The sequence below is a fragment of the Mesorhizobium sp. LSJC280B00 genome, from assembly GCF_000502835.1.
GTDB lineage: Bacteria > Pseudomonadota > Alphaproteobacteria > Rhizobiales > Rhizobiaceae > Mesorhizobium.
In genome coordinates, this window is sequence record NZ_AYVL01000039.1 from 1 (window position 1) to 57,671 (window position 57,671).

Here is a 57,671-nt window from a genome sequence, read left to right on the forward strand (position 1 = left end):
CAGTTCGAGGACCAACACGCCCGGCAGATGGTCAAAACTGCGGCTTGACCCTGTCCGGTCCGAGGGGCGCACGTCCAAAGACGTGGTCGAATACTTCGGCGAGAACATGCGCCGCGTGTATTTCGGGCTTTCAGGACCCGACGCCAACGAGACCAACATCAAGCTGGTCTGGTACTACAACAACATGCTGGGACGCCCTGCACAGAAGAAAATCATCTCCCGGCAGCGCGGCTACCACGGCTCCGGCTTGGTGACCGGAAGTCTGACGGGACTGGCATTCTTTCACAACCACTTTGATCTTCCGCTGGAAATCGTCCGTCTCACACTACTCCGGATTGGTATCGCCAGGCGCAGGATGGCGAAACAGAAGAAATGTTTTCAAAGCGCTGTGCTGCGGAGCTTGAAGCCCTCATCATCGCGCAAGACCTTAGCACCTAGGCGCGTTCATCGGAGAGCCTGTGCTCGGCACCGGCGGCGTTGTCCCGCCGCCAAAGGCATACCGTGTTGGGACAAGTGTCATGTCGCCCACGAGGTCGTCACCGATTGGCTGCACCGGCGAGAAATTCGGTTGGCATTTGTACGGTATGCGTCCCGACCTGGTCACAATTGCCAAGGGCCTCAGTTCAGCCTATCTCCCGATCTCGGGCTCAATCATCGGAGAACGGGTCTGGTCGGTGCTGGAGCAGGGGAGCGAGAAATAGGCACCCTTGGGTCCCGGCTGGACGTACTCGGGTCACACCTTTTGTGTCGCCGCGTCGCTGGCGAACTTCATGTCCTGAAGAAAAGGAACCCATGTGCGCGAAGTGGGCTATATTGGCATGCGCAGATGAAGGCCCAACTTGAAGGCAACCCCATTGTCGGTGAAGTCCGGGGTGTAGGCATCCTGCGGCGGTCGAGTTCATGCGCGACCCGAATAACCTCGTGCCCTTTGACCCCGGTGTGTTCAGCTACTACCTCGTCGTGTTTTTCAATGGGCGTGCCCAGAGGCGTTGAGAACCTAACTTTGGCTTTTCAGCCTAGAAAACAACAGTTTTGTTGCCGTTCAGGATGACCCGGTCCTCAAGGTGAAGCCGCACTGCGCGAGCCAAGACCCGGCGTTCGATTTCGCGTCCCTTACGGACTAGATCAGCCGGCGTGTCCTGGTGGGATATTCGCTCTACGTCCTGTTCGATAATCGGCCCTTCATCGAGGTCCGAGGTCACGTAGTGGGCCGTCGCGCCAATCAGTTTTACCCCGCGCAGATGCGCTTGATGATAGGGCTTCGCGCCCTTAAAGCCTGGCAGGAACGAGTGGTGGATATTGATGCACCGCCCAGCCAATCTGGCTGTGAAACCGTCTGACAATATCTGCATGTAACGCGCGAGAACAATGAGATCGGGGGCCGTGCGCTCGATGAGCTCGACGAGTTTCGCCTCCTGCTGCGCCTTGTTATCCCCACTGACAGGAAGGTGGAAGAAGGGCAGACCCTTGAGATCGGTGGAGGCCAGGTGTTCCTGGCCGTGATTGGAGCCTACTGCGACTACGTCCATCGGAAACTCGCCAATGCGCCAGCGATTAAGAAGGTCAGCAAGACAATGATCGAACTTCGAGACCAGCAGCATCACTCGTTTGGGAAGCGACAGGGGCCGCAGGGTGTATGTCATAGCGAGGCGCCCCGCGAGTTCTGCAATCGCACCGGCCGGTTCCTTACCGGAGGGCGCATCGCCGAGGTGTGCGAAGACCACCCGCATAAAAAACAGTCCGGTTTCCGGGTCGCTGTACTGCTGGGCCTCAACAATGTTGCATCCCGCTGCGTAAAGCAGGCCAGCAACGGCGGACACGATGCCCGGCTGATCCCAGCATGAGAGCGAAAGGACGAGAGACTGATCTGATGACATTGGCGAAAGTCCAAATGATCTGATTGACGATGGCCAGGGGACAAGGCTCAGACCTTGATGAGTTCGGGCGCGATCAACTGTTCTGCGTCGCGCCACTCGCCTTTCACGCGGCTGCGTCCGGCGTCAAAGAATGGCCGCAGAGAAGCGACGGCAGAATAGCGCTCTCCTGCGATCTCGATCTCGAATTCCCCTGCCGCCAGCCAGTCCGCCGTCACCCCAGTATCCGAGTTGAGGTGTCCCATGCCGATACCGCAGCCAACAGTGTGGCCAAATCCGGCGGAGCGCAGGTATCCAACAAGTGTTCCATTACGCCAAACGGGCTCGGTGCCGAACATCAAAGACTTGGCATCGGGCGCAGCGAGCTGGACCAGCCGTCGGCATAAGGGCTTGCCGCGCTGAGCCTCCAGGGCCGCGCGTCCGATGAAATCTTCGCGCTTATCCCAGGAAACCGTAAACCCCAGTCCCGATTCCAACGGGGTGTCCTCGTCGCCGACATCCGAACCCCAGTCTCGGTAGCCCGCTTCCAGGCGCAACGTGTTGAGGGCGACATATCCGGCGTGGCCTAGGCCGAGATCTGCACCGGCGGCGACCAGGGCGTCGTAGACCCCTAGTGTTTGTTCGGTCGGAATGTGAAGTTCCCAGCCCAACTCGCCGACAAACGTCATCCGGAATGCGAGCGCGAGGCTATACCCGACCTCGATTTCACGAGCCGTTGCGAAGGGAAATGCCTCGTTGGAGAAATCCGCAGGACTGACGCGCTCCAGTAACTCACGCGATCGCGGACCCATCACGGAGAGGGTCGAATATCCGGATGAGACGTCGGCAACCGAGACGTGGCCGGCTCCCTTGGCATGCAAGCGCAGCCAGGCGAGATCACGGGTGCGTTGGACGGCCGCTGTCACGACAAGAAATTCCTCGTCACTGATGCGCGCGATCGTGACGTCGGACTCCATACCGCCTCGCTCGTTCAGCCACGGCGTATACACGATCCGCCCGACCGCCACGTCCACGTCGTTGGTGGACAGGCGCTGTAGCAGGGCAAGGGCGTCCGACCCTTGGACCAGAATGTGCGCGAACGAGGTCTGGTCAAACAAGGTGACGCCAGACCGTGTCGCCGTATGTTCGGCGCCACTGTGTTCGAACCATTCGTCGCGACCGAACGTCGCATGGTTTTCACTCGGCGATCCCGGGTTCCCAAACCATTGAACGCGTTCCCAACCAGCACTTTCACCAAAATTCGCGCCGGCGGCGGCCAAGCGGTCGTGGAGCGGGGATACGCGGACGTTGCGCGCCGACTTCGGTGACTTGTGCGGCAAGTGAAGCGTCCAGAGGTTGCCGACCGCCTCCACCGTACGATCGTACAGATACCGCTTGTTCCGCTGGAAGGGCATGGATCGCCGGACGTCCATTTCCCAGCAATCGCCCGCCGGCAATCCCGTCGACATCCATTCGGCCATGACCTTGCCCGCGCCCCCTGAAGACTCGATGCCGCAGGAATTGAATCCAGAGGCGACATAAAGGCCCTGAATTTCAGGTGATGGCCCAAGGTGGAACTTGTTGTCCGGCGTGAAGCTCTCCGGGCCGTTGAAATTAAGTTGCAGACCGACATTTGCCAGGACCGGCATTCGCTCGATGGCCGCGGAGAGATAAGGTTCGATGTGGTCGAAATCCTCGGGCAGCGAATCGAAACTGAAATCGTGGGGTATGCCGTTCACGCCCCAAGGCTTGCCGTCGGGTTCGAAGAAGCCCACGAGCAGTTTCCCAGCGTCGGCCTTTGCATAGACGCGTGCGTCCATATCACGGATCGTCGGCAGGTCGTGGGGGAGGTCGGGAATAGCCTCGGTGACAACATAGAAATGCTCGGCAGCTTGCAACGGCACCGACCAGTTGAGATCAGCTGCCACGTCCCGCGTCCACAGGCCGGTGCTGATGACCGCCTTTTCAGCACGGACCGTCCCCTGACTGGTTTCCACACCGACGAAGCGGCCCTTCTCGACGAGGATGCGCGTTACGGGGGTCCGTTCAAGGATCGTTGCTCCACCCTGGCGAGCCCCGGCCGCGAAGGCGCGGGCCGTATCGATAGGGTTGGTCATCCCGTCGGAAGCGATCCACGCTGCCCCGAGAACATCACTGACGTCGAGCAACGGAACGCGGCGCTGGGCTTCAGCCGCGCTAATCATCTCCACGTCCAAACCAAACGAGCGGCCCATCGAGGAGCCGCGCTTCAGCTCTTCAAGCCGGTCCTGGGTCGCGGCCACGGTGATGGAGCCGGTTTGACGAAAACCGGTGGCTTGACCGGTCAGATTTTCAAGATCCCTGAACAGCTCGGCCGAGTATTGAGCGAGCTTGGCCATGGTTTCATTGGCGCGGAGCTGCGTCACGAGGCCCGCAGCATGCCATGTGGTGCCGCAAGTCAGCTGGTCGCGCTCAAGCAGCAGCACGTCCCTGTGGCCCAGACGGGTAAGGTGATAGGCTATAGAGAGGCCGATAATGCCACCTCCGATGATGACGTACTTGGCATGGGACGGTAATTTGCTGGCCATTTGAAACCCTATTGTAGCCTTGTCACGAAAGAGCGGGCCAAGGCGGGTTGATTGTGGCCAATAAACTACTGTCAGACGTGCTACGATTTCCGGCAATCTGCAGGCTAGGACAGCAGTATTTCTGCGCCATTCAGTGCTCTGATGCAGCGTTACTCCAGCGGAATGCCCTGAGGCGATTTCCTAGGTCAGCACCGCGCAACTGGCAACGCGTTGCATTGCCGGTAACATAGCCTGTATAACCGCTGAAATTCAGCCTTCGGCTGTGGTATCCCGCACAGGAGGTTGGAGAGACATCCACAGCCGAGATCACCGTACATGAAATACGACCGGATCGATGCCCGCATCCTGGAATTGGTTCAACGGAACAACCGCTTAACTTCCGACGTCATTGCCGACAAAGTCGGACTTTCCGCAACGGCGTGCCAGCGCCGCCTCAAAAGACTTCGGGCAGAAGGGATTATCGAAGCGGACGTCTCGATTATATCGGCTAAGGCTGTCGGCCGACCCATCCAGATGATCGTCATGGTGACCTTGGAGCGGGAGCGCGCCGATATCATCGACAAGTTCAAGCGGGATATCAAATCCTCACCGGAGATTGCGACAGGGTTCTACATAACCGGCGAGGCGGACTTCGTGCTCTATATTACCTCCCGCAGCATGGAGGATTATGAACAATTCACGCGGAAGTTCTTTTATCAAAACGCGCACATTAAGAGCCTGAAGACGATGGTGGTCGTCGACCGGGTCAAGGCAATGTTCGTTATCCCTATTGAGAATCCGGACGACCCTTAAACGGCCCTGCGCTTTTAAATACCGATGCTGCAGGCAATGCTGTCAGTTGCCATGCGCTTGCGCCATTCGGCGGCGCCGGAGGTGACAATTGACGCGCCGGCCGCATCTACAGCCAGGATCACTGGCATATCCTGGACCTCAAACTGGCCCGCACTGCAATGCGCACGAACTTTGGTAGATGGGCCGGGACAAACAGGAGTGAAAGCCAACTGCGTTCACGGAACGCCTCCGTTGACGTATCAACCTCGATACGCTGACGAAGGATGAGACCCGGCAATGGCAGTGCGGCCAAGGTCCACGATCGGGGCGCTGATGGCATCGTGCTGGATTTGGAGGATTCCGTCCCGTTGCCGTCTAATCCGACGCCCGGCACGCGCAGTCTCGCCCATCTCGGTCACCGTCACCTCGCCGCCCTAGTTGAATGTTGGCGGACTCCAAATTCCTGACGAATAGCCACGGTATGAGCGCCCAGCGCCGGAACCGGTCGCAACGCCACGGGTTCGTTGTTGGAAATCGCGGCCGGAGCAATCACGTCGATGTTGCCGCCTGGCGTCCCCGGGGCCCGGGTAAGCTCTGGATTTTTCAGGAACGAAGCACAGAAATTGACCTATTCGCGGTCGTTCTGAACCGAGAAAGATCACCGCCTTGCCGTCGGCACACCAGGCGTCAGCGAGGGATGGTTCACGTCAGAACGCAATGTGCGGCAATTCCAGTAATCGTGCTGGAGCACCGGTACGCTCATACAGTCACATCAAAGAGCGAAACTTTGATAGAAGCTCCTTTTCCCGTGCTCTCGCGGGCAAAGAGGGCTTGTAGCATCATACGCCGTCCTGCAGAAATATCACACACCGACTCTGCGCCTTCCGGGGTGCTTGTAATGGCAGACAGGCCAATTACAGCCATCTAATATCTAGATGGATTCACATCCGTCGATCACAAGTGATTGGCGACGCACGAGGCCCAAGCGGCCTTCACACACAACGAGTTAGAACGAAGATCCAGAACGGACCGGACAGGCCGTCGTGCTCTTTGGTGGCCGAGCCGGTTAGCGCGCTAGCGCGCAGCTTGATCACACGCCCAGCGCTCTTCTGGCCGATCGTTTCCCGAAGCATGTATCTGGCCCGCATTACTGCCCACAGTCGTTCGGGAGGATTCCGACGACCTCGGCGGGCCGCTTTAATCTCGCCACTGGCGCGATAGGGTTGTCAATCGAGGTGCCGCGCCTAGCTCCTGCGCCACAAGCAAAGGCCATTCTGGAGTGACTACAGAAGCTCTCCAAGCCATTTGGCACCCATATCGGCATCGAAAACGAGGTTTGAGTGATCCGGGTGCGGCCCAGCTCGGCGCGTGCGGTATGCAGCCATACTTGTCCCTGGCATCTAACGCCGCCGGGCAGACGACGCCGAACGCAGCCATGACAGTACCAGCGTGCCCGCGGTCCGATCTAGCCGCCGGACGATGGACTTGGCATTGCGGATTGCGACGATCTCGCCAACGAAGCGGCGATAGTCGGGCTGAAGTGCCATCTCGCACCCAGATCGGAACGATCATCAAACTGAATTTGACAGGGTGCGGAGTGCGGGAACTTATCCGTTCTAAATATTGCCATATACCGGGAGCCTGACCATGAACATCGTCGAAGGCCTCGAAGATTTGCACCGCGAGCGACAGTTTGGCCCCGCCATCTTCATCAGAATCCGCGAACTCGGATATCGCTTTGGAGGCCAGGTTTGTCGCGGAGGGGCAGTATTGCTGGTGATCAACTTCATCAATCCGGTGCGGGTGGTGTGCGGCTGAGGCCGATCACACTTCGCATGGCACTGTTGTGGTGCGCCTTCGGCGCGTTTGCACTTGCAAAGGCATCGCTTGCCAGCTTCTACAACAAGATCGGCGTTATGGGTGAGCAGGTCAGCGACTTCACCAAGATCGGCATCACCTTGATCAGGCCTCTATCTCGCCTGCATTGGGGGCATGTTCCCCAATCTTAGCGGCACGAAATCCAGACTCAAATCCTATTCCTGTCCCCGAGAGAGTTGAGCTATGTCCAAGGCTATTCTTATTCACGCCAATGGCGGTCCCGAAGTCCTGAAATATGAGGTTGCCGACCCCGGTCAGCCCGGTGCAGGGCAGATCCTGATCAAGCACACCAGCGATCGGCCTCAACTTCATCGACGTCTATTACCGTTCGGGCCTTTACCCGCCGCCCGGTGCGTTCCCTCTGATCCCGGGAGGCGAGGCGGCGGGCGTGGTGCTGGCCGTCGGCGCCGGCGTCGACTGGCTGAAGCCGGGCGACCGCATCGCCTACGCCGTCCAACGTCGGTGCTTATTCCGAGGAACGGGTGATCGCCGCCGATCGAGTGGTCAAGGTGCCGGACGGCTTGAGTGACGAGCAGGCGGCGGCAATGATGTTGAAGGGCATGACGGCGGAGTGGAGTGCGCCCCTCGGACCGGACAGGGTCAAGCCGCAGTTTTGACCATCTGCCGGGCGTGTTGGTCCTCGAACTGTTGCGGGCTGAGATAGCCGAGCGCTGAGTGCAATCGGCGGGTGTTGTAAACCTCATCGATGAAGCGGGGAAGGTCCTCAGCGACGTCGGCGAAGGTTTCGTAGGCCATCGGATAGACGGCTTCGACCTTCATCGTCTTCATGAAGCTTTCCGCTTTCGCATTATCGTAGGGATTGCCGCGCCGGCCCATCGATCCAATAAGATCGTGCTCGGCGAGAACGTTGCGGTAGAGGAGTGCGGCATATTGCGACCCTCGGTCCGAGTGATGGACGCAGCCCGGCGGGGGTTTTCGTCGTTCGATTGCCGCCTTCAATGCTGCAACGGTCAAGCGCGCGTCTTCGACCGACCGATGGCGTAACCAACGACCTTGCGTGACCAGGCATCCAAAATGACCGCGACGTAGACGAAGCCCGCCGCAATCGTCACGTATGTTATGTCGCTCACCCAGAGCTGGTTCGGGCCGTCGGGTGTCACGTTCTTCGCCAGGTTCGGGAAGATCGGCAACTCGTGATCGCTGTCCGTAGTGGCGATGAAGCGCCGCCTGATCCTGGGCTGCAGACCGTGCTCGCGCATCAACCGTCTGACCTTCTTGTGGTTGACGACGATGCCGCGCTGCCGCAGCGCCGCCTGCATGCGGCGATAGCCGTAAGCTTCGAAGCTNGCTCGCGCATCAACCGTCTGACCTTCTTGTGGTTGACGACGATGCCGCGCTGCCGCAGCGCCGCCTGCATGCGGCGATAGCCGTAAGCTTCGAAGCTGTCGGAGATCTCACCCATCGTCTCGACGAGCGCTGTGTCATCCACGGCGGTTTCGGGCTGATCGTAGTAGGTTGATCGCGCGATCCCCATCAGCCGGCATCCTTCAGCGATGGAGACACCGCCGGGCCGGTGATCACGGATGTAGTCCCGCTTCTCGGACGTGGTGCGCTTTTCAGAGCCCCCTTTAGAAACTCAATTTCCAAGGCTTGCCGGCCTACCAGCCGCTCCAGCGCTGCGATCCGCGCCTCATAGGTCTGCATCGTGTCGGCCGCCGCCACGTCTTCGTCGAAGGAGCCGGCCTCGTATTTCTGAACCCAGATGCGGATCAGGTTACGCGGCAGTTCGTGCCGCTTGGCGAGACCATGCAGCGTCTCGCCGGACAGGAACTCCTGCACTACCTGACGTTTGAACTCGATGCTGTGCGTGCGATAAGTCACCATGGGCTTCCATCCTTCGAAAGCCCGGCTTCCAAGTCAATTCTGCTTGTTCATCCTGTCCGGTCCGAGGGGCGCACTCCACTTTTGGGGACACTCTTGGTGATAAATGAACCAGCGCCGAGGACGCGCCTGAAGCAAGTCGAGCTTTCCTATGCCATACTTTTGGCGTTTCACTAGCTTGAGTTTGGTGATCTGGCCCTTGCTCTGACCGTTGGACCATAGCGATATGATCGCCACGCTGACGGCCGAGCGGTCTTTGAGAACGCCGCTGTCCGAGCGGCCATCACGAGCCATCATCGAACGGCCAGACAGAGGTTCAGATTACCAAGTTCAAACTCGTCAAGCACCAAATGTATGGACGTGGAAAGATCGACCTCCTGCAAGCCAATTGATCGATGTGGCATGAGCCCAGTTTTATCGAGATTGCGTCAGACCCTCGATTCCGCGATCATTGACAGTATCACCGCTTACATCGCAACTTTGGACGGGCAAGGCCCGGCGGTGTCAGGTGGCGCGAGATCTGGGTCGGCATGGCGTCAAGGCCGCCCTCGATCAGGCACGCAGGCGCGCAAGCTCCTTTTTGATATCGATCCCTCGCACAGATCGTCGTCATCCGTGCTGAAGCCACGCTGCCTATGTGGAACATTTAGAATTCCTGAGAGCACATTCGCTGCTTACATCCGCCCAACGATACTATGACGGAATTGTGGCCCCGGCAATCTGCGTTTCATCTGAAAACCAGATGGCCTCGATACACAGACTGAATTTGACGTAAACTCCGCGGCAATTGAAAACTAACTGAACAATTAAAGAGCAGAATTCGCAGACGGCAAGGATGAGCTTTTTTTGGTAAACCGCTGGCACTTCAGGCAGGCGAGTGTTCGCTGTCGCTATTTTCGTTGCCAACCTTGCTTCGTTACCGTTCGATGTGCTGCATTGGGCTGTCTCATTCTCGGCGGCGATTTCGGAACCTCGATTCCAGAGGATTTGGCGATTCTCGAGAAGGAGTAAACATCTGTGCGATCGTCGATTGATGCGGTCATCGAGGGCAAACTCAAGGAGTTTTCGATTCCAGGCTCAGCATTTGGGATCGTGCAAGATGGCAAGCTCGTTTGGGCAAAGGGTTATGGATGGGCAGATGTCACACGCAAAGTTCCGATGACGCCCAAAACCATCATGAATATTGGCTCCGTGTCGAAGACCATTACGGCGACAGCCGTGATGCAGCTTTACGAGCGAGGGTCAATTGACCTCGATACCTATGTTAGCAGGTATCTTCCCTATCATGTCGTCAATCCGAAGCACCCATCGATGGCGATCACAGCACGGCGGCTCTTGAATCATCGTTCGTCAATCCGAGATGGGAAGTCTTACTGGCAGAGCTACGCCTGCGGCGATCCGGCGGCTGCGCTTGGCGACTGGCTCGAGGCATACCTAACGCCAGGAGGGGCCTATTATGACGCCAACGACAATTTCCATGGGTGGGCGCCCGGCGTACTCGGATCGGATCAGCCCGGCGGGTATTGCAATGTTGCTTATGGTCTGCTCGGCCATCTTGTCGAGTGCGTGACCGGCACGCGCTTCACCGATTATTGCGCCGACCACATCTTCACCCCCTTGGGCATGAACAGCACTGGCTGGTATGTAGGTGATATCAATGTTGACCGGCATGCGGTTCTCTATGGCAGGGTCACCAAAGAAAAGTTGGAGAAGGCTAGGCAATCTTTTTCCTCCCTATTACCAGCTCCTGGTTTGACAATCGATGAGCTTACGCCGGGTGGGCGCATGCCGCATTGCCTCTACAGTTACCCCACCTATCCGGAGGGACTTGCGCGCACGAGCATAGAGGAACTGTCGCTCTTTCTCGCCACTTATGGAGACCGAGGCGGAAATCAGTTACTGAAAGAGTCGACCGTCAACCTGATGCTCTCTGAAATCCATGATGGTCGCCCTCTCTGCTGGCACAAACTCATCCTTGAAAATGGTGATGTTATTTGGGGCCACGGTGGCAGCGATCCCGGTGTCAGGACCCATATGGGCTTCCGTGAAAAGGACGGAACTGGCGCCATTATCTACTTCAATGGAGACGACATTGGTGACAGCAGAGAGGTCGTTATCGAGAGCCTTTTTTGCAATGCCGCAACCCTATAACCTTCGTTCCCGCGGGTGGTGCGGGCCGCGGGCAAAGGCCAGCCTGGAGCGTCTACAAAAGCCGTCAAACCCATTTGGGACCGAGATCGCCCTCGAGAACGATATTTCTTTCATCAGACTAAGGCCCAGTTCGTCGTGATGACGCGGCTCGGATGCGCGAATCAAAAAGCCTTATCCAGAAAGCCGCGGGATTGGCGACATAACGATTTCCGCAATGTCATTGAGAGCTACTTGTCGCTGGTTGGCTAAAACAAGTTGCAGCAAACCTGCTGACATCAGTTCCGTAAATTCTTTACCAATGGAGGTTGAATAGTGACCGAAGCACCACACCTAACTTTCGATCTCGACAGGCCGGGCATGACCACGGGGCACCTTGTCGTCCCTAAAGGCGCCGACTGCGAAGCTCTTTCGCTCCCGGTCTTCAGCCTCAATAAAGGGGAGGGACCGCGCCTCCTTATCACTGGCGGAAATCATGGCAATGAATTGGAGGGGCCAATTGTCGCGCGACGACTTATTGAGTGGCTGCCTGAAGCGCAAACCTGTGGAAGGGTCATTATATTACCAGTGCTCAATCCGCTTGCCTTGCAGGCTTGGAGCCGCAACACGCCGGTCGATGGGTTGAATCTCAATCGAGTGTTTCCAGGCCGCGCCGATGGGTCGGTAACGGAACGAATTGCGGATGCTGTTTCACGCCTGTTGTTGCCAATTGCCGACACCGTATTTGATCTGCACAGCTTCGGACCAACGTGGGATTTCCCACCGGCGGTCGTCACCCATCCTATTGCTGATGCCGATCTCATGCCCAAGACGCTCCGAATGGCAGAGGCATTTAAATTGCCCGTGACATTGCTCTGGGAATACGACGACACGCCTGGAATGTTCGATACTTGGGCGCATAGCCAAGGCAAGGTTTTCGTTTGTGCTGAACTAGGCAGCGGCACGGTCGGCTCCGAAGCGTTGGCGATCTATGAAGCTGGGCTGCGCAACGCACTAATTGCCCTCGGACTCGTCGAAGGAAAAGCCGACCATCCGACCTTCCGCCAACAGAAGTCCAGCCGGACACTTGAAACACTCATGTCTGACGCGCTGAAATCGCCCGCGCGCGGCATCTTCGAACCTCGCCGCTCGGTGCTGGATGAAGTGAAGCAGGGAGATCGTATCGGCATCTTGCATCCGATGGACTCGCTGTCGGCTAATCCCATTGATATTTGCGCGCCTGCTACTTCTATAGTTTTAGCTGTAAAATCCGGAATGTATGTGGACACCGATGCGAGGGTGGCGCTCCTCGCGAGACCGCTCAGCCTCTGAGGAGCGCTTGCGCGTCGAACGGCTATTGGACTACGCCAGCAGGAAGGGAGGTGACTTGCTGGCACCTCCCAAGCCCCGCTCGCGGTTGAGCGCATGGAGCCACCTCCTTTGGTGCCGGATGCAGATTGAGTATGACGTCAGCCAAGCTCTTCTTCGCGCAGCCGCCTATTGTCAGCGCAAGATAGCGGAGATCATATGCGCGGAGTTTGGTCTTTAGCCGCATTGATGCACAGTGGCTTTTGGCGGCCTTGTAGTGGCGATGTAGTTGCCGTTGCGGTGCTTCTTGACACCCTCGTCGGGCGCCGGCGGAGCCGTCGTGATGGGAAGGCGGGGTTTGCGAGTTGAGGTCAGCAGGTTCGTTTCGAGGCATCGGCGCCCCGTCGGCTGCGTCAGGAGCCGCGGGATCCGATCAAGGTCGATGCGCAGGATGCGCTGGTCGGGGCGGGGATTTGCATCTTGATCTCGACCACCCGTGCGGCGATCTTGATGAGGCGCAAAAGCAGCGTGTCGAATTGCGCGACTGAAAAGCTCGAGCCTTCGGCACCGCAGCGCGCATGCCCCACAGGAGCCAGTTGGCACCGGCGTGCAGGAAAAGCCCGAACTGGTTGGCTGTGGCCTTGGTGCAGAACGTTCGGTCGGCGGCAAGATGCGTCGCCCAGGATTTGATGTGGTTCTCGGCCGCGCCGCTCCGGCGAGTAGAGATCTTCGTAGGGCGCTGTGGCCTTGCCACCGGCCAGATTGGTGACGATGAAGCGGGGTGGGCTCCTTGGGCGCCAACCTCGACCCGCGCGATGATTCGATCCACGCCGCTCCCAGCTGGCGCCCCGTCCAGGAACCCCTTCAAGTGGCGGACCTTATCCGTCTTCGATGATGTTTCAAAGCGCGCCATCGTGCTGGCTTCCAGATCCGCGACATGATTGCGCAGGCTCGTGGTTGGCGCCACGCCGAGGATGAAGTCAACGTCATTGGCGCGGCACCAGTCTATGACTTGGACCGCAATAGTGGCTGTCGGCCATGATCAGGACCCGGGTGTTCGGCCAGTTGTTCCGGATCGCCCGCGCCAGGCGGCGCAGGTGGGGCGGATTTCAGCTCCACTCGGCCGCCCGGCCGGACGCAGGACCGCAGCGACGAACCGACCCGCGCCATAATAGAATACCACGATCGGCTGGAAACCGTACTCGTCGTTGTGGGCATTGAAGAGGAAGAGGCGAAGCTGTTGGCCTCCGTGCACCGCGTCAAAGGTGTCGTCAATGTCGAGTACGATCCGCTTCGGCACCTGCCGGAAGGAGGCGCAGTAGAGGTCGACCATCTCCCGGCACATGGCGAGCAGCGAGGCCAAATCGGGCAGGTTCTCTAGTAGGCACATCGTCGATTGCGACGCCAGATCCCGGGCCCGAAGGCAGCGCATCCTGTCCATCTTGAAGACCGGCTCGGAACGCAGCCGGTTGGCGTCGTTGCCATCCTCGTAGCCGGCGGCGATTGTGGCGAACAATTCTGATGAGAAGCGGCGGTGGATGTGCTCCCCCACGGCCAAATGGGTATCGCCGAGGCATTCTCAATTGTGCGGAATGAACAAAACCCGTTGCTGGCGATGCTCGACCGTCATCGGGCTGAACCGGAATGGTTAGATGAGAACGCGGTGTCGACATTCAGGACTGCCTTGGGGGACCACCATCGTTGCTGTGGAGCAGGCCGTGGCGCGCCTCATGCAGGCAGGGGCGAGATGGTCTAGAATGTTCGCTACATCTGGGTCCATCGGTCCATCTCAATACCAGATGACATCGATACACAGACTGAATTTGACGTAAGCTGCGCGGTAGATTGAAATTCGATGAAACAAAGCCAAAAGCGCAGAACCGCGCCAAGCCAAGAATGGGGAATGGAACATGACAATCTCTCGACGCGACCTCGTTAAGTTGGGCATTGCCGCCGGAACGGCTATATCGATCCCGTCTGTCCTGAGAGCACAAACAGCGCCCGCCGACGCTCGGACGGTGCGGATGGTCCTGGGGGACCTCAGCACCTTCGATCCGATCGTTTCGACGGCTTACACAAGCGGCAATCATGGCCTGGCGATTTACGACACGCTGTTTGCGCTTGATTCCAAGTTGAGGCCTCAGCCGCAAATGGTAGGGAAGTGGGGCGTTTCCGACGACAAGAAGAAGTACACGTTTGAGCTTCGGGAAGGCCTGGGTTGGCACGACGGCACTCCCGTCACTGCGGCGGACTGTGTCGCCTCGATCCGTCGCTGGGGCCAGGTGCCGTCCGGCGGAACGCTGATCATGGAGCGGGCCAGGGATATCTCGGCGCAGGACGACAAGACCTTCATCATCTCGCTTAAGGAGCCGCTGGGGCTTCTTATCGAAACCTTAGCGAGCGCGTCTACGCCTCTCCTGTTCATTATGCGCGAGAAGGATGCGAATCGCCCAGCAGCCGAGCAGGTGACCGCGAATATCGGATCCGGGCCGTTCAAGTTCAATCAAGCTCTCGCCAAACCAGGCGCAAGCTTCACCTATGATCGCAATGAAAAGTATATACCACGCCAGGAGCCAGCAGATGGATTCGCTGGCGGGAAGGTCGTGAACGTCGATCGCGTCATCTGGGAGAATATCTCCGATCAGCAGACTTCCTTTGCAGCCTTGCAGTCGGGCGAGGTCGACTTCGTCTACGATCCACCCGCCGATCTTTACCCCGCGATCAAGAGTGATCCCAACCTTGAACTCCAGGCGTTGAACAAGGCAGGCGATGTATATTTCATGCGCATGAATTGTCTGCAGAAGCCGTTCGATAACGTCAAGGCGCGCCAAGCGATGCTTCACCTGATCGATCAGGAGGCAGTCATGCGTACTGTCGCCCCCCAGGAATACATCAGCGCCGTTACTTCATTTTTCGGAAACCAAACACCTTATACCAACGACGAAAATACGGGGTGGTACAAGAAGGGTGGTGACCCGGAAAAGGCCAAGCAGCTCCTCAACGAGGCCGGATATGGGGGCGAGACGGTCGTCATTCTTCAACATACGGGTTGGGCCAGTGGCAACATCATAGCGCAGTTCCTCGCGGCTACGCTGCGAAAAATTGGGATGAACGTCGACCTTGTGCCAGCCGACTCCGCGAAGCGTTCGGAGCTGTTGACGAACGGTAGCTGGAGCATATTCATGACGAACGAGTCCGATTATGACCGCAGCACTCCGGTCAGCAACCCAACTTTAAGCGCGAATGGGGAGGCGGGTTGGTTCGGCTGGCCGAAGAGCGACGAATATGAGGCTCTTCGGGCCAAATGGGCAAATGTCGAAACACTCGAAGAGCGCCAGGCACTGGCCCGCGAGATGCAACGTATTCAGTGGGACATCGTGGGCACCGTTCTACTGGGCTCAGCGCTCTCGCCGATCGCGCGCCGCAAGACGCTCACCGGTCTCATCGAAATGCCGGCGCTCACAGCGATGTGGAACATGCAGAAGGGGGCCTAATGGCTGCCTATATCCTTCGCAGATTAGTTTCGACCATCGCCGTCATGGCGATGGTCGGGATCTTTGTCTTCCTGCTTCTCAGGTTGGCGCCCGGTGATCCAGCCGCCATCATCGCAGGTGAAAGGGCTACGCCACAGGTGCTCGCCGCCATCCGCCAACAACTGGGGCTCAACGAGCCTTTGCTGGTCCAGTTCGTGCATTGGGCGCTCAGCATCCTCGGTGGCGACTTCGGGAGCTCACTTTTTTCGGGGCGACCCGTTCTTGAGCTCATTTCACTGCGGCTGGAGCCGACCATCTCCATTTCGATCCTGACGATCATCTTATCGGTGACGACTGGGGTCTCCTTTGGCATTCTTGCTGCGTGGCGAGCGGGCGGTCTTGTTGACCGCATCCTAACGGCATTCGCGACACTTGGTTTCTCTGTCCCGGTGTTTGTCGTCGGCTTCTTTCTGATATACTTATTCGCTATCGGGGCCCACTGGCTGCCGGTCCAGGGATACGTGCCAATCGAAAACGGCCTAGGGCCTTGGTTTGTGCACCTGATCCTGCCTACATTGGCTCTGGGTCTTCCTTACATCGCTTTCATTGCCAGGGTCACGCGTGCGAGCATGCTTGAGGTTCTGTCGGAAGACTATATGCGAACGGCCGCTGCCAAGGGTGCTTCGTCCTATGCTATGCTTTTTCACCATGCCTTGAAGAATGCCGGCGTTCCAATCCTGACCGTAATCGGCCTAAGCTTCGCCTATCTAATCTCTGGCGTCGTCATCACGGAAACGGTGTTCAACCTACCTGGTATCGGACGTCTGGTCGTCGACGCGCTCAACAGTCGGGACTACCCTATCATTCAAGGCGTGCTCATCCTCGTTTCGGGCGTATACGTGCTCATCAACCTCCTGGTCGATCTTTCCTACACTCTGGTCGACCCCCGCATCCGGTACTGATTATGACACTCCTCTCCGCGCCAATTGAGTATGTCCCGACGGGCCGCCTTCGAATATCCGCCATGTCCCGTCTCGTAAGGCGGCACCCGCTGGTTCTGATAGGCGGCGGTCTCCTGTTGCTTCTGGTCATTCTGGCGCTCGCGGCCCCGCTCTACGCCGGAGATCCTATGAATATGGATCCCTACAAACGCCTCCAGCCGCCTTCCGCCGAGATGTGGTTCGGAACCGACAATCTGGGCCGTGACGTATTTGCCCGAACAATCTTCGGGGCGCGCATCTCCCTCATGGTGGGGCTGATATCAGCGGCTTGTGCGACTCTGGCAGGGCTTCTGATCGGTGTTGTCGCTGGCTATGTCCGCAGCTTTGATAACGTCATCATGCGGCTGATGGACGCCCTGATGTCGATCCCAACGATTCTACTGGCTATCGCGCTTATTGCTCTGACCGGCCCCGGGATCGGCATCCTTATCGTCGCCATCACGATACCCCAGTTGCCGAGCATCACACGGCTGGTTCGCTCGGTGGTTCTGGGTGTGCGGGAGCGTCCCTATGTGGAGGCCGCACTCTGCGGCGGCGCGCGCCTGCCGAAGGTGTTGTGGCGCCATATCCTCCCGAGCACCATTCCGTCTCTTATGGTCCAGAGCGCCATCGTCTGCGCAGATGCGATTCTTACAGAAGCCGGTCTAAGCTTCCTAGGCGTAGGCGTGCCGCCCGAGATTCCGAGCTGGGGCAACATGATCGCCAGTTCGCGCCTGTATCTTGCCGTCGCCCCAATGACCATCTTCGCCCCCGGCATCTGCCTTGCCGTCACGGTCCTTGCCGTCAACCTACTCGGGGATGGTTTGCGCGACCTGTTCGACCCCCGCGGCAAGCGGAGGCGCTAACATGCAGATGCACCAAACCGCAAGCAACGACGTGCTTCTCGACGTTCGAGACCTTGAGACGCACTTTTACGGGGAAGAAAGCGTCACCCGCGCCCTGGGCGGCATCAGCTTCCAGGTGAAGAAAGGCGAAACGCTTGGCGTCGTCGGTGAATCCGGGTGCGGAAAGAGCGTCACCGCCCTCTCCATCCTTCGCCTGCTGCCGAAGCTGAACTCCAGGACTGTCGGCGGCGAGGTACGTTTTCACGGACGCGACCTCCTTGAGCTGTCCGGCCGGGAGATGCGAAAAATCCGCGGCGACCGGATTGCCATGATCTTTCAGGAGCCGATGACGAGCCTGAACCCCGTCTATACGGTCGGCCACCAGATCGCGGAGGCGGTTCAGATCCACACGAAAGCGTCCCGCTCGGCGGCCATGGCAAAGGCCGAAGATATGCTCCGTCTCGTCCGCATCGCGGATCCCGAGCGCCGCGTCAACAACTATCCTCATCAAATGTCGGGCGGCATGCGTCAGCGCGCCATGATCGCCATGGCTCTCGCCTGCTCGCCGGAACTGTTGATCGCCGACGAGCCGACGACCGCGCTCGACGTCACTATCCAGGCGCAGATCCTGCGGCTCATCGTCGATCTTAAAGAGCGCACGGGAACGGCCGTGATGTTCATCACGCATGATCTGGGCGTTGTAGCCGAGACATGCCAACGCGTGATCGTGATGTATGCTGGCCGGATCGTCGAGCAGGCGAACGTGATTGATCTGTTTGCGCGACCTGCGCACCCCTACACCCAGGGCCTCATGCGATCGGTGCCTGATCCGCGGCGCGGCCGACAGCGCCGCCTTCCAGAAATTCCCGGCATTGTCCCAAGCCTGCGCGAGCCCATTGTGGGCTGCAGCTTTGCGCCTCGCTGCCCGTTCGCTATCGACACTTGCCGCGACAAGACGCCCGCCCTGCGTGATGTAGGGTCGAGCCACGCCGCGGCTTGCTGGCGCGCCGAAGAGGTGATGGGCGCATGAACGGTCCTCTGCTGAAAGTCGAGAAGCTGACCAAGCACTATCCGCTTGGCTCGGGAACCTTCAAGAAAAGCGTTCCGCTGATCCGGGCGGTGGAGGATGTATCCTTTTCCGTTGAGGCGGGCGAGACGCTCTGCATCGTCGGCGAATCCGGCTGTGGCAAGTCCACCGTCGCGCGGCTCTTGATGCGACTCGTGGAGCCGACGGGCGGGCGCGTGCTGATCGACGGAACCGATGTTGCGGGCCTCAAGAAGGACGCGCTTCACGCGTGGCGCCGTCGGATGCAGATGGTGTTTCAGGATCCTTACTCGTCGCTAAATCCGCGCCTCACCGCCGGACAGATCATCACCGAGCCCGTCGAGAATTTCGAGCGTCTCAGCCGGAAGCAGCGCCAGGCACTCGCCGCGGACCTGCTCCGAAAAGTCGGAATGTCGCCTGAGATGATGCAGAGGCTCCCGTCCGAATTGTCGGGCGGTCAGCGCCAGCGGCTCGGCATTGCACGCGCCCTGTCGCTCAACCCCTCTCTCATCATCGCCGACGAAGCGGTGTCAGCCCTTGATGTCTCCGTGCAGGCGCAGATCTTGAATCTGCTTCTGGATCTCCAGCAGCAGATGGGCCTCGCCTTCGTATTCATCTCGCATGACCTCGGCGTCGTGGAGCATATCGGCCATCGTGTAGCGGTCATGTATCTGGGGCGGATCGTGGAACTCGCCCCATGCGAGGCGCTCTTCGCCAACCCGGTCCACCCTTACACAGAGGCGCTGATCGCCGCAGCGCCGGTCCCGGATCCGACGCGGGTTCGGCTGGAGGCGCCCGTCGAGGGCGAGGTGCCAAGCCCGATCAATCCGCCGAGCGGATGCGCGTTCCACCCGCGCTGCCCGCTCGCCGTCGAACGTTGCGGCATCGAAGTGCCGCCTCTGGTGCCGATGGCAGACGGACGCGTTGTGGCCTGTCATGTGCGCGCTCCGGCCACGGGCATTCCGAGACAGCCGGATGTGGGCAGTTTTTCGCTCACTCCTCTGGCATAGCCCGTTCCTTCACCCGATCGAAGATCTCGAGCGCACCGCTGACTAGGACACATCGTGCCTAGAAGTGACAAGGATAAACCGATGGATAAACACTCACACGAGAACAATGATCAGGCGGCGGGCGCGAGTAGGCCGACCAGCGCACGCAGCCTCATAGAGTGGCTGCAGAGCGATGAGTTTTCTGAGTTTATCCGGGCGCAGATGCAAGCGTCACATATTCCGGGATTAAGCCTCGCGATCATCGATCAAGGCAGTCTTGTTCATACCGCTGGGTTCGGACTTGCTGACATCGCACTCGGCCGTGCCATGACGCCGCAGACGCTCCTGAATATTGGTTCGATCACCAAAACCATCACCTGTACTGCGGTGATGCAGATGTACGAGCAGGGGAAGCTTGAGCTCGATGTGTCGATCGATAAATACCTGCCGTTCACGGTACGCAACCCGGCTTTTTCGGATCGGCCCATTACGGCGCGCCATCTACTGACCCACACAGCCTCCATTGCGGATAGCCCTTTATTCTGGTCGGGCTATGTTCGCGGTGATCCGCAGGCAGCGCTCCTCGACTGGCTACAGCAGTATTTTACGACCGCTGGCTCGTTCTTCGACGCCAAACGAAATTTCAATGCGTGGGCACCGGGCGGCACCTACCAATACTGCAACGTGGGCTACGGATTGCTTGGGCTGCTTGTGGAGCGATTGAGCGACATGTCCTACCCAGATTACTGTAGGGAACATATTTTCTCACCGCTTGGTATGAATGACGCGCGCTTCCTAATGGCAGGCATGCCGCGCGAGAAGCACGCTACGCTTTATGATTACATCGATGATGGCGATACCTCAAAAGTGAAAATGATTGATCCTGAGTGGTCCGCGCCTGCCGGTCAAAAGGACATGCACGTACCACACTGCCTTTATAGCTACGTTACCTTGTCGGACGGGCTTGCGCGTACCACAGCCTCCGAGCTTGCGCGCTTCCTCATGGCTTACATGCAAGATGGTGTGCTGGAAGGAGAGCGAATACTGCGGGCAGAAACCATCCAGAAAGTCCTAAGCGATCAGCACGTTCAAGGTTTGCGGTCTTCGAGACAGATTCAGGGGCTTACTTGGTGCCAGGGCGATTCGTATCAGGAGGACAGAGCCAAACCTTATGACAGTGCGACTGCGACGTGGTGGCGTGATATCTGGGGGCACGGCGGCAGCGATCCCGGAGTTTCGACCTATATGGGATTTCGCCCCACCGATCGTCGCGGCGTCGTCCTGCTGGCGAACCTCGGCGGCCACCCACCCGCCCGCCCGGAAATTATCGAGCGCATATTCACTTGGACCGGTGATAAACGGTAGAATGCAGGTGATCCAGCTTGCAAAGCACGGGACGGGTCCAGCTTGGTCGCCCGATCTGCGGAGTGGCCCGGGGGCTTTCCGATCGCGCGGCGAGTATGCCCAGGGTTTGGTCGGAAGGCGACAGCCGGGATACCGATGGTGTTTCAGGATCCTTTTCGTCGCTGTACCCGCGCCTCACCGCCGGAACGATTGTCACGGAACCCGGTCGAGAACTCTGAGCGCCTCGGGTCGGGTGGACCTTCTCCGAAAGGTTGGGGTCATAACCATGCCGAGGTCTCAATCGGTGCCGCACGGGCCGCGGGCCAGTTTTGTGAAGAGCGCTAAGTGCGATCGGGATTTGGTAACAACGAGGGACCTATGGGAAAAGATTCTCACGATAACGATCAGTATCCGGCCCAAGCGGGCAATGAATTTGACACGGTCGGCTCGATAGCAACCAACGTGGCAGACGGGTTCACCATGGTAGCAGTTGGCGACCTCATCCTGTCGCGGCCGGTGACCAAATACCAACATCCCGGTTTCCATGAAATCGTGGAGATCCTTCGTGGCGCCGATGTCACGTTCGGCAACATGGAGATGAACATATTCGACATTCGATCGTTCAAGGGAAGTCCGCAAGCGGAGTACGGGGGAGCCTATCTCTTAAGCCTTCCGCAAATCGGGCCTGATTTGAAGGACATGGGCTTCAACGTCGTCAGTCGCGCTACCAACCATACACTCGACTGGGGTGTTGAGGGTATGCGCGAGACCAGCCGAGTGCTCGATGAAAATGGTATCATCCATGCCGGCGCAGGTGAGAATCTTGCCCAAGCCTCTGCCGCTCGTTTCTTGGAAACGGCTCGTGGTCGCGTGGCGTTGGTGTCGTTTGCTTCGTCATTCACACCAATGTCTCCGGCTTGCGATCCGGCCGATGAGGCTCCGGGCCGGCCAGGACTAAATGCCCTACGTTTGGAGAAAAGCATCGTGGTTCCTGCGGAAATGCTCCACGGTTTGAGGCAAGTACGCGATGCCTTACCCGATACTAAGCCCGGCCGTGAGGACCCGAATCGCGTCATGTTGGCCGGGATATTATATAAGGCGGGCGAAAAAGCTGGTTATACCTTCCAGCCAGATGCTCGAGATGTGGCTAACATTCTGCGAAATATTCGCCGAGGAAAGCAGTTCTCTGACTTCTGCATCGCGACGAACCACGGTCACGAACCGGGTGGCTGGTGCCAGGAGGCGCCCGATTACGCGCAATCGTTTGCGCATCGGCTGATTGATTCTGGAGCGGATGCATATATCGGACATGGACCACACCAGTTGCGCGGAATTGAGATCTACAAAGGTCGGCCGATCTTCTATAGTCTTGGAAATTTCTTTTATGATCCTCTCCACACGCCTGCGGGTGCTGACATGTTCGAAGTTTATGGCAAGGACCCTCGGGTGGACACGGATGCCGAGGTGACGGTCGACGAAGAGGCAAAAGGGTACCCGACAGCAGATGGGCTTGTAGGCGCGGTCACCGACCCAGTCCATTACGAGAGCGTAATCACGGTCTGTCGGTTTGAACAGAACCAGCTATCTGAATTGCGACTTTATCCTGTCGAGCTAGGGCGCTCGAAAAGGTTTGCCAACCGGGGTATACCGCGGCTGGTCACCGGGCCACTGGCAAAGGCTATTCTCGAGCGTTTACAGACGCTCTCAAAACCATTCGGGACCGAGATACTCATCGAGAACGATGTTGGAGTCATCAAACTGCGGCCCAACTCGGCGCAATGACGCTGCTCGGATGCGCAAATTCCCGGTTTGAACCAACGGGTGCGCTGACGAGGAGACCAACTTCACTTTAGTTACCAGAATGGTGCATCGGATGCCAAAGATCAACGCAGCGCGGTTGTTATCGGATCTCAGAAGTTTGTCGCAATTTGGCGCCTACCGCACCGGGGTCCATCGCCCGACCTTTTCGAAAGCGGACATGGGAGCTCGCCACTGGCTTGCGCAGCAATACGAAGCCGTAGGGCTTCAGGCGCATATAGATGGGGTCGGCAACGTGTTCGGAATGCCGCGTTCGGAGCGGCCATCGCTGTTGATCGGGTCGCACGCAGAGTCGCAGAATTGTGCAGGATGGCTCGACGGGGCGCTTGGTGTGATTTATGGCCTCGAGATTGCCCGGACCTTTGCGGAAACGCCGGACTGCGCAGCCCTTCCTATCGCACCAGTGGCGTGGGCGGATGAAGAAGGTCACTACGTCTCAATGCTTGGAAGTCGTTCGTTCATTGGTGACATTGACGAGGCGGAGATCGATCGCGCGGTGAATGTCGATCATGGGCTGCCGCTCAGGGACGCACTCTGTGCGGCCGGCCTGTCCGGCGTTCCCCGATCTCTGGTGGAGCCGGGATGCCACGTCGGTTATCTGGAAGCACATGTAGAACAAGGCGATACGCTGGAAGCCTCGAGCAAGCGGATCGGTGTCGTCACGAGCATCGTCGGGCTCTGGCAATACTCCATCGTCTTTCACGGTATCCAGAACCACGCCGGCACGACGCGCATGGCTATCCGAAAGGATGCCGGCGTCGCAGCAGCAATGCTGGCCATGGCTGTTGCCAAGCGATTTCCCGAAGTCGCCGGCACGCGTTCCGTATGGACTACGGGCCGAATTACGCTGGAACCGGGCGCTCCCAACATAATTCCGGGGAAGGCAGAAATGCTGTTCCAGTTCCGGGATTCAGAGATGCCGGTACTTGAGAGCCTTGATGCGGTGCTAAGGGAACTGATTGAAGGTGTCGCGACCAAAACCTGCTGCCGAGTTGATATCGAGCGGACTGAGGCCAGCGAACCTTGGCAGATGGACCGGGCATTCCAGGCGGCGATAGAGAATGCGGCCGCACGCCACGCACCCGGCACCTGCGTAAGGATGCCAAGCGGCGCCGGTCACGACGCACAGGTTGTGGCTCGCAAGCTGAGGGCTGCTATGCTTTTCGTGCCAAGCATCGGCGGTGTCAGCCACCATTGGACCGAAAATACAGATGATGCAGACTTGGTGCTCGGATGCCAGGTGCTGGCTGATGCCGCCGAGATGATTCTGCGCCGCGAAGGTGGGGAGATGTAGGTCAGACGCGGTCAAATTGAACACTGCCAATGCGCGCGCGGCACCTGGCTCGTGCCTCGTGACCACGCGACATTCAAGCATAAATTCCGGTGAACTGCAGCCACAAGACGCCTGACTCGGCGGAGCACAGAATGCAGTAGAAGCGGTCTTATCGGGCCCCAGATGCGCTTACCAAAACGCGGTGTAACGCCGACTGGACCAAATAAGGTGAAGCTGCATGGGAACCCTTATCGGCGAGCACGAGCGCCTGTATCGGAGACACACAATAAATCGCCGTCTTCCCAACGGCACGACCCGGAGATTGAATGTTGCAAAATTTTATTAAACAACTCCGGTTATGGATAAATGAAGCTGTCAATGATTTTTCCAGCGAGCATTCAAACGCACACGTGTCGGCCTGCGGCTTCGTCTTTTTTGATGATGATACTCGTAGCTATTCGATTCCTCCGCATACTGTTTCGTCACCCGATGAGAGGTCTGAGAACGCGCGTTGCAGTCAAAACGCCTTGACGGCTCAGAGCATCATTGAACATCTCATCAGCCAACGCTCCGAGTACATCTCGGCTTCACCAGTCCGGCAGCCCCCAAAGGGGCAGCAACGCATCGGAACTTTTGCGGGTGATCCCCCCGTGGATACGCACCAGCCGTAAGCGCCCTTCGAAAAGCTGTCTTCCCGAGAGTAACCCACGTCATATCCGAGCCTGCGCCCAAGTTCGGACAATGTGTGGGACTGGGAGCGCGAAGCGTGCGGTCAGGATATCAAATCGCAGCCAAGCCATCCGCCGGCTTCGCCGCCTCAGGCAGCGGAACCGTATGTGGCGTCTTTGCCGATTGAACCCGTTGAGCGGTGGGCCGTGCCCCGCGCGGCTCTCGGCCTTGTAGCGCTCGAACCAGCGCGCCACGATCTTCGCCGACACACCATACGTTCGCGCCGCATGGGCTTTGGAAAAGAGGCCTTCTATCACCGCCAGCGCCATCTCCTCTCGACGCAGCGGCGTGAGACGGGCATTCTTATGGATGTTCATTCGGACCCTCCGATGAGAGACAAATGCTCCGGCTTGCCGACCTCGCTGTCGTGCGACAGATTGCCGATCGTATCGTCGTTCTCTATCTCGGCGAAGTAGTCGAGGAAGGCTCGGTCGATCGGGTCCTGTCGGAGCCGCAGCATCCCTATACCAAACGCCTCATCGCCTCAATTCCGGCTTCTACAAAGCACATGCACGGAGCGGCAGATCTTTAGTGTTCGATGGGGTTGCTAGACTATGCCATCCTGCAGCTCATGTCGAATATGGATTGCGAGTCGGGCAGGTGCGTCTGCGGCTGGACGACATCGACTGGTGCGCGGAAGCCCTGCTCATCCGCCATTCATTCCGAGACTGGTGCGCTCGCTTTTGCCGTTGATGCGCTGGGAGAGTCGCTCATCAATTACTTGCGCCACGGGCGTCCACAAACCGACAGCCCGTGAAATCTTCATCCGCTTGCGTCCGCCGCCGTTGCCCGTTATCTCAACCAACTGCGGCTGCGCAGCCCGATAAGTCCGATCTATTATCCGCAAAGACTTCGCAGTTTCCAGGACGTCGTGGTTCGGCGCCAGTTCGCATCGTCGCGGGTAAGCCGAGATGTCCTTGAAGCCTGGCTGCGCGAGCGTGCCGTGCCCACCACGGTCATTGCCGATCAGCTCAGCCCGGATCGTCTCGATGGAGGAGTACATCGCGGTTAGCCGCCAGAACCGCTGGGTCTTGCTCCTTGGCCCCAAATGCCCGGATGATCCGCAGGCCGGTTGCCCCGGTGATGTCGGAGACGATATGGTTGAGCTGGAGGTTGGTCTCTAGATGCCTCCTACTGCATATGCTGGATTTGGCACCGCGTATTCGACGAGCCACTCCCGCTGGCGCAGAGAGAACGCAGTTGCCGCTACTGGCCATCGCACTGACATCTGTCTTCCGCCCCGCGCGTTCTAGACGTAGCGGGCATTCACAAGGATCGCCTTGAACCCATGCTCGACAATCTCGAAGGCCGTTATCAGTCGACTCCACCGCTGCGCTCCTCACTTCCCACGACCGGGACCGCACTTCGCAAGGTCGTGTAGTTGCGTGAACGTACCGAAGGCGCGCACGGACATGTCGCATCTGTCAGGGATCACCGCATCAGATGCACCGCTGCTCCGATGGGGCCGCCGCCGCGCCGGGGCTGACCAACTTCAGGTCCGCGGCAGGCCATTTTGGCCAAGCTCGTGCAATAAGGCAGCGCCTGTCCGAATCCCGCTGTAAAAGCAACTTAGAGTCAGATTTTCGTTCGGCGCGTGGTTTGCCTCGTCATGGTTCGCGTATGGCGTTTCGAAAGCAGGAATGTCGAGAATCTTGGTAAAGACATAGCTTGGCAGGCTCCCGAAGCCCGCTGGGACCAGCAGAGGCTCCTCCCCTTGCGCAGCGACGAAAGCGCGCCGCAGCGGCGCGGTGAAAGAGGAGGCAATGGGCGTCTTCGAGGGGTACATGCTCGTTAGCGCAACGAACTCCACATCGGGCGCGTGTTTTTCCACATGGGCAGCTACCTTGCGAAGAATATCTTGCGGGTCCTGTGCTTGCACGAGGCGTATGTCGCATTTTACGAGGGCGTCGCAGGGCAGGACGCTCTTGGTGCCAGCCCCACCATAGCCGCCATGGAAGCCATTGATAGTCAGTGCCGGGCGGAAGCAGAGACGCTCGTAGAATGGCCTTCCGTCCGGTGCATCGAGCCGGCCGAGATCGAGGCTCAGCATTAGTGCTTCGATATCGAGCGGTAAGCGTTCGACCGCAACAAGATCCTCGTTTGAAGGGGGTTCAATATCATCGTGGAATCCGTCAATCGTGATTTCACCGAAGGCATTCTTCATGGTGCCGAGCAGGTGTACCAACGTCCATATCGGATTGGGCACTACGCCGCCGAAGTTGCCCGAATGCAGGTCGCGACTAGCATGGGTACAGCGTAGCTCAAAACAGACCTCGCCCCGCGAACCGAACTTGATTACAGGTGCGCCGCTCGCATGACGCGGGCCATCAGCAGTGACGACCAGATCAGCCCTTAGGATGTCCTTGTTGGCACGCACGAAATCGGCAATGTGCGGGCTGCCGATCTCCTCTTCACCTTCCAACAACAAGATGACGTTGCACGGCAACCTACCATGCGTCTTTAGGTGAGACTCAATTGCCACGATCTGTGCGAAGTGCTGACCTTTATTATCGCCGGCACCACGGGCAAAGAGCCGACCATCGCGAAGCGTGGGCTCAAATGGCGGCGAAAGCCATTTATCGATCGGGTCAGGCGGCTGCACGTCGTAATGCCCGTAGAGCAGTACCGTCGGTTTATCTGGAGCTTTTTCCCACCGTGCCACAACCATGGGATGCCCCGCTGTTGGCATCAGGTTGGCGTCAAGTCCTATATCCGTCAGCATTTCGACCAGAAGGGCACCTACTTCATCAATACCTATATTATCTGCACTGATGCTTGGGTGACGGAGATAGTCCATCAGACGCTCAAGAAACGTTGTACGGTTTTTCTCAATATGTTCGAAAACCGCATTCAACGCATCGTAAGTTGACATATTTTACCTCATGGAGCGGGAAGCCATCGGATCGCCCGGGGCGCGTATCATTAGTGGTCAGAGTCCCCATGGAAGGATTGGTCGCCGCTGCAACGGCACACGCAATGAAAATTACCGACTTGTCGGACGAGGTCTACAATCAATCCCAATCTTTGCGGCAGTCAAACACTGTTTCGAGATTTGACCCATCTGACAGTTAGATGACGAAATCGGCATATGTACTCGCTGGTGATTCTCGGGTTGTCACTCGGCTCTGCAGCAAAAACGGCGGACACCATTAACGAAATCGGCCGCACCCTCGAAGGATGCGCCGGCTATGAATAAGCACCGAATAAGTACTATTAACATTCTGCTGTTAATAACGAAGCAAAAGCAAGACATAATATGACAGCCCAGGTCATATCCAGAGATTTTTTCGGTTGACCGATTTACAATTCCACATTTAAGCTTAGTACCAGCCTTTAGCTCGAACTTCTGAATTGTGAATTCCCTACAATGTTATTGACGAAAGAAGATTTCACGGACGCCGCCTGGAGGGACTGGAAATTCCATACGCGCAATCTAATCGGAGGAAGGACAAGCTCGGGCAATGGGTTGACCTAATCTATGCGTCACAAGAGGCGATGATGAGGATGTGTCTTGCACAGCATGGACATCGTATCATTCTGCGAGCGAGAGCGACGGTGAGCTTTCGGCGCAGGGTCGCGATCGAGTTTGAGGTGTGTCGCTCGGGCCGAACGGGCGGTCTTATCGGATCTGGGACCGCGGGGAACGGGAGGTTCCTCGCCGCTTTTGGGACGGGGCAGGTGCTGAGGGGGAATAGTCTCCCGTTCGGAGAGGAGGAAGCCGTAAGCCGCTATGCAGAGACTGGCGTGGTGGTGGAAGCCTCGCCAACCCCGGCCCTCGTAATGACCAAGACCCAGCTCCTGCTTCAGTTCGCGATAATCCCGTTCAATCCGCCACCGTAGCTTTGTCGTTGCGACGAGATCACGCAGCGACATCGTTTCCGGGAGGGTGGAAAGCCAGTATTTGAGCGGTTCCTTGTCACCTTCGGGCCATTCCACGAGGAGCCATTCCTCGGCTCGTGGATGGTGAGATTGTAGTCTCTCGAGGCGGGACGAAGACGAGCAGCGGCAAACCGCGATGCGAGCTCGACGTTGCTGCCTCGCGCCAAGTGATGGTCTGCCATGCGTCTGCTGGCAGGCTCTCGGCAAGGGCCTTGGCCGAGACGGGATGATTGATCCGCGCTCCGTTGCATCAGCGAGGGCGGCCGTCCCTTTCCGGTCCAGCCTTGGGCGGCTGTGGCCCTTCGCCTGGGCGCCAGACGCTGAGCGTCGGCTGAACGCCCACGCATAAGCAAGCCCCCAGCTCTGTCAGGCCTTGCCGGAACCCACCATCTGCGCCGTACCGGCATCGGCGAGGATCACGCCTACTGGTGCCTTCGTCGCTACCACGGCATGGATTTGCCCAAGCGCGATTTGTGGCTTGGTTTGGAAGATTATATCGTCCGGGATTCTCGCCTTCTTTCGACGTTCCAGATCGTGCGCCCAGATTTCTGGTAGATAAAGTTGCCAGGCAGACCGGTAAGCTGCCGCCTTCGTTCGCAATCGAAAGACCGACGGCGCCCTGGCAATTGTCCTGCTTGCCAAGCTGACCGCAATATTGACGCGCAACACCGACCGAATGCTTGCCCTTCTTTGGAAAGCCTGTGTCATCGACAATCGATGCGGTGATCGCACCGCCGCGCTCGATCATGCGCGGTAAAGTCTAATCACGAACGCGCGCTATCATCGCTTCATCCGACCAGGGCCCTTGTCCCCACGAAATGCAATAGTGACTGGTGCTTGGCTGAAACGCGCGCTGGCGCCGTTATCGCCGCCGACGGTTTCAACATACCCATCAAATGCCGCCGCTTCGCTGCCGTTCTCGCTGACCATGGCGCTAACCAATCCTGTGAATCAGCAGCCTATCGCAACCCAACCTTCGGCGAATCCCCCGAATAAGCTTCCGTGACTCAGTAAGACTAAGCTTCGACCGTGCGAGACTCGAAAGCTCCGTAAACCTTTGCATAGGCACAGCCGGCATCGGCAGTGACGGTGCTGATGGAGAGCCCCGTCGCCTTCATCGTAGGATCAATCCGCTGGATGATCATCTGCCCTTCGTTGATCTCGCCCGTGGTCGCGGCGACATCCAGGACCACGCCGCGCAGATCATCGACGATGGCATCTTGCAGCAGGCTCCAGCCGGCGATTGCAGCCGTTGGTGGCCGTGCTGGCGTTTGGGTGGGTGACGCAGACCTTCACGGACGACCAGTGGCAAAGAGCGGCGCCTGACAATGAAAGCGCCGCCGGGCTGCCTTCATAGCCGTTCCTCCTTTGTGGCGTCCGCGCGCCACTTCGGCCCTCGCTGTCGCCACTGGCGGACTATCTGCTCAGCATGCTCGGCCGCAGCCGTCTCCCGGGTGCCCAATTCCTTGACAAGGTAGGCGTAGGCTGAGCCGCGACGGCCACCACCGCGTTCGTTGGGGCGCGCCGGCCTTGAGGGCGAGTTGTCGCTGCTTCGCTGCCACCAACGCAGGGCTCACCCACAGATAGTCCTCCTGCTTCGTCAGCATGTGCCAGATCGGCACGGCGAGCTGCGGGCGACCGCGAACCGCTGCAATCTGATGACCGCGCTTGTTGCGGTCCCGCAATCCGGTCTTGGCATCGCCCAGTATGGCCGGATCAGCATGCACGGGCGGTCCCAGGCACGCGCCATGCTGCCGAGGCCGCGTGAGCGGCGGCGAAGGCGCCCGGACCGCTCAGAGCCTTCTTCCTGTGCATCCGACGGGCCGTGATTGCCAGACATTGTCCGTGTGATCGATCGCCGGGCCGAGGAATGCGATTGACAGCCGGTGATCGTCTGAAGCCGGCCGACCTGCGGATCGCGCCATGCCGTGGTGGCACCGTGATCATTGCGGCTGTCGGGGATATCCACCGGTGCGGCGAACTGCAGAATCTGCTGAGCTACTTCGGCCTCAATCCGCGCGTTCGTCGGAAAGCACCTGCCGCTCAAGCCAGGCGCGGCCGCGATTGTTGAACAGGATTGGCATGCGGGCACTTCAGCACGAGGTGAGCCTGCAAGATGCCATGTTCCTCACCCGCGTGCGATGCCGCACGACCTGATTGCGTCGCGCGTCGAGACGGCCAAGCCGCTCGGTCCGCTCGAAACCCCACCTCCGGCAGAAAGCCGCTGGCATGGAGCTGCGCCAGAACCCCGGCCGGGCACAAAGGATTCCTCCAGATCAGAAAAAGCACCGATATACCCGGTCGATTCCGATTACCAGAAAAACGCCCGCGAAAGGGCAGCGGCGCTGGCGGGTTGAAACTCCAGTCGGGGTACGCCCTCTCTGCGTTCCAACGGCAACCCCTAGAGTGCGCGTTCGACCGTTGTTGCTAAGAAAGCCGAGCCGATCCTCACCGTAAGAGCGGCAGCTGGTTCCTATTCGCTAAGGGTCGGAAATGGTTTGATCGACCGATCAATTAAGTCGATAGCATGCTGAAGTATCGCCTCGGTCCGGGCACGGCTGGGTGAAGCGGCGACGACATGTCCGATGCAGTCTCGATAATCGCCTTTTCTGACGATCCGAGCCTTGGGTCCAACATAGAATTTGACCTCGGCGACACCTGACACAGTAGCGGCCTGACTGTCGTCACTGATCCAATCCAGGGTGCCATCAAGCTCAGGGATGAGGAATCGCGCGGCCGCAGTCTGCGACTGGCTTCTGCGCGAATTCCATTCGTCGCCGATGACAAGCCCGATGTGCTCCGTGACGAGATCGACACCGTAAGCCAGCTGAACCAGTAGCGGAACGGGTGCCCCCCCAAGACGCGGATTGACTTCAATGACGACTGGGCCACGCTCGGTCCACCGGAGTTCAATGTCCGTTAGCCCCCATCCAACGTCGAGAGCTCGCAAACAGCTCAGCGAAAACATCGGCGATGCGCTCATGCTCGTCATCAGTCAGCGGGGCCGGAAAGGTCCACTCACGATAGACGAAATGCGGGGGAGGGCCGAAGTCAATGGTGCCAATCCCAATGACCTCATTTCCTATTGTCTCAGCCATGTACTGGGGACCCTGTGCGAATTCTTCGACCAGTATCCTCGGCGAAGACCGCCATACATGCTCCCCGCCCAACAGATAGTTCGTATGTTCGGCCAACTCGTCGACGTCGCGGCACAATCGGACACCGAAGCTGCCGCTGCCTACTGCTGGCTTGACGACCACCGGCACCGATTTCTGCAGCAGCGCTTTCTATTTCCATCAAATTCGCTGCAAGGCGATAAGCAGGTACCGGAACGCCGGCCTTTGCCAGGAGCTGACGGTGAGTGATTTTGTCGGATCGCTGCTCATTCGATCCGGGGTTTGGTCCTGGTAGATCGAAATGCCGGCAGAGGGTGCCAACTGTCGCATAGACCAACTCGCTGGCAGACGTAATGCCAGTAATATCATAGGTCTCACCTAACCGGGAACATTCGCGGATCAGCGCATCGAAACTGCTAGTGTCGACGCGGATTGCTTCGATGCCTTTCGCTGCAAAGTAGTCGTACCGGGATGAATCAGCCGACAGGAAAATTGGATGAAGGCCAAGACGCCGGGCCGCTTGAGCATAGTGCAGACTGTTTCCCCTTGCGCCTTCAATCAGGATGAGTGCTCTTCTTGCCAAGGGTCTTGACTCCGACGTTGCGTGCTTGCGACGATCCCTGCGTAGACCGGCACAGCTTCTTGGCCATGCCCTCGACGCTTTTGCGCGCCACCGGCATCATCAGACCCGTACAATAATCCCGAAGCGGCTCCGCCCGATCGGTGTGGCCGATGACTTCGATCAGTGCTCGAACTCAGCCTTGCGGTGAAAATACCACCGTGACTGATCTTCGGTCGCAAAGATTCTGTGAAGTTATCTGACGCGTCTGTTGCAATCGTTTTGATCACCGGCACTGCGGTACGGAGCGTCCCCACGAAAGGCGGTGGTGCGTCACTTCAGCTTGCGGCGGAAGTCAGGAGGCGGCTTTTGGCGATGACTGCGGCAACGATCGACCGTGCGCTACGCGCGGTCCGCGAGACCGCAGGTGGAGGCAAGCGGCGCCGGCCTACGCCATCTGTCGGCTCGCCGAATTCGGCGTCGGTATCGGAGATCGGCTTGTGTCTGGACTTGATCTTACGCTTGACACCCGAGCGGAAGCACCGGCGGATAGGCACAGGCCATCTGAAAACGCGATGGCACCGTCCAGAACATTATATTGGTGAACTCTACGCCAAGTGGCGCATACTTTGCAGGTGGCCAAACCCAACTGCAACCGCCCGTCAACGCCGTCCGGAAAAAATCGAGCAAAGCGAAGTGCAGATCAAAGATGTCCTTCTCGCGCCTGGCAACGGCGCATTCTTTTATGACGATCAGGAAGCCATTAGGTCCGGCGCAATCCAGGACGGCTTCGTCTATGTCGGAGCACCGACAACGCCTGGGTACAAGTCCATCCGCATTCCAGCATCTTCGCTCAGCGTCGGGCTCGTCCTTGCTGACGACACTGTTGTTTGGGGCGACATGATGAACGTCCAGTATTCTGGTGCCGGTGGACGCGATCCTCTGTTCGACATCAATCAAATCTCAAATCTAATGTCACGCGTGGTCGTACCGCGCCTTCTTGATGTCGATGCCTCTCGGTTTCGTGATTCTTGCACTAAGGTTTTACAGCCGGTTGAACATCAGCGGCTCCCTCTCGCTATCGAGTATGGCGTCAGCCAAGCTCTTCTTCGCGCAGGCGCCCATCTCCGGCGCGGGACGATGGCAGAGATCATATGTGGCGAGTTTGACTTGCCGATGCCTCGACGGAAAGTCCCGATTTACTGCCAGAGCGGCGACGCTCGCGAAATCAACGTGGACAAAATGATCCTGAAGACTGTGGATGTGCTTCCCCACGGCCTGATCAACTCACGGCAAAAATTCGGCGTCGGCGGCCGGACCTTCATGGAATTCGTGAAGTGGGTTGTAACGCGCACGCGCCAAATCGGCCGCCCGGGGTATCATCCGGTCCTGCATTTCGATGTGTATGGCTGGATCGGCCAAGAGGTCGGTCTGGAGCCGCAAAGCATCGCCGACTTTATTTGCAGGGTCGCCGATACCGTTCCGGGTTTTACGCTCAACATCGAATGCCCGGCGGATTTTGGTTCGACGCAAGCCCAAATTGATAACTACGCCCGAATTGTCTCCATTTTGGATGACCGGAGTTCCAGCGCTCGCATCGTCGTGGATGAGAGATGCAATACGCTCGAGGATATCCGGCTCTTTGCCGAAGCGAAGGCTGCGCATCTCGTTCAAATCAAGACCCCCGATGTCGGCTCAATTGCCGACACTGCGCGTGCCGTTCTCCTTTGCAAGGCCAACAAGGTCGGAGCGTATGTCGGCGGAAGCTGTACCGAGACAGATCTCTCCGCCCAAGCTTCTGTCCACGTATCGGTAGCAACCCAGGCCGACATGATGCTTGCAAAGCCCGGAATGGGTGTCGACGAGGCATTCTCAATTGTTGGGAATGAACAAAACCGGTTGCTGGCGATGCTGAACCGTCGCCAGGCTCAATGAAAACGCTGGATGAAAAGCACGGTGTCGCATGCAGAACTCTCTTCAGGGGATCACTGTCGTAGCCGTGGAGCAGGCGGTGGCCGCGCCTTACGCATCGTCTCGCCTTGCGGACGCCGGCGCCCGGGTAATCAAGATCGAGAGGCCGGAAGGGGATTTTGCCCGAAACTACGACAAGTTGGTGCGGGGACAGAGCGCTTACTTCGTCTGGCTCAACCGGGGTAAGGAGTCGGTCTGTATGGACCTGAGGTCGGAGATAGACCGCGCGATCCTCGACACGCTCATTGGCTCTGCTGACGTCTTTATCCAGAATCTGAAGCCGGGCAGCATCGAGAAACTGGGCTTCGGGTCTGCTGATCTTCGTCGACGATATCCGCGGCTGATCACCTGCGACATCTCTGGTTTCGGGGAGAAAGGGCCGTATTCCCACTTGAAGGCCTATGATCTCATCGTCCAGGCCGAAACAGGTTTATGCGCGATCACCGGCAACCAACAAGGGCCCGCGCGTGTAGGGGTCTCGGTTTGCGACATCTCGGCGGGCATGACGGCGCATAGTGCGATTCTTCAGGCGCTCTATCACCGCGAGGTCACCGGCGAAGGGACCAGCATTCAGGTGTCACTGTTCGATGCAGTCGCCGACTGGATGAATGTTCCGGTTCTACAACACGACTACAGCGGCTATCACACTGTACGCGCGGGCGTGAAACACCCGTCGCTTGCCCCATATGGCGCCTATCATTGTGCCGATGGCAAGGATGTCATCTTTTCGGTTCAAAATGACCGCGAATGGGTAAATTTCTGCGATAAGTTCCTGAAGCAGCCGGGCCTTACACGCGCGCCTTGTTTTGCTGATAACATGGAGCGCCTCCGTCATCGTTCGCAACTTGATGAGATCATTGAGGGGCGGTTTTCCGAACTATCCTGCCATGAAGCCATGCAGGAGCTTGAGGCGGCCGGTCTGGCGTATGGGCGACTGAACGAAGTGGCGGATATTTCAAAGCATCCACACGTTCGCAGGGTTGAGGTTGGCACACCTGAAGGAGTTGTAGACACGATAGCTCCCGCGGCGATTTTCAACTCCGAGCGCCCGTCGTTACGCCCAGTTCCGGCTCTTGGTGCCCACACTGAGGCTGTTCGCGAAGAGGTTGTGGGGCGTTTGCGCGAAATAGCCACGTCAGCGTGAGCGTGCATCTTGTCGATAAGGTGGGCGCGCTCGCGATTAAAGAGAGCGTGCATACTTCGGGTCATCTCAGCGCATCGGCGGTCCAGCAAGCCCACTGCCACCGCCCTTGCTACGACCGCCGAGGCGACGCCATGATCAAGGACACCTTTCCGGCCATTGAAAGCGCGATGTCTGTACCCCGCTGGAAATCCCTGCTCTTCGTTCCCGCTCACGTTCCGCGTTTTGTAGAGGCGGCCCATGAGCGCGGTGCAGATGGCGTCATTCTCGACCTGGAGGATTCCATCCCCCATGATCAGAAGGGCGAGGCACGGCGGCAGCTTCCTGAGTCCGTGGCAAAGGTGGCGCGCAAGGGGGCATCTGTTTTGGTCCGCGTCAATCGTGGTTTGTGCGCCTTGGCGGCCGATCTCGATGCAGCCGTGCTGCCTGGTGTTGACGCACTGGTTCTTCCGAAGACGGATTCGGCAGAGTGGGTATTAGAGATCGCGAATGCGGTTTCAAGCCTTGAACGAGAAAGGGATCTTCCGCTGGGAGGCATCCGGTTCCTTGCCCAGATCGAGACGCCGGGCGCCTTGCAAAGGCTCGCAGCCATTGCGTCGGCGCATCCAAGGATGGTCGCAATGGCACTTGGTCCTGAAGACTTCAGCGCCGCTGTCGGCGGCGCCCCGGAATTCGACCTTCTCTTGACGCCCAACCTTTCTGTTCTTTTTGCCGCCCGCGCGGCCGGCTTGCTTCCGCTGGGCTTCATAGGAAGCATTGGCGAGTTCTCGGACACTCATAAACTTCGTGAAGCCGCGGCGCATGCGCGGCGGCTTGGCTTTGCCGGAGCTTTGGCGATCCATCCGGCACAGGTAGCCATATTCAATGAGGCTTTCTCGCCAACCGCACAGGAACTCGAGTGGGCCCGTCGCGTCGTCGCGGCGGAAAACGATGCCGCCACGCTTGGCCTGTCTGCATTCTCGTTGAATGGTAAGATGGTTGATCCGCCAGTGGTGCGGCGCGCCCACGAAATCCTGGCTCTCGCCAGGAATAACTGACTTGCATTTAATCATCCGGCCGGACAGGCGCTGGTTTTCGAGACATGGCCGACGGTTTGTGTTGCCTGCTATCTCGTTTCGAGATAGATATAACAGCACTGGGGAACATGCCCCGGTTGGAATTGGTCATCGTGGACATCAGGCAGTTAAGATACTTTGTCGGCGTCGTTGAAGCCGGCAGNTTCGATACCGCTCGCCGACCTGCATGCGTTTCCGCTGGCGGTTCCGATGCGCAACAACAATGTCAGGCGTTCGGTGGCTGATGTCGTTGCGCAGCACGGGTGTGTGCTGGACGTCAGATTCGAAGTCGACTCCCTTTCTACGATCATCAACATGGTCATGGAAGGAAAAGCCTATTCTATCCTTGCCCCGTCGGCCATTCAGAAAGAGGCGTCTCAGGGCCAAGTCCGGACGATTAAGATCATTGATCCGGTGATTACCCGTTCCGTTGTGCTTGCCGTCAACCCGAAAGATGAGCGCTCTCCAGCCGTCTCTGCCGTCCGCAAGCTGATCCCCAAGGTCGTCGGGACTTTGATCGACAGCAGGCACTGGTCAGCCACGGTTCCGGACCGGGCTTAGGCAAATCCTTCAAACCATATTCCAGTGCTAGCACTCTTCCGCGGCGTCTCAATCTGGATTCAAGATGGTTTTGGGCGACATTCAATATTTGACCACATGCGACTATCGCGATGAAATCGCAGAGGTGCGAGGCACGGTCGGATATCGGCCGTTCTCGTATTGGCAGATTTATTCAAGCGGAGCATGCGATGTCCAACGCCACGACCTATCAGCTTTTTATCAACGGCAGTTGGCGAGGCGGTAGTGACGGAATTACTCTGCCGGTAATCAATCCGGCGACGGAGAAGGTATTTGCCTGGGTAGCCTCCGCGACGGTGCCGGATCTGGATGAGGCCCTCGCTTCGGCAGAGCGGAGCCGCAAGGCTTGGTCCTCACGGCCTGCAAAAGATCGTGGCGAGATCCTCGTATTAGCCGCAAGGATCTTGGCAGCGAAGCTTGGAGTGGCAGCCCGGGATCTGTCGGCCGAACAGGGAAAGACGATTGCCGAAGCGACAGGTGAATACGCGCGCGCTGTCGAAACACTGGAGTGGAACGGCACCCACGCCGAAGAGCTGTCGGCCCCTATTCCGATGGGCCCGAACCGGATGNCAGTGCTAGCACTCTTCCGCGGCGTCTCAATCTGGATTCAAGATGGTTTTGGGCGACATTCAATATTTGACCGGGCGTGACCATCGCGATGAAACTGCAGAGAAGCGAACCTAGGCTGGACATCGGCTGGTCTCGCACTGGCAGGAATTCAGTCAAGCGGAGCATGCGATGTCGAGCGCCCGAAACACTGGAGTGGAACGGCACCCACGCCGAAGAGCTGTCGGCCCCTATTCCGATGGGCCCGAACCGGATGATCGTCCCGGAGCCCCTTGGCGTCGTTGCCGCCTTTACGCCTTGGAACTACCCGGCCGTTCTCATCGCCCGCAAGCTCGCCCCTGCTTTGGCGGCAGGCTGCCCGGTGATCCTAAAAGGGGCTGAAGAGACACCAAGCGCGGCTGTCCATTTCGTCGAAGCCTTGCGACAAGCGGGTATCCCGGACGGCGTAGTCAATCTCGTCTTTGGCGTTCCGGTGCAAATATCCCGGCACTTACTCAGCTCGCCGATCGTCAAGGTCCTAACTTTCACGGGCTCTACCGAGGTTGGAAAACAGCTCGCCAAGCTCGCCGCGAACAACTTGCAGCGGTGCATTCTTGAACTCGGTGGACACTCCCCGGTCGTTGTATGCGAGGATGCGGATCTCGCAAAGGTCATACCGGCAATCACGGAATACAAGTTCGAGTGCGCGGGTCAAAGCTGCAATGCGCCCAGCAGGATCCTCGTCGCGCGCAACCTCTACGAGGAATTTCTTTCCCGGATGACGGAAGCCGCTCGCAAGATCAAGATCGGCCCACCGGACGACCCGGCGACGGAGATGGGCCCAATGGCGAACGCGCGGCGGACGGAGGCCATGCAGCGTCTGATCGAGGATGCCGTCGATCGCGGCGCCCGCATCGAAACCGGCGGCACCCGCCTCGACCAACCGGGCTTTTACTGGCCGCCAACCATCCTGACGGGGGTGCCAAAGGATGCGAAAGTGCTTCATGACGAGCCGTTCGGGCCGATCCTCACCGTCGCACCGTTCGACACGATCGAGGAGGCGATCGAAGTAGCCAATGCCACCGAGTATGGCTTGGCCGCCTACTTCTTCACCGGCGCCACCGATGCGAAACGGGCGCTGATTGGCGGTCTTGCGGCAGGCGCGATCAGTGTAAATTACCTGAAAGGGGTTTCCGCAGATGCCCCGTATGGTGGCGTCAAACAAAGCGGTTATGGATATGAGGGGGGCGAGCAGGGATTGCGGAGCTTCCAAAGCCTGAAACTGGTCAACGGGCTTGGGTTATTCGGATGAGATTCGGTGAATAAAACAACACGGACCATTGCGGGAAAGGATATTACAAAGAGCGTCGCCGACGCCCTTCAGTACATCTCGTACTACCATCCCCCCGACTACATCCGGTACCTTTCGCAGGCATACACTCGCGAACAGAGCCCGGCGGCGAAGAACGCCATCGGGCAGATCCTGCTGAACTCCCGCATGGCGGCCTTCGGACGGCGTCCGATCTGCCAGGACACCGGTCTCGTAGTTGTCTTTGCCAAGGTCGGCATGGACGCCCGCATCAAATCAACGGCCAGTTTCGCTGACCTTGTGAATGAGGGCGTCCGCCGGGCATATCTTGACCCGGACAACCCGCTCAGGCCATCGGTCGTTGCCGATCCGCTCGCCGGACGGATCAATACCCTCGACAACACGCCGGCGGTCATCCACGTCGACCTCGTGCCCGGCAACGGAATCGAAATTACCATCGCAGCAAAAGGGGGCGGGTCCGAAAACAAGGCGCGTTTCACCACCCTGAACCCCAGTGCGTCCGTTGCCGACTGGGTAGTCGACACCGTTTCGACGCTGGGCAGCGGATGGTGTCCGCCCGGCCTGATCTCGGTCGGCATCGGTGGCAGCGCTGAAAAGGCGATGCTGCTGGCCAAGGAGGTCATGAACGAGCCGATCGACATGTCGGAACTGATCGCCAGGGGGCCGTCAAGCGCGGAGGAGGCACTGCGGATCGAGCTGTATGAACGAATTAATGCGCTAGGCATCGGCGCTCAGGGCCTAGGCGGCCTGACCACGGTCGTTGACGTCAAGATTGCTACCTATCCTACACATGCGGCGTCGAAGCCTGTGGCGCTCATTCCGCAATGCGCGGCCAACCGGCACCTGAAGTTTACCTTGGACGGCTCGGGACCCATCAAGCTAGAGCCACCTGACTTTTCCGAATGGCCCCAGATCGGTCATGAGGATTTGCACACAACCGACGTCCGGCGGGTCAATCTCAATGGGCTTACGAAGGAAGAGACGGCATCGTGGCGCTGCGGAGAAACCGTTCTTTTGTCGGGAACGATGCTTACGGGCCGTGACGCCGCCCACAAGCGGATGGTCGAGCTGATCGATGCCGGCAAGCCGATCCCGGTCGATCTGCTGGGACGCGTAATCTACTACGTCGGACCCGTCCGCGCGGTAAGGGATGAGGTCGTCGGGCCGGCTGGCCCAACAACCTCCAGCCGGATGGACGGTTTTACTGAAAAGATACTCGCCGAGACTGGCCTATTTGCGATGGTCGGCAAAGCGGAAAGGGGCCCGGCGGCGATCGAGGCGATTGTGAGACACAGAACACCCTATCTCATTGCAGTGGGTGGCGCTGCATACCTGATTTCAAAATCGATCAAGGCGGCGCGGCTCGTTGCCTTTGAAGACTTGGGCATGGAAGCCATCTATGAATTTGAGGTGCAGGACATGCCGGTTATCGTGGCTGTCGATGTCGAGGGAAACTCCATTCATAATTCCGGGCCGCTTGAGTGGCGTAAGCGCATGGCGGCCGACAGCATCGCCCGCAGCATCGGCGTTTGAGTCCGCCGGCTGCGCGAATCCGGCCAGACTCAATGTCGCGACATCGGGCCGGGCCGGACTCTGGGCCGTAGCGGCAACACGAGCGGCATTTGCGGTGCCTAGGCTCCTCGGCGAGCCAAAGAAGAAAGGCCTTCAATTCACCTCGAAGCCAAATGCGCCGATGTAAACACTGTATCGACCATGCCGTCCACGGGATCGATGCTCGGAATTGTCGAGGGTGCCAAATCAGGTAAAGTAGCGGAGATTCAAAAAATGCGCTGTCTATTTCGACGAGGTCTCTGCCGAAAGGCGACTAAACCTCTCCAGTGCGTCATCGCCCCGTTAGGCGGCGGGGCGATAGCCAACTGGCCCCACGAAACGAAAGTGGTGAATCTGTCCGACATTTGAGAACATAGGGTGATCATGCGGCCAGGATTGAAGTTTCGTGCCGGAGCGGCCTGAGATCGAGGTTTTCTGTCGGGGTCCAGATATAGTCGCCAGTGAGGCTGATATGCTGCCATCCGAGCGGGGCGATATGCTTGACCACCTCCGGCGGGGTGGCGATGCCATTGCGATTGAGGTCAGCGAATGCCGGTTCGAGATACAGGGTGTTCCAGTAGACGATGACGTTGATCAGCAGATTCAGGCCTGAGGCGCGATAGAACTGGCTTTCGAATGTCCTGTCGCGAAGTTCGCCGAGGCGATTGAAGAACAGGGCGCGTGCCAGCGTGTTCTGGGCCTCGCTCTTGTTGAGGCCAGCGGTTGCGTTCCGGCGCATTTCAGGACTCTGCCACCACTGCGGCAAGAAGATCGAGCGATTGATTCGACCAATGTCGCGGAGCGCCAGTGCCAGTCCGTTTTGGCGTGGGAAAGCGGACAACTTTGCCAGCAAGGTCGATGGCCGACCCTGGCCTGACCGGATCGTTGTCACCAGGCGCAGTATGTCACTCCAGTTGGCTTTGATCCGATCGACATTGATCGAGTCACCGTGAGAGCGGCCAGCCTTGCCGGAGGTGTATCACCGGGGAAGAAGTAAAGCCGCCGGTCCTTGAGGCCGCGCAGGCGTGGCACGAGCTGGAAGCCGAGCAGATGGCAGAGCGCAAGCTCATGTCGCTGACGCCGCCGGTATCGACGTAGTGGGTTTCGATGGCGCGATCGCTGCCGTGATAGAGTAGGCCATCAGAACATGGATGGCTTCTCTAGCATTGGCGCTCATGGTAATGATGTGGAACGCGCCATACTGGTCGGACGTGAACCGGTAGAATTTGGCGCCGGGATTTGAACCGTAGCGTGCATTGAGGTCGCCTCTAGCCTCGCCGGGACCGCCGGCCTGGAAGTACTGTCCGTCAGACGACGATGTGGAGCCGTCACCCCAGATCGCCATGAGGGGCAGGCTTCGTTGGGCATTGATGAGGATCGCATGCGCCGCGGTATAGCCTTCCTCTCGGATGTGCCAGTCATGAGCCCACGCAAGCTGCCGCATCGTCAGGCCTGGAGAAACATCCGCCATGCGGGTCAGGCCGAGATTAATGCCGTCGGCGAGAATGGCGGTGAGCAGCGCAAGCTTGTTGTCGGCGGACCGGCCCGTGCGCAGGTGGGTGAAGGCGTTCGAGAATCCTGTGCGGGCGTCCACTTCGAGGATCATGTCGGTGATCCGGATTAGCGGCAACCGGGACTCTACCTTGGGCTTCGGCGACCTGGCGATGTCGGGCAATGCAGCCTTATGCGGAGTGACGTTGAAGCCGATTTCGGTCAACTCGACATCATCGAGTTCTCCCGCTTCTGCGAGCCGAGCAAGGTCGGACAGGCCTTTGTTCAGGATCGTTCGCTGTTCCTGAAGGTAGATTTCGACATCGGTCTCGACCGCGACTGGCAATGGCCCTTCCTCGCGCATCAGCTCGAACGTTGGCGTCGGAATGAGAAAGCTTTCGAACGACTGGAAGCGCTTCGATCCCTCGACCCAGACATCGCCGGCATCAAGCCGGCGCTTCAATTCGCTGAAGACGCAGAACTCGTAGGCTTTGCGGTTGATCCTGCCATCTTCCAGGACAAGGGCAGCCAGCCGCAAAGGAAATAGGCGCTCTGGCAGGGACGTTGCGCTTGCCCGTCCGATAGAGATCGGTGATCGTTGCCAAGGCCCGCAAGAGATTGGCTGCGACGGCGTGGCCACGAAACACGAAGGTCGAAAGAAATTCCGGCGCCATCTTTCGGATCGTCGGATAGCGCGAAAGCAGATCGGCTTTGCCGTCGACGACATCCGGGGCGATAAGCGTGTCGACAGCCTGCACGCTGCTGATGAACTGGCGCCAATGCACCGTGCGGTCGATCGCTGAACTTACGTCTTCGCCTTTCTCGTTTGCGTCGATCATCGCGTGGCAAACCCTTGAGACGTCCTTCAGCGGTTTCTGAAGCTCACGAACGGAGCGTGTGACCCTCTGGGCCGCTTGATTGTCCGCGCGCCGCGTCAAAGCGCCGAGCAGCTTCTCGAACAGATCCATGGCGCAATCGGTCAGGTTGCGGGAAAGGTATAGCGCCGTCGCGGCCAGCACGGCACGACGCCGCTCGGGATTGAGATCGCGAAGATGCTGGGCGCTCATCCTGTTTCCTTCTGCGGAAAGCTCATCGAAGAGCTTTACGGGAATCCAGTCGGCCAACTCAGCTGGCAGGGCGAGAGACCGCAGCAGCTTGACCCGTTCGGCAATTCTGTCGAGATTGACGGCGTTCGGCGACAATGATGGCGCCCGCAACCATGCGAGCGTCGTCACGGCCGTGCCTTCGCGAATCTCGAGAAGAGCATCGAGGCTGACTTTCTGGCTTTCCGACAGGCCGTTGGAGAGCGCCCGGTGAGCGATCCGAACGCGGCGCCGGATGACCACATGGATGATGGTTTCTAGGGCAGCCCGCGTTGGCAGAAGGATATGTCTTCGCCGCACCTCCAGCACCATATCCGCCAGTGCGTCGGCGTGGCGCAGGGTCTGGGCGGCCGGCGTCAGCCAGCCGGTCAGCACCCGGATGTCCGTCGACGAAAACGGTCGCGCCTTCAGCCGATCGAGGAGCATGGCGAGGGTTCTCGCCGCGTCTGTGGCCGGTCGAAATATTTGTGAACCTGTGATCGACGCCAATCTGCCGGGCCAGATATCGCAACATGCCTTGCGGGAGAACCTCATTATCGGCGAGGGCGCGGCCGGGATGGCGAAGAGCGGCGAGAACGCAGGCCAATCCCAACCGGTTCGGCGACCGATTTTGGCGAAGGATCAGATCGAGGTCTGCCTGGTCCAGCGTGTAGTGCTTGATGATCTCCCGCTCGTCATCCGGCATGGCAGTCGCCTGCTGCCACCACGCTTCACTCAAAAGGGTTCGTCGCGCCATTCACCAACTCCGCTCGCTTCAACAGGAAGGGGAGGATCGAAGCGCGATTGGCCTGTCCGGGAAACGATCCTTATACGGTATCCCCAGAATTTGTCCGCACACCTTGTTCCCCGATGGCAAATCGGACAAAGTCCGGGATGAACGGGAAGACGGACAGATGAGGCGGGGAATGGCGACGATCGGCTATGTGAGGGTTTCGACAGGCGAACAGGATACCGCCTTGCAACTCGACGCCCTGCGCAAAGCAGGGTGCGAGAAGACTTTTGAAGATCGGGCATCCGGCGTGAAAACCGAGCGGCCCGGACTGGCCGATGCAATTCGCTATGTCAGGGAAGGAGACACTCTCACGGTCTGGAAGCTCGACCGGCTTGGTCGCTCGATGAAACACCTGATCGAAATCATCACGGAGCTGGATGCCAAGGGTGTCGGATTCCGGTCTCTGACCGAGAATATCGACACGACGAACTCGGGCGGTCGGCTGGTGTTCCATCTCTTTGGGGCACTGGCACAGTTCGAACGCGATCTGATTGGGGCGCGCACGAAGGCCGGACTGAAAGCGGCCGAGGATCGTGGCCGGCGTGGCGGTCGACAACCCGCTGTCACCCCGGACAAACTGAGGAAAGCTCGCCAACACATGGCAAGTGGGTTGAACGTCCGAGAGGCGGCCGCCCGTGTGAAAATCGGGAAAACCGCGCTCTACGCCGCCCTCAAAGCGGAAAAATCAAAAGCCAAAATCCGGTCAGCGTCCTGAGTTCGTGCTACGTTCTCAAAAGTCGGACAAATTCGCTACTTTCGTGTCGTGAGGCCTACCGGAGGCTGCTCCGCCAAATTCCAACACGATCCGCTACGGCACCTGCCGCAGCTCGTCTGCCGCACAGACGTGTATTTCGAGACCGACAACGATTACTTCTTACCTGAGGCCATCTCCGCTGGTGCGGGGGAAGGCCGCAATTTGCTGCTATTTGCAAGGGGTTGAAGACGGCGTGATCGACCAATTGATCAAGTCGACGGCACGCTGAAGTATCGCCTCGGTTTGAGTACGGCTGGGTGAAGCGGCGATGACATGTCCGATCCTATCTCGGTAATCGCCCTTCCTGACGACCGGCGCCTTGGGTTCAACATAAAATCGGACTTCGGCTACACCTGGTACAGCAGCCGCCCGATAGGCGCCATCGATCCAATCAATGACGCCATCGCGATCAGGAAGCAGGTTCCGCGAGGCCGCAGTTTGCAAATGCTTTCTGCGCAAATCCCATTCCTCACCGATCACTAGCTTGGTGTGCTCAGTGACGAGATCGACACCGTAAGCCAGCTGAACCAGTTGAGGAACGGACCCCCCGGGAAGACGCGGATTGACTTCAATGACGACTGGGCCAAGCTTCGTCCATCGGAATTCAACGTTCGTTGGCCCCCAGCCGAGGCCGAGCGCTCGCAAACAGCTCAACCCAACCTCGACGATACGTTTATGCTCGTCACCAGTGAGCGGGGCCGGATAGATAGACTCACGACAGACGAAATGCGGCGGGGGCCCGTAGTCAACGGCACAAACCCCAATGACTTCATTTCCCATTATCTCCGCGCCATAATGGGGGCCGTGGGCGAATTCCTCGACCAATATCCTCGGCGAAGACTGCCATATGTGCTTTCCGCCCAAAAGATACGTCGTATGTTCGGCCAACTCGTCGACATTGCGGCACAATCGGACACCGCAGCTGCCGCTGCCAACGACTGGCTTAAGGATCACGGGCAGGCCGATCTCCGTGGCAGAACTTTGTACGTCCTTAGCATTCTCCGCCATGCGATAAGCAGGCACCGGAATACCCGCCTCCGCGAGGAGCTGACGTTGAGTGAATTTGTCGCAGCATCGTTCAATCGATGCGGGGTTCGGTCCTGGTAGATCGAAATGCCGGCAGAGCTTGCCAACTGTCGCATAGACCGCCTCCCTAGCGCTCGTAATGCCAGCAATGTCATAGGTGGCACGTAGCCGGGAACATTCGCGGATCAGCGCATCGAGATTGTCTGTATCGACACGGATTGCCTCCATCCCTTCCGCCGCAAGATAGTCGTACTGAGCTGGATCAGCCGACAGGATAATTGGATGAAGACCAAGACGCCGGGCCGCTTGGGCGAACAGCGGACCAGTGCGGATATCTCCTTCAAGCAGGACGAGTGCTCTTCTTGCCATGGGTTTTGGTTCTCCGTCGAGCGGCGTGTGGCGATCCGAGCACAGGTTGGCATCCGCTTTTTCAGCGGTGCCTGCCCCCGGACTTGTGGTAAACGTACCATCGTCAGCGACTTGCGGGCGCAAAGTTCTGTGAAGTTATTTGAAGGAAATCTTGCAGCGTTGATGGCCAATGTATTCAGCCATCTGTATGTAGCCAGGTGCGACTACCTCCGGATGCTTGCCGAGCGCCACCGCTCGGATCCGCATCGGCAACCCTGGGCGGATGCCGGGCAGCTAGGAGCGTGTCTGAGTAGTCACTGGTCAAGCGGGTGCGAGTCTGATTCCTTGCTGGGCTATGAGCAAGGACTTTCGCCCCTGGAAGATCGATGAGGCACAGGTTCTGCCGCCGAGCGTGCAGGATTACGTGCCCAGGGATCACCTGTCTCGAGACCTTTGCACAGAAGCCGAACGGTGATTCTGTGGTGATGGTCGCAGCATGGAGATTCGGGATGGCGGATCGTGTTTTGGGTCAGTTGAGTCTGGCGGACGGTCTGGCGGCGTCGGACGACGATTTTCGACCTGGTATCGAAGGAGCTGGACTGGGCGCGATCCGAACATTGCTGGGTCAGCGCAGCGGTCCCGGCTCGGGCAACACCAGCTATCCGGCGGAACCGCTGGTGCGCTGTCTTTTGCTGGGCATGTGGCATGGGCTGAGCGATCCGGCGCTTGAAGCGCAGATCCGTGACCGGTTGTCGTTCCGCCGCTTTGCCGGTTTCAGCCTTTCGGATCGCACGCCGGACCATTCGACACTGTGGCGCTTCCGCGAGGAGCTGACGCGCGAACGGCTGATCGACAAGGTATTCGAGGAGATCAACCGTCAGCTGGAAGAGAAGGGCCTGATCGTCAAGCGCGGCACGCTGGTCGATGCCACATTCCTGCAGGCGGGCAGCCGCCCGCCCAAGCAGCCGAAGAAAGGCTACCAAGGCCCGATCAAGCCGGCGGCCGACAAGGATGCGCGCTGGGGCAAGAAGGGCAAGAAGAGCATCTTCGGCTATAAGATGCACATCGGCGTCGACCAGGAACACACCTTGATCCGGCGTGTCGAGGTGAGCTACGCCTCGGTCACCGACACCGAGCCGGCCGACGCACTGATCAGCGGCGATGAAAGGGCGGCCTATGGCGATCAGGCCTATTATACCCATGCCAGGCATGCCCGGCTCACCAAGGCCAACATCAAGGACCGGCTGATGCGGCGGCCCAACAAGCATCACCCCGAGTTGCCGCCGCGCCACAAGCTGCGCAACCGGCTGATCGCCAAGGTGCGGGCGGCGGTCGAGCGGCGCTTCGCCGTGTTCAAGAAGCGCTACGGCATGCGGCGCATGCGCTTCTTCAGTCTCGCCGCCAACCGCACGCAGTGCATGCTGGCCGCCTGCGCCTACAATCTGCGGACCATGATCGGCGCCCTCTACCCACCCGATGAGAGGCGGGCATGAGGAGGAGTCTGCCCAGAATCCGCGGGATCGGCCGCCTAAACCTGCAGATTGCCTCGCAAGGCCGCTGATACCCACTCCGCAGGTCTTCAAAAAGCCCCTTTACCCCACCAAACGCGACTTCGCTCCCCGTGCAAAACCCCCGTCTCGGCTGATCGTGGCGCTGGTGCGGGAAGAGCTTGATCTTTCCGCGATTGCCGGCAGCTACAGGAGCATGCTGGGCCAACCACCGTTCGATCCGCGCATGATGACGGCGCTGCTTCTGCATGGCTACGCGAGCAGCATCTACTCGTCGCGGCGGATCGCCAGGGCGGCTTGTGAGCGAGCGGATTTCATGATGATCGTGGCGGGCGATGCGCCGGACTTCCGCCATCTCGGAGTTCCGCAGACGGCATCTGAAGGCGCTGGCTGCGCTGTTCGTGCAGGTCTTCCAGCTTGCCGAGAAGGCGGGATTGGTGAAGCTCGGGCACGTGGCGCTCGACGGCACCAAGATCAAGGCCAACGCGTCCAAGCACAAGGCGATGAGCTACGAGCGCATGAAGAAGCGGGAAGCGGAGCTCGAGGCCGAGGTCGACCGCTGGCTCAAAGCCGCGGAGGCGGCCGATCGGGAGGAGGACAAGCTCTACGGCAAGCAGCGCGGCGACGAGATGCCCGATTGGGTGGCCGACAAGCAGAAGCGACTGGAGAAGATTCGCCAGGCCAAGGCCGAACTGGAGGCCGAAGCCAAGGCCGCCGCCGAAGAAGAGATGCGCCGCCGGGACAAGGCGGAGGAGCAGCGCAAGGCAGAGGGCCGCAAGAAGAACGGCAAGACGCCGGCGCCACCGAAGACGGAGCCTGAGGGCAAGGCGCAGCGCAACTTCACCGATCCGGGAAGCCGCATCTTGAAGACCAAGGACGGTTACATTCAGGGCTACAATGCGCAGGCCGCTGTCGGCCCAGATCATCGTGGCCCAGAGCCTGACGCACAGCATGAGCGACCAGGACCAACTCGTGCCGCTCATCGACGGGATCAAGGACAATCTCGGCCGCAAGCCAAAGGAAGCCTCAGCCGATGCCGGTTACTGCAGCGAGACAAATCTTGCCGCCTTGGCCGAGCGCGAGGTCGGCGCTTACCTCGCTACCGGGCGCGCCAAGCACCCTGCCCAAGGCAGACCCAAAATTACCGGACCGCTCGTCCAGGCGATGCGGTACAAGCTGAAGCGAGCGGGACGACGAACCCGATACAGGCTCAGAAAGCAAGTCGTCGAGCCGGTGTTCGGACAGATCAAACAGGCAAGAGGGTTCAGGCAATTCCTGCTGCGCGGCATCGAGAAAGTGAAAGCCGAATGGGCGCTGATCTGCACCGCCCACAACCTCACCAAGCTCGCCCGAGCGGCATGAACCGGCTATCGTTCAGCCAACACCCCTATGCCGGAGCTATCTGGACAGGCTCCTAGTGTCCAACGCTTGGTGCCCGCGCTTGACGGCGGCGATGATTTTGTCGGGATCGGCGGTCCAGGTGAAGGGCTTGGGCTGCTGGTTGTGCTCGGCGAGGAAGCGGTTGATGGCGGCCTGGAGATCGACGGAGTGGAAGACGCCGCGTTTCAGGCGGCGCTTGGACAGCTTGGCGAAGAAGCCTTCGACCGCGTTGAGCCATGAGCATGATGTCGGAGTGAAGTGGAAGGTGAAGCGCTCGTGACGGTCGAGCCAGGCGCGCACCTTGGGGTGCTTGTGGGGAGCATAGTTGTCGAGGACCACGTGCACCGCCTTGTCTGCGGGAACCTCGGCGTTGATGGCATTGAGAAAGCGGATGAACTCCTGATGGCGATGGCGCTGCATGTTCCTGCCGATGACGGTGCCGTCGAGGACGTTGAGGGCGGCAAACAGCGTCGTTGTGCCGTGGCGCTTGTAGTCGTGTTGGTGTGGACGGCCCCCGCAGGGCATCGATGTGCCAGAATGAGGTCGTTGAAGATCTCAAGCAAAGGAGACCGTCCGAGGAACAGATTATTCGAATTGGCATGGATACGTCAAAGCACGTGTTCCAGCTCCATGGTGTGAACGCGGCTGAAGACCCGGTTCTGCGCAAGAAGCTTCGGCGCAAGGAGATGGTGGCGTTCTTCGAGGAAGCGCCGCCGACGGTGATTGCGATCGAGGCGTGCGGCGGATCGACATAGAGGCCGACGACGTCGCGCAGCTTGTCGACGAAGTTGGAGAGCTTGAACTGGCACCAGCGGTGGGGTGCGAGGCCATGCGCCTTCCAGATGCGCCTGACTGCGCTGGCGCTGATGGCGGCAGCTTTCGCCATCATGTCGGCGGTCCAGTGCGTCGTCTCGCCCGGCGGATCGGCAAGCGTCAGCGCCACGACGCGCTCGCCGGCCTCGGGTCCGAGCGGCGGAATGCGCAACGGCCGCGTCTTGTCGCGCAGCAGCCCGTCGCAGCCTTCCGCGGCAAAGCGCTCCTGCCAGCGCCACACGCAGGTCTTCGACTTGCCGGTCCGGCGCATGATTTCGACGGTGCCGACGCCGTCGGCTGACAGAAGCACGATCTCGGCGCGCCAGACATGCTTTTGCGGGGCATTGCGGTCCCTGATCAGCGCCGTCAGACGGGAGCGATCGGTCGGCGAAACGGTGAACGATATTACTGTGCGCATGCGCCAGATTCGCATGCGCACACCGGAAAGGGAATTCCCACCAAGGACTCTTATGTCAGGCGGGGACCACTAGTCTACATATCCGTAACCACCGAGAAAGCTCATGCTGCGACGGGCTCTCGCTTGAGTGGCATCGTTAGGCAATGAATGCCGCTGCCACCTTTGGCAAACTCCGGGAAATAAGGATCCACTACCTTGAGACCCTCTGCCCGCAATTTGTCGATCACAGAGCGATTGTGCCTGGACGTCATAACCCGGTCATTTCCCAGAGAAACAACATTGCATCCAAGGTCCATCGCCTCCTTGTACGTCACCGGAATGATCCGGATTTTTTCCTCCCGGAGAAGATCAATGAAAGAATCCGGAAGGACTTCGGTGCAAACCAAAGCCAAGTTTTCCGCCGCCATGCTGAAAATAACATCCAAATGGAGGAAGTGCTCCGGAAACGGCTGCAGATGCACCCTCCAGCCATTCTTTTTGAACAGCGAAGTGAACTCCTCAGCGCCATCCCGCGTTGTGCGTTCACCGCTGTATCCTACGATTATCAACCCAGGCTTCGTGACTGAAATATCGCCACCTTCAATCGTGCCTTTGGACGACATCAAAGGAATAGGAATGCCCTTTGATCGATAGAAATCGATCACCGATGCGTATTCGCCCCGCCGCTCAATGTGTCTGAGCTGGAGGATTGCGGCACCCCAAGGGGTCATCTGACTACTGTCACGCGTGTCGCTCTGAAAAACCAGGTGGGGCTGAGGCTGAAGAAAGTGCACGTTGACACCGGTTTCGCCGAAGGCAGACACAATTTCATCATGCTGTGACATCGCAGCCGCAACGTCCGGAACGTTTTCGGTCATCTTTTCCTTGACGACCGAATTGATCGGCACCCATCCGTAATGCTGCGGCGAGCATAGCAATACGTCTTTCAACACGCCGTACTCAGAGTCCACCCCCCATTTGTGTGTTGTAAGAGACGTTTCTGTGGTGACGTCTGGTGAACCATGTAACGACATTTTTTACCTCAGGTCGTATGGGAAGTATTCTCGTGTTGATATTCTCGTATTTCCCGCTTGAGATCACGTTGTCCAGAGCTTTATTCAGCTCGTCACGAAGTTCTGTATTTGTCTTTGCAACGCGTGCCTACGCCTTCACCCAGGATGGGATCGACCACGGGCTCGCCTATCAGGCGCAGGGCGCCAGCTTCATCATCACGCTTGATTGCGAAGTAGCTGGAATTGGCATCATTAAGGACATAGTCGATATCTGGGATTTCAGATCGGCGAATGCTTCTGTGACCGTGGGACACTCACGAACCTCAACGCGATCGCCGAATTTAGATTCAAGGTACTTGCCGTACGCTGTCGAGGTTTCAACGCCGGCGGTCTTCCCATCCAGCTCAGCGGCGGAATTCAGCTCCAAGTCAAAATCACTCAACGTCCGGGTGCGCTGGACGGCACGAAGCGCAAGCATCACCAACATGACAGCGGTGCCAATTGTCAAAATGAGCATGACACTTCTGTTCAGTACGATCAGGCTCCCAGCCCCAGGCACCAGGGGTCACAAGAATAGCGTCGCAAAGTACGAATACCGAAGCCAGGAGGAAAGTCGGCCCTCCCAGTGTACCGATCCTCAATATTTCCGCATTCTGCGGACCTATGGAAAAGATGAGGCCTATGCACAAGGGGAACCCTTATACAATGGTGACATTGCCTCGCCACAGCATGATTTCTAGGTTTCCTGGCACATCAAGCTCGGCGGGAAAGTCCGGATAGGCGACTGAATTTCCATCGCGGTTGAATGTTGCTACCCCCGCATCTAGATTGTACTCGTTAATATCTTCACGCCTCACTTTTCCAACCCTCGTATCCATGACGAAGCGCGTCGAGTTGATCCAAGAAGGACTGAACCAGTTAATCCTCTCAATTATGCCGATCAACCGAGCAAGGTTGATCCTGAACGGAGCCGAAAAATTAATTGGGTCAGGAACGAAAATCGATAGGTTCCGGATTCCAAGCTGATCTAGCTGTTCCAGATGCTGAAGAAGCACGACATGATGATCATTAATCTGCCGCAATATGGGAAATTGGTTATAGCATCGGATTCCGGCTTGGCGGATCTTCGCGATGGCCTCCTTCACCTCGTCGCAAATCTCATACGGGTGTGTGAGGTGAAAGACGAGGCGAACACCTGCTGATGACAACAGCCCTAGCTTCCTCTCGTCGATGATGAGCTGAGGATTATAACTAATTGCTTTGGTGTGAATTCGTATCGACCGAATATGGCGATGCGCTTTAATGACTTCGAAAATTTTCGCCAAAGATGGGGCCGTGAGAGTCATCGGATCACCTCCGGATAAGATTACTTCCTCCGCATCCGTGTAGGTGTCGAGGTAACCAGACAGTTGTTCGACGGAATCTATGAACATGCTACGCTGGGAGTGTTGAGGCTCTGACAAAACATCCTGGCGGAAGCAGTATTGGCAATGCGAGACACATGTAGATGTCGGCATATATAGGATGCGGTCACGGTATTTTTGAATGATGTTGCCCGTTGTGTCTGGCGGCATGTTTACCCTGTCATCAACAAAGTCAGGAACCTCGCCGGGTGCCCTTATGTTGAGCCGCTCGTTCGTGGGGTAAACCATACGATGGAGGGGACCTTCCGTGTGCCCAAGTTGCTCAATTTCCTCGTCTACTTTCCGTTTAAAGAACGTTGAGACTTTTATGGGTAGCAATCTCTCCCGAACACGCAATATCTCAAATTGCTCATTCACCATTCGCTGCCGCTGCGGGTTTGTTCTCACAGATGGACGTTTCATTTCTCACCCTCATGGTTCCCATGCGGTGTGTCTTCGCAAAACATCAATCCCTCCATCATCTTGCAAGTGACCTCGCGCCCCTGCCGGACCGGCGAGAGGCGGTGTGAGCGCAAAGGCTAGTAGAACTTGCCATTCTGAGGTAGCGAGGTTTGGACACTGGCTTGTTACATACCCGGACGCTATTTCTCTTGCTCACGCACAGAGTCGGTCGTCGACGAGAAATTCGGGGTCAAGGCCAGTGCGGCGTGTGAGCGCCCTTTGGTGAAGCGGATCTGACATGTTATTTTCCTCACTTTGTTCAATCCTCGGCGCTACCTGCGATCTAGATGCAGCACGGTAGCTTTCGCCGCTCCTCACAAAAGCCGTTCAAGACTCGTGCCAATCATCTCGTCGAACTGGAGAAAAGAGTTTTGCTGTTACTCGTCAGCACGTTGGCCCAAATAAGGATCGGAGTTCGGCTAAACAACGCTGCGTAGCGAGCCCTACAAAGCCGGACTGAAGGTGTCGGATGGCCGACTGCACACACCTTTTTGGACAATGGGATGGAAGCTCTGCACGCCGAGACTTGCCCGGTTCATCCCTGCTGCTTTCTTTAGGCTTTTTCGGCCGCCTAAGGATGCGGGCGCCTCAACGGCCGGCGGGGCCTAGTAGAGCGCGGCAGGTGTGGGGGTCGACAGATTGTGCAGGTCATCGCCTACAGCAACGGCAGCCGCGTCCCGAACGCGGGAAACAAATGGATCATCTTCTTCGATCCAGCAATCAACACGGAACTGAAGCAACCATACCGGCGGCGCGACCTTCATCGATCCGATACGAATGTGGGAGGGCGCGCTCTGCCCCAGAGAAGTTCCATAATACATATGTAACCGCAAAGTTAGAGTGTCCCGATCGGAGCGGTATACCTAACCCATTGACAAATGGCCTCTCACTCGATGTGAGCAAGCTGCCTTTTGCGAAAGATCCGAACTGCTTTGCAGGGAACTTGTGTCAGCCTATCATGCTGCGACCGGCTGCGGGCTCAGAACCGCCGCGGTGGTCAACTTCCGTGGCCGTTATACAAACGAAGTAGATTGGATTGTGAAGAGTCTTGGAGACGCAGGCGCCAAAGCAGCGCTGCTAGATCTGCGCTCAATGAAGCGAACACTACGTGGACTGGTTGGGCCAGACGGCCAACTCATCGAGCTCGTGTACAATAAACTTCATGTACGGGAAATTGCTGAAGCCAGCGACGCTAGGGACTACTTAGATGCATGCGCAGCTCAAGAGGTGATTTCGATAAATCCCTGGATCTCGCAGTGGATATTATCTGACAAAGCAATCCTTGCTGTACTCAGCGATAAATGGTTCATCTCGAACTTGAATGCAGAGCAGGTCGAGTTTGTTGCGCGCCATATTCCATGGACCCGCGTTGTTAGAGGAGGGATAACAACTGATTCGGAACAGTGTCAGATCGAACTGATTGATTACATCCGGGAGAACAAAGCCGATCTTGTTTTGAAGCCATCTAACGCTACTGACGTGCTCCCTGAAATGTCCTCGGTTTGAGGTTGGCCTGTTCCTCGGATGAGGAGACAGGCAATGAAGCGATCGAGATTTTCTGACGAACAGATCATCGGCATTTGAAGGAACACCAGGCTGGGCTTTCGGCGACGGATCTGTGCCGCAAATACGGTGTGAGCGACGCGACCTTCTATAAGTGGCGCTCGAAGTATGGCGGCATGGATGTGTCGGAGGCGAAGCGGCTGAAGAGCCTTGAGGAGGAGAACGGCAAGCTGAAGCGTCTGCTGGCCGATGCCATGCTCGACGTCTCGACCTTGCGCGAGATGCTCGGAAAAAACTTCTAACGCCCGGGTCGAGAAGGACTGCCGTGACCTGGGCGATCGAGAACAAGGGCTATTCGCAGCGTCGCGCCTGCGGGCTCGTCGTACGCCTCCGGCGAGGCCTTCACCGGCACCGGCACGCCCCTCGGTCTGACGGCAGTGAAGTTCTGGACCCGAACGAAATTCAAGGGAACGCTCGTAGCCAGCGGTAGCTCTCCTTCGTCTCGATCGGCACGCGCGTGGGATTGATGTGCCGCTTGAGCGTGGAGAACTTGCGTCAGTCCATCGCGCTCGTGGGCGCGCCCGAGCGCTGTTGTCAATGCCGCTCGAATTTTCCCCAAAAGTGCCGAAGTAAAATTCCCCAGTTTCGCCGCTCAGACTGTCGCGGAGGGGTGTCCATTTTTCGGTGGCCGGCCGCGNGCCGAAGTAAAATTCCCCAGTTTCGCCGCTCAGACTGTCGCGGAGGGGTGTCCATTTTTCGGTGGCCGGCCGCGGCCGCGATGGTGGATTTAATGTCGGCGGCGTGATGGAGGCTTTTGATCGCAAGTGTTCGGGCATGAGCTCGGCGTGCTGGCGGAGCCGATAACTCGATCCTTCGATCTGGACGACGACCGCATGGTGAAGCAGGCGATCGAGAAGTGCGGTTGCGACGACAGGGTCGCCGAAGACCTCGCCCCATTCGGCGAAGCCGCGATTTGAGGTGAGAATCATTGCGCCCTTCTCGTAGCGGGCGTTGACGAGTTGGAAGAACAGATTGCCGCCACCGTGGACGACGGGCAAGTAGCCGATCTCATCGACAACGAGCAGAGCAGGCCGGCAGAAGAAGCGGATGCGTTCCTGCAGGCGGCCTTCGCGTTCGGCCCTTGCCAGCNCAACGAGCAGAGCAGGCCGGCAGAAGAAGCGGATGCGTTCCTGCAGGCGGCCTTCGCGTTCGGCCCTTGCCAGCGCGGCGATGAGTTCGGCGAGCGTGCAGAAATAGACGCTCTTTCCAGCTTCACAGCCTCGACGGCAAGCGCAATGGCCAGATGGCTCTTGCCTGTGCCGAAGTGGACGACCTCGCAGCGAGCGACGAAGCCGAGTTGGGCCAGCGTGAAGATTCGATCGCGGTCGAGCGANGCAGAAATAGACGCTCTTTCCAGCTTCACAGCCTCGACGGCAAGCGCAATGGCCAGATGGCTCTTGCCTGTGCCGGGCGGACTGGGCTCATAATGCCCGTTATCAGGATGGCGAGGCAAAGAAGATTGTCCGTTACGCCTTTCATCCACGTTCGGGCGGGGAGATTTTCGTCACAGGCCGTCAGCGTTATTGCGGTGAGCCGGCCTATGTCGGGCGACAACCGGATGGCAGCCTGGCGCTGATTCCGATCTGGATGACGGAAGAGATCGCCCTGACGATGGTTTTCCCCTTTCATGCCTGCGCGACCTGCGCCGCGAGGTCGATGCATGTCTACGTTTTCTGCAGAGCGACTCACGCCAGCCAGGAGACGACCATGCAGCGCAGGCAATGCCGAACCGACCAGCCAGACCTGTTTTCCAAGAAGGCTCCGCCATCGAGTCTTCCAGGCGAAGTCCGGGAACGCACCCTCCCGCTGATCGAGACCTTGCTGAGGGAAGCGGTGGTGAGCCAGACGGGACGGGAGGCAGATCATGAAGATCACCGCTGAACATCTCGCGCGCGGTGCCTATGTCTATGTCCGGCAGTCGACGGCCGATCAACTCGTCAACAATCCCGAGAGCCGGCGACGCCAATATGGCCTTGCCGAGCGAGCGCGGTCCCTTGGCTGGAAAGACGCCATCGTCATCGATGAAGATCTCGGTCGTTCAGGGTCTGGCATCCGCCGTCCGGGCTTTGAGAAGCTTCTGGCGGCGATCTGCGAAGGTCGGGTTGGTGCGGTCCTCGCCATTGAAGCCTCCCGGCTGGCCCGCAATGGCCGGGACTGGCATACGCTCATCGAGTTTTGCGGCCTTGTCGGAACGCTCATCATCGATGAGGACGGCATCTACGAACCGCGTCATCCCAACGACAGGCTGCTGCTCGGCATGAAGGGCACGATGAGCGAACTGGAGCTTTCGATCCTGCGGGCCCGCTCGATCGAAGCCCTGAAGCAGAAGGCACGACGGGGCGAACTTTTCCTGACGGTGGCGATCGGTTACGTCAAGTCGGGCCGGAACCGGGTCGAGAAAGACCCGGACCTGCGGATCCGCGAGGCGATCGATCTTGTATTCCGGCGTTTCGACGAACTGCAGAGCATCCGGCAGGTGCATCTGTGGTTGCGCCGCGAGGGCATTATGCTCCCTGCCGTAAATTACACGCGCGCGGCGGACAGGGCGATCGTCTGGAAGCTGCCCGTCTACAATACGGTGCACCACATTCTCACCAACCCGATCTACGCCGGCGCCTATGCGTTCGGGCGAACCTGCAGCAAAGTCACCATAGAGGCCGGACGCAAACGGATTTTGCGTGGGATCAGGCGCGATCGCGCCGACTGGGAGGTCTTGCTCATCGACCATCACGAAGGTTACCTGAGCTGGCACGATTTTGAGAGGAATCAGCGCCTGATCACGGACAATGCCACAAGCAAAGGCCTGGTGCCGCGCGGTGCTCTTCGCCGGGGCGAGTTGCTGCTCGGCGGTCTCTTGCGCTGCGGCCATTGCGGCCGCAAGCTGCATGTCTCCTATTCCGGCAGCAACGGCAATACGGGGCGCTATCATTGCCGCGGAGCGCAGGTCAACCACGGAACCGACCCGTGCATCGGCTTCGGATCGTTGCGGGTCGATCAGGCGGTCAGCGCGGAGGTTCTTCAACGCCTTCAACCGCTCGGCATGGAAGCGGCGATCAAGGCCATCGAGAC

Annotated in this window: 39 protein-coding genes and 18 pseudogenes (1 of these 57 running past the window's edge); 31 read left to right on the plus strand and 26 right to left on the minus strand. The window is 58.6% G+C overall.

Features of this window, described 5'->3' with window-relative positions:
- Window positions 1-73: 73 nt before the first annotated feature.
- Window positions 74-304: pseudogene (locus X773_RS78575) on the plus strand (aspartate aminotransferase family protein); the annotation flags it as partial.
- A 712-nt stretch (window positions 305-1,016) separates the two neighbouring features.
- Here the strand turns inward: X773_RS78575 and purU are convergent.
- Both purU and X773_RS69925 read right to left on the minus strand, forming a co-directional pair.
- A complete protein-coding gene (purU, locus tag X773_RS69920) occupies window positions 1,017-1,877 on the minus strand; it encodes a formyltetrahydrofolate deformylase (RefSeq protein ID WP_023680075.1) in 861 nt (286 codons plus the stop codon).
- A gap of 47 nt (window positions 1,878-1,924) precedes the next feature.
- Entirely contained in the window at window positions 1,925-4,420 is a 2,496-nt protein-coding gene (locus tag X773_RS69925; RefSeq protein WP_023680076.1) for an FAD-dependent oxidoreductase, read from the minus strand.
- Between the two features lie 315 nt (window positions 4,421-4,735).
- On the opposite strand from X773_RS69925, the gene X773_RS69930 reads away from it, so the two are divergent.
- The 3 genes and pseudogenes from X773_RS69930 to X773_RS69940 all read left to right on the plus strand — a co-directional run.
- Window positions 4,736-5,212 carry an Lrp/AsnC family transcriptional regulator gene (locus tag X773_RS69930; protein WP_023680077.1) on the plus strand — a complete coding sequence of 159 codons (477 nt, stop codon included), beginning with the start codon at window positions 4,736-4,738 and terminating at the stop codon, window positions 5,210-5,212.
- A gap of 1,752 nt (window positions 5,213-6,964) precedes the next feature.
- A pseudogene (locus tag X773_RS69935) lies at window positions 6,965-7,249 on the plus strand (hypothetical protein); the annotation flags it as partial.
- 3 nt (window positions 7,250-7,252) lie between these two features.
- Window positions 7,253-7,644, plus strand: a pseudogene (locus X773_RS69940) (alcohol dehydrogenase catalytic domain-containing protein); the annotation flags it as partial.
- Window positions 7,645-7,669: 25 nt separating this feature from the next.
- On the opposite strand, the gene X773_RS76875 reads toward X773_RS69940, so the two are convergent.
- The 5 genes and pseudogenes from X773_RS76875 to X773_RS78585 form a co-directional block, all read right to left on the minus strand.
- Window positions 7,670-8,044: an integrase core domain-containing protein gene (locus X773_RS76875; protein ID WP_198023645.1), complete on the minus strand. Its 375-nt coding sequence runs from the start codon at window positions 8,042-8,044 to the stop codon at window positions 7,670-7,672.
- On the minus strand, window positions 8,041-8,349 hold the full coding sequence (locus X773_RS76880; RefSeq protein WP_245274838.1) for an IS3 family transposase: 309 nt from the start codon (window positions 8,347-8,349) through the stop codon (window positions 8,041-8,043). Before X773_RS76880 ends, X773_RS76875 begins: the two co-directional genes overlap by 4 nt.
- Window positions 8,289-8,564 (minus strand): IS3 family transposase, encoded by a 276-nt coding sequence (locus X773_RS76885; RefSeq protein ID WP_023680085.1) that lies wholly within the window; start codon window positions 8,562-8,564, stop codon window positions 8,289-8,291. The genes X773_RS76880 and X773_RS76885 overlap by 61 nt, the downstream gene beginning before the upstream one ends.
- The gene (locus X773_RS69950) at window positions 8,564-8,914 is read right to left on the minus strand and encodes a transposase (protein ID WP_023680086.1); all 351 of its coding nucleotides are present in this window, start codon (window positions 8,912-8,914) and stop codon (window positions 8,564-8,566) included. The genes X773_RS76885 and X773_RS69950 overlap by 1 nt, the downstream gene beginning before the upstream one ends.
- A 33-nt stretch (window positions 8,915-8,947) precedes the next feature.
- Window positions 8,948-9,178: pseudogene (locus X773_RS78585) on the minus strand (hypothetical protein); the annotation flags it as partial.
- A 750-nt stretch (window positions 9,179-9,928) separates the two neighbouring features.
- Between X773_RS78585 and X773_RS69955 the strand changes: the two are divergent.
- Both X773_RS69955 and X773_RS0139635 read left to right on the plus strand, forming a co-directional pair.
- Window positions 9,929-11,062 carry a serine hydrolase domain-containing protein gene (locus tag X773_RS69955; RefSeq protein ID WP_023680088.1) on the plus strand — a complete coding sequence of 378 codons (1,134 nt, stop codon included), beginning with the start codon at window positions 9,929-9,931 and terminating at the stop codon, window positions 11,060-11,062.
- A gap of 312 nt (window positions 11,063-11,374) precedes the next feature.
- Complete coding sequence (locus X773_RS0139635; protein WP_031212923.1) at window positions 11,375-12,370, plus strand: succinylglutamate desuccinylase/aspartoacylase family protein; 996 nt, start codon at window positions 11,375-11,377, stop codon at window positions 12,368-12,370.
- 409 nt (window positions 12,371-12,779) lie between these two features.
- On the opposite strand, the pseudogene X773_RS73950 reads toward X773_RS0139635, so the two are convergent.
- A pseudogene (locus X773_RS73950) lies at window positions 12,780-13,898 on the minus strand (transposase).
- Between the two features lie 358 nt (window positions 13,899-14,256).
- On the opposite strand from X773_RS73950, the gene X773_RS69965 reads away from it, so the two are divergent.
- The 9 genes from X773_RS69965 (at window position 14,257) to X773_RS76890 (ending at window position 24,784) form a co-directional block, all read left to right on the plus strand.
- A complete protein-coding gene (locus tag X773_RS69965; RefSeq protein ID WP_023680093.1) occupies window positions 14,257-15,840 on the plus strand; it encodes an ABC transporter substrate-binding protein in 1,584 nt (527 codons plus the stop codon).
- Window positions 15,840-16,781 carry an ABC transporter permease gene (locus tag X773_RS69970; protein WP_023680094.1) on the plus strand — a complete coding sequence of 314 codons (942 nt, stop codon included), beginning with the start codon at window positions 15,840-15,842 and terminating at the stop codon, window positions 16,779-16,781. Before X773_RS69965 ends, X773_RS69970 begins: the two co-directional genes overlap by 1 nt.
- 2 nt (window positions 16,782-16,783) lie before the next feature.
- Window positions 16,784-17,665, plus strand: coding sequence for an ABC transporter permease (locus tag X773_RS69975; RefSeq protein WP_031212925.1), 882 nt, complete (start codon window positions 16,784-16,786; stop codon window positions 17,663-17,665).
- Window position 17,666: 1 nt separating this feature from the next.
- A complete protein-coding gene (locus tag X773_RS69980; RefSeq protein ID WP_031212927.1) occupies window positions 17,667-18,674 on the plus strand; it encodes an ABC transporter ATP-binding protein in 1,008 nt (335 codons plus the stop codon).
- A complete protein-coding gene (locus tag X773_RS69985) occupies window positions 18,671-19,699 on the plus strand; it encodes a dipeptide ABC transporter ATP-binding protein (protein WP_023680097.1) in 1,029 nt (342 codons plus the stop codon). The genes X773_RS69980 and X773_RS69985 overlap by 4 nt, the downstream gene beginning before the upstream one ends.
- Window positions 19,700-19,780: 81 nt before the next feature.
- Entirely contained in the window at window positions 19,781-21,043 is a 1,263-nt protein-coding gene (locus X773_RS69990; protein WP_023680098.1) for a serine hydrolase domain-containing protein, read from the plus strand.
- A 357-nt stretch (window positions 21,044-21,400) separates the two neighbouring features.
- Window positions 21,401-22,804 carry a CapA family protein gene (locus X773_RS69995; RefSeq protein WP_023680099.1) on the plus strand — a complete coding sequence of 468 codons (1,404 nt, stop codon included), beginning with the start codon at window positions 21,401-21,403 and terminating at the stop codon, window positions 22,802-22,804.
- 91 nt (window positions 22,805-22,895) lie between these two features.
- Window positions 22,896-24,134: a hydantoinase/carbamoylase family amidase gene (locus tag X773_RS70000; RefSeq protein WP_023680100.1), complete on the plus strand. Its 1,239-nt coding sequence runs from the start codon at window positions 22,896-22,898 to the stop codon at window positions 24,132-24,134.
- A 305-nt stretch (window positions 24,135-24,439) separates the two neighbouring features.
- Window positions 24,440-24,784, plus strand: a complete 345-nt coding sequence (locus X773_RS76890) for a hypothetical protein (protein WP_156937467.1) — start codon at window positions 24,440-24,442, stop codon at window positions 24,782-24,784.
- Window positions 24,785-25,003: 219 nt separating this feature from the next.
- Here X773_RS76890 and X773_RS75530 read toward each other — a convergent pair.
- Window positions 25,004-25,159 (minus strand): annotated as a pseudogene (locus X773_RS75530) (leucine zipper domain-containing protein); the annotation flags it as partial.
- 23 nt (window positions 25,160-25,182) lie between these two features.
- Here X773_RS75530 and X773_RS75535 point away from each other — a divergent pair.
- Complete coding sequence (locus tag X773_RS75535) at window positions 25,183-25,374, plus strand: hypothetical protein (protein ID WP_084641731.1); 192 nt, start codon at window positions 25,183-25,185, stop codon at window positions 25,372-25,374.
- A 114-nt stretch (window positions 25,375-25,488) separates the two neighbouring features.
- Here X773_RS75535 and X773_RS76900 read toward each other — a convergent pair whose 3' ends face one another.
- From X773_RS76900 to X773_RS78600, 6 genes and pseudogenes are all read right to left on the minus strand, one after another.
- Window positions 25,489-25,845 carry a hypothetical protein gene (locus tag X773_RS76900; RefSeq protein ID WP_031212931.1) on the minus strand — a complete coding sequence of 119 codons (357 nt, stop codon included), beginning with the start codon at window positions 25,843-25,845 and terminating at the stop codon, window positions 25,489-25,491.
- 489 nt (window positions 25,846-26,334) lie between these two features.
- Window positions 26,335-27,714 (minus strand): M20/M25/M40 family metallo-hydrolase, encoded by a 1,380-nt coding sequence (locus tag X773_RS70015; protein WP_023680106.1) that lies wholly within the window; start codon window positions 27,712-27,714, stop codon window positions 26,335-26,337.
- Window positions 27,715-28,526: 812 nt separating this feature from the next.
- Window positions 28,527-29,602 (minus strand): annotated as a pseudogene (locus X773_RS78590) (IS701 family transposase); the annotation flags it as partial.
- 141 nt (window positions 29,603-29,743) lie between these two features.
- Window positions 29,744-30,014, minus strand: a pseudogene (locus X773_RS78595) (IS5/IS1182 family transposase); the annotation flags it as partial.
- 1,180 nt (window positions 30,015-31,194) lie between these two features.
- Window positions 31,195-32,420 (minus strand): annotated as a pseudogene (locus X773_RS70035) (acetyl-CoA carboxylase biotin carboxylase subunit family protein).
- Window positions 32,421-32,472: 52 nt separating this feature from the next.
- Window positions 32,473-32,571, minus strand: a pseudogene (locus X773_RS78600) (hypothetical protein); the annotation flags it as partial.
- 521 nt (window positions 32,572-33,092) lie between these two features.
- On the opposite strand from X773_RS78600, the gene X773_RS70040 reads away from it, so the two are divergent.
- From X773_RS70040 to X773_RS70070, 7 genes and pseudogenes are all read left to right on the plus strand, one after another.
- Window positions 33,093-34,331, plus strand: coding sequence for a methylaspartate ammonia-lyase (locus tag X773_RS70040; protein ID WP_023680117.1), 1,239 nt, complete (start codon window positions 33,093-33,095; stop codon window positions 34,329-34,331).
- Window positions 34,332-34,359: 28 nt separating this feature from the next.
- The gene (locus X773_RS70045) at window positions 34,360-35,511 is read left to right on the plus strand and encodes a CaiB/BaiF CoA-transferase family protein (protein WP_023680118.1); all 1,152 of its coding nucleotides are present in this window, start codon (window positions 34,360-34,362) and stop codon (window positions 35,509-35,511) included.
- Window positions 35,512-35,642: 131 nt separating this feature from the next.
- Window positions 35,643-36,545, plus strand: coding sequence for a CoA ester lyase (locus X773_RS70050; RefSeq protein ID WP_031212934.1), 903 nt, complete (start codon window positions 35,643-35,645; stop codon window positions 36,543-36,545).
- 183 nt (window positions 36,546-36,728) lie between these two features.
- Window positions 36,729-37,124: pseudogene (locus X773_RS70055) on the plus strand (LysR substrate-binding domain-containing protein); the annotation flags it as partial.
- A 188-nt stretch (window positions 37,125-37,312) separates the two neighbouring features.
- On the plus strand, window positions 37,313-37,792 hold the full coding sequence (locus X773_RS70060) for an aldehyde dehydrogenase family protein (protein ID WP_031212937.1): 480 nt from the start codon (window positions 37,313-37,315) through the stop codon (window positions 37,790-37,792).
- Entirely contained in the window at window positions 37,789-39,000 is a 1,212-nt protein-coding gene (locus X773_RS70065; RefSeq protein ID WP_023680122.1) for an aldehyde dehydrogenase family protein, read from the plus strand. The genes X773_RS70060 and X773_RS70065 overlap by 4 nt, the downstream gene beginning before the upstream one ends.
- 6 nt (window positions 39,001-39,006) lie before the next feature.
- On the plus strand, window positions 39,007-40,551 hold the full coding sequence (locus X773_RS70070; protein ID WP_031212942.1) for a fumarate hydratase: 1,545 nt from the start codon (window positions 39,007-39,009) through the stop codon (window positions 40,549-40,551).
- 400 nt (window positions 40,552-40,951) lie between these two features.
- On the opposite strand, the gene X773_RS75545 is transcribed toward X773_RS70070, so the two are convergent.
- The 4 genes and pseudogenes from X773_RS75545 to X773_RS79170 all read right to left on the minus strand — a co-directional run.
- The gene (locus X773_RS75545; protein WP_051406247.1) at window positions 40,952-41,308 is read right to left on the minus strand and encodes a Tn3 family transposase; all 357 of its coding nucleotides are present in this window, start codon (window positions 41,306-41,308) and stop codon (window positions 40,952-40,954) included.
- Between the two features lie 327 nt (window positions 41,309-41,635).
- A complete protein-coding gene (locus X773_RS73970) occupies window positions 41,636-42,598 on the minus strand; it encodes a Tn3 family transposase (protein WP_051406248.1) in 963 nt (320 codons plus the stop codon).
- A complete protein-coding gene (locus X773_RS76925) occupies window positions 42,507-43,589 on the minus strand; it encodes a Tn3 family transposase (protein ID WP_023680126.1) in 1,083 nt (360 codons plus the stop codon). Before X773_RS76925 ends, X773_RS73970 begins: the two co-directional genes overlap by 92 nt.
- Window positions 43,590-43,686: 97 nt before the next feature.
- Window positions 43,687-43,899, minus strand: a pseudogene (locus tag X773_RS79170) (DUF4158 domain-containing protein); the annotation flags it as partial.
- 169 nt (window positions 43,900-44,068) lie between these two features.
- Here X773_RS79170 and X773_RS70080 point away from each other — a divergent pair.
- Complete coding sequence (locus X773_RS70080) at window positions 44,069-44,650, plus strand: recombinase family protein (RefSeq protein ID WP_031212944.1); 582 nt, start codon at window positions 44,069-44,071, stop codon at window positions 44,648-44,650.
- A gap of 207 nt (window positions 44,651-44,857) precedes the next feature.
- Here the strand turns inward: X773_RS70080 and X773_RS75555 are convergent, their stop codons facing one another.
- Window positions 44,858-46,084, minus strand: coding sequence for an acetyl-CoA carboxylase biotin carboxylase subunit family protein (locus X773_RS75555; protein WP_084641750.1), 1,227 nt, complete (start codon window positions 46,082-46,084; stop codon window positions 44,858-44,860).
- A 488-nt stretch (window positions 46,085-46,572) separates the two neighbouring features.
- Between X773_RS75555 and X773_RS70095 the strand changes: the two genes are divergently transcribed.
- The gene (locus tag X773_RS70095; protein ID WP_051406249.1) at window positions 46,573-47,556 is read left to right on the plus strand and encodes an IS5 family transposase; all 984 of its coding nucleotides are present in this window, start codon (window positions 46,573-46,575) and stop codon (window positions 47,554-47,556) included.
- 64 nt (window positions 47,557-47,620) lie between these two features.
- Window positions 47,621-48,933 (plus strand): annotated as a pseudogene (locus X773_RS70100) (transposase).
- A gap of 36 nt (window positions 48,934-48,969) precedes the next feature.
- On the opposite strand, the pseudogene X773_RS70105 reads toward X773_RS70100, so the two are convergent.
- Window positions 48,970-49,449, minus strand: a pseudogene (locus X773_RS70105) (IS630 family transposase); the annotation flags it as partial.
- Between the two features lie 29 nt (window positions 49,450-49,478).
- On the opposite strand from X773_RS70105, the pseudogene X773_RS75560 reads away from it, so the two are divergent.
- Window positions 49,479-49,700 (plus strand): annotated as a pseudogene (locus X773_RS75560) (IS110 family transposase); the annotation flags it as partial.
- On the opposite strand, the pseudogene X773_RS0139670 reads toward X773_RS75560, so the two are convergent.
- The 4 genes and pseudogenes from X773_RS0139670 to X773_RS70125 form a co-directional block, all read right to left on the minus strand.
- Window positions 49,667-50,182: pseudogene (locus X773_RS0139670) on the minus strand (helix-turn-helix domain-containing protein); the annotation flags it as partial. The pseudogenes X773_RS75560 and X773_RS0139670 overlap by 34 nt on opposite strands.
- A 101-nt stretch (window positions 50,183-50,283) precedes the next feature.
- Entirely contained in the window at window positions 50,284-51,114 is an 831-nt protein-coding gene (locus X773_RS70110; RefSeq protein WP_245274840.1) for an arginine deiminase family protein, read from the minus strand.
- Between the two features lie 250 nt (window positions 51,115-51,364).
- Window positions 51,365-51,691, minus strand: a complete 327-nt coding sequence (locus tag X773_RS78605; RefSeq protein WP_245274841.1) for a hypothetical protein — start codon at window positions 51,689-51,691, stop codon at window positions 51,365-51,367.
- A gap of 181 nt (window positions 51,692-51,872) precedes the next feature.
- On the minus strand, window positions 51,873-53,000 hold the full coding sequence (locus X773_RS70125; protein WP_031212951.1) for a radical SAM protein: 1,128 nt from the start codon (window positions 52,998-53,000) through the stop codon (window positions 51,873-51,875).
- A 984-nt stretch (window positions 53,001-53,984) separates the two neighbouring features.
- Between X773_RS70125 and X773_RS70130 the strand changes: the two genes are divergently transcribed.
- Both X773_RS70130 and X773_RS70135 read left to right on the plus strand, forming a co-directional pair.
- Entirely contained in the window at window positions 53,985-54,545 is a 561-nt protein-coding gene (locus tag X773_RS70130; protein ID WP_031212953.1) for a hypothetical protein, read from the plus strand.
- A 33-nt stretch (window positions 54,546-54,578) separates the two neighbouring features.
- Window positions 54,579-54,921, plus strand: a pseudogene (locus X773_RS70135) (transposase); the annotation flags it as partial.
- 348 nt (window positions 54,922-55,269) lie between these two features.
- Here the strand turns inward: X773_RS70135 and X773_RS75565 are convergent.
- Window positions 55,270-55,765, minus strand: a pseudogene (locus X773_RS75565) (ATP-binding protein).
- Between the two features lie 424 nt (window positions 55,766-56,189).
- Between X773_RS75565 and X773_RS70145 the strand changes: the two are divergent.
- On the plus strand, window positions 56,190-56,483 hold the full coding sequence (locus X773_RS70145) for a hypothetical protein (protein ID WP_023680145.1): 294 nt from the start codon (window positions 56,190-56,192) through the stop codon (window positions 56,481-56,483).
- Window positions 56,467-57,671, plus strand: partial view of a recombinase family protein gene (locus X773_RS70150; protein WP_023680146.1) — the 5' portion only. 865 nt of this gene lie beyond the right edge of the window; only the first 1,205 of its 2,070 coding nucleotides appear in the window; it begins with the start codon at window positions 56,467-56,469; its stop codon lies off the right edge, out of view. Before X773_RS70145 ends, X773_RS70150 begins: the two co-directional genes overlap by 17 nt.

Excerpts from the sequence above, each read along its gene's own strand:
- purU (WP_023680075.1), bottom strand. The coding sequence starts at position 1,877 with ATGTCATCAGATCAGTCTCTCGTCCTTTCGCTCTCATGCTGGGATCAG.
- X773_RS69925 (WP_023680076.1), bottom strand. The coding sequence starts at position 4,420 with ATGGCCAGCAAATTACCGTCCCATGCCAAGTACGTCATCATCGGAGGT.
- X773_RS69930 (WP_023680077.1), top strand. The coding sequence starts at position 4,736 with ATGAAATACGACCGGATCGATGCCCGCATCCTGGAATTGGTTCAACGG.
- X773_RS76880 (WP_245274838.1), bottom strand. The coding sequence starts at position 8,349 with ATGCAGGCGGCGCTGCGGCAGCGCGGCATCGTCGTCAACCACAAGAAG.
- X773_RS69950 (WP_023680086.1), bottom strand. The coding sequence starts at position 8,914 with ATGGTGACTTATCGCACGCACAGCATCGAGTTCAAACGTCAGGTAGTG.
- X773_RS69965 (WP_023680093.1), top strand. The coding sequence starts at position 14,257 with ATGACAATCTCTCGACGCGACCTCGTTAAGTTGGGCATTGCCGCCGGA.
- X773_RS69970 (WP_023680094.1), top strand. The coding sequence starts at position 15,840 with ATGGCTGCCTATATCCTTCGCAGATTAGTTTCGACCATCGCCGTCATG.
- X773_RS69975 (WP_031212925.1), top strand. The coding sequence starts at position 16,784 with ATGACACTCCTCTCCGCGCCAATTGAGTATGTCCCGACGGGCCGCCTT.
- X773_RS69980 (WP_031212927.1), top strand. The coding sequence starts at position 17,667 with ATGCAGATGCACCAAACCGCAAGCAACGACGTGCTTCTCGACGTTCGA.
- X773_RS69985 (WP_023680097.1), top strand. The coding sequence starts at position 18,671 with ATGAACGGTCCTCTGCTGAAAGTCGAGAAGCTGACCAAGCACTATCCG.
- X773_RS69990 (WP_023680098.1), top strand. The coding sequence starts at position 19,781 with ATGGATAAACACTCACACGAGAACAATGATCAGGCGGCGGGCGCGAGT.
- X773_RS69995 (WP_023680099.1), top strand. The coding sequence starts at position 21,401 with ATGGGAAAAGATTCTCACGATAACGATCAGTATCCGGCCCAAGCGGGC.
- X773_RS70000 (WP_023680100.1), top strand. The coding sequence starts at position 22,896 with ATGCCAAAGATCAACGCAGCGCGGTTGTTATCGGATCTCAGAAGTTTG.
- X773_RS76890 (WP_156937467.1), top strand. The coding sequence starts at position 24,440 with ATGTTGCAAAATTTTATTAAACAACTCCGGTTATGGATAAATGAAGCT.
- X773_RS75535 (WP_084641731.1), top strand. The coding sequence starts at position 25,183 with ATGCTCCGGCTTGCCGACCTCGCTGTCGTGCGACAGATTGCCGATCGT.
- X773_RS76900 (WP_031212931.1), bottom strand. The coding sequence starts at position 25,845 with ATGTACTCCTCCATCGAGACGATCCGGGCTGAGCTGATCGGCAATGAC.
- X773_RS70015 (WP_023680106.1), bottom strand. The coding sequence starts at position 27,714 with ATGTCAACTTACGATGCGTTGAATGCGGTTTTCGAACATATTGAGAAA.
- X773_RS70045 (WP_023680118.1), top strand. The coding sequence starts at position 34,360 with ATGCAGAACTCTCTTCAGGGGATCACTGTCGTAGCCGTGGAGCAGGCG.
- X773_RS70050 (WP_031212934.1), top strand. The coding sequence starts at position 35,643 with ATGATCAAGGACACCTTTCCGGCCATTGAAAGCGCGATGTCTGTACCC.
- X773_RS75545 (WP_051406247.1), bottom strand. The coding sequence starts at position 41,308 with ATGCGCCGGAACGCAACCGCTGGCCTCAACAAGAGCGAGGCCCAGAAC.
- X773_RS76925 (WP_023680126.1), bottom strand. The coding sequence starts at position 43,589 with ATGCTCCTCGATCGGCTGAAGGCGCGACCGTTTTCGTCGACGGACATC.
- X773_RS70080 (WP_031212944.1), top strand. The coding sequence starts at position 44,069 with ATGGCGACGATCGGCTATGTGAGGGTTTCGACAGGCGAACAGGATACC.
- X773_RS75555 (WP_084641750.1), bottom strand. The coding sequence starts at position 46,084 with ATGGCAAGAAGAGCACTCGTCCTGCTTGAAGGAGATATCCGCACTGGT.
- X773_RS70095 (WP_051406249.1), top strand. The coding sequence starts at position 46,573 with ATGGCGGATCGTGTTTTGGGTCAGTTGAGTCTGGCGGACGGTCTGGCG.
- X773_RS78605 (WP_245274841.1), bottom strand. The coding sequence starts at position 51,691 with ATGCTCATTTTGACAATTGGCACCGCTGTCATGTTGGTGATGCTTGCG.
- X773_RS70125 (WP_031212951.1), bottom strand. The coding sequence starts at position 53,000 with ATGAAACGTCCATCTGTGAGAACAAACCCGCAGCGGCAGCGAATGGTG.
- X773_RS70145 (WP_023680145.1), top strand. The coding sequence starts at position 56,190 with ATGACGGAAGAGATCGCCCTGACGATGGTTTTCCCCTTTCATGCCTGC.